The 57,671-nt window shown below is 29.6% G+C and carries 45 protein-coding genes (2 of these 45 running past the window's edge); 33 read left to right on the plus strand and 12 right to left on the minus strand.

The genetic code is table 11. The features are described 5' to 3' along the window. The 4 genes from T514_RS0122780 to T514_RS0122795 form a co-directional block, all read left to right on the plus strand. Positions 1–492, plus strand: partial view of a M16 family metallopeptidase gene (locus T514_RS0122780; RefSeq protein ID WP_027626803.1) — the end only. Its footprint begins 741 nt before the window's first position; the window shows 492 of its 1,233 coding nt (coding positions 742–1,233); the start codon falls outside the window, past its left edge; the stop codon is at positions 490–492. 46 nt (positions 493–538) lie between these two features. Further along, positions 539–1,177 carry a recombination regulator RecX gene (recX, locus tag T514_RS0122785; protein ID WP_027626804.1) on the plus strand — a complete coding sequence of 213 codons (639 nt, stop codon included), beginning with the start codon at positions 539–541 and terminating at the stop codon, positions 1,175–1,177. Positions 1,178–1,214: 37 nt separating this feature from the next. Then, entirely contained in the window at positions 1,215–2,390 is a 1,176-nt protein-coding gene (locus tag T514_RS0122790; protein ID WP_027626805.1) for a transglutaminase-like domain-containing protein, read from the plus strand. Positions 2,391–2,476: 86 nt separating this feature from the next. After that, a complete protein-coding gene (locus T514_RS0122795; protein ID WP_156940061.1) occupies positions 2,477–3,301 on the plus strand; it encodes a polysaccharide deacetylase family protein in 825 nt (274 codons plus the stop codon). Between the two features lie 36 nt (positions 3,302–3,337). Here the strand turns inward: T514_RS0122795 and T514_RS0122800 are convergent, their stop codons facing one another. From T514_RS0122800 to T514_RS0122810, 3 genes are all read right to left on the minus strand, one after another. Further along, entirely contained in the window at positions 3,338–3,688 is a 351-nt protein-coding gene (locus T514_RS0122800) for a tetratricopeptide repeat protein (protein ID WP_027626807.1), read from the minus strand. A gap of 299 nt (positions 3,689–3,987) precedes the next feature. Further along, complete coding sequence (locus tag T514_RS0122805; protein WP_027626808.1) at positions 3,988–4,785, minus strand: ABC transporter permease; 798 nt, start codon at positions 4,783–4,785, stop codon at positions 3,988–3,990. Between the two features lies 1 nt (position 4,786). Further along, positions 4,787–5,545, minus strand: a complete 759-nt coding sequence (locus tag T514_RS0122810; RefSeq protein ID WP_027626809.1) for an ABC transporter ATP-binding protein — start codon at positions 5,543–5,545, stop codon at positions 4,787–4,789. Positions 5,546–5,772: 227 nt separating this feature from the next. Here T514_RS0122810 and T514_RS25990 point away from each other — a divergent pair, with 227 nt between their 5' ends. From T514_RS25990 to T514_RS0122865, 11 genes are all read left to right on the plus strand, one after another. Further along, on the plus strand, positions 5,773–6,639 hold the full coding sequence (locus T514_RS25990) for an IS1/IS1595 family N-terminal zinc-binding domain-containing protein (RefSeq protein WP_051542266.1): 867 nt from the start codon (positions 5,773–5,775) through the stop codon (positions 6,637–6,639). Between the two features lie 69 nt (positions 6,640–6,708). Further along, positions 6,709–7,032 carry a hypothetical protein gene (locus T514_RS0122820; protein ID WP_027626810.1) on the plus strand — a complete coding sequence of 108 codons (324 nt, stop codon included), beginning with the start codon at positions 6,709–6,711 and terminating at the stop codon, positions 7,030–7,032. Positions 7,033–7,035: 3 nt separating this feature from the next. Beyond that, positions 7,036–8,082, plus strand: coding sequence for a V-type ATPase subunit (locus T514_RS0122825; RefSeq protein ID WP_027626811.1), 1,047 nt, complete (start codon positions 7,036–7,038; stop codon positions 8,080–8,082). A gap of 11 nt (positions 8,083–8,093) precedes the next feature. Continuing rightward, complete coding sequence (locus tag T514_RS25445; protein ID WP_034870082.1) at positions 8,094–10,052, plus strand: V-type ATP synthase subunit I; 1,959 nt, start codon at positions 8,094–8,096, stop codon at positions 10,050–10,052. Between the two features lie 26 nt (positions 10,053–10,078). After that, positions 10,079–10,504: an ATP synthase subunit C gene (locus T514_RS0122835; protein ID WP_027626812.1), complete on the plus strand. Its 426-nt coding sequence runs from the start codon at positions 10,079–10,081 to the stop codon at positions 10,502–10,504. A gap of 40 nt (positions 10,505–10,544) precedes the next feature. Beyond that, positions 10,545–10,853 (plus strand): V-type ATP synthase subunit F, encoded by a 309-nt coding sequence (locus T514_RS0122840; RefSeq protein WP_027626813.1) that lies wholly within the window; start codon positions 10,545–10,547, stop codon positions 10,851–10,853. A 10-nt stretch (positions 10,854–10,863) separates the two neighbouring features. Then, complete coding sequence (locus T514_RS0122845) at positions 10,864–11,466, plus strand: V-type ATP synthase subunit E (protein WP_027626814.1); 603 nt, start codon at positions 10,864–10,866, stop codon at positions 11,464–11,466. Between the two features lie 12 nt (positions 11,467–11,478). After that, positions 11,479–13,248: a V-type ATP synthase subunit A gene (locus T514_RS0122850; protein WP_034870085.1), complete on the plus strand. Its 1,770-nt coding sequence runs from the start codon at positions 11,479–11,481 to the stop codon at positions 13,246–13,248. Between the two features lie 15 nt (positions 13,249–13,263). Next, on the plus strand, positions 13,264–14,643 hold the full coding sequence (locus T514_RS0122855; RefSeq protein ID WP_027626816.1) for a V-type ATP synthase subunit B: 1,380 nt from the start codon (positions 13,264–13,266) through the stop codon (positions 14,641–14,643). Beyond that, the gene (locus T514_RS0122860; protein WP_034870087.1) at positions 14,643–15,257 is read left to right on the plus strand and encodes a V-type ATP synthase subunit D; all 615 of its coding nucleotides are present in this window, start codon (positions 14,643–14,645) and stop codon (positions 15,255–15,257) included. Before T514_RS0122855 ends, T514_RS0122860 begins: the two co-directional genes overlap by 1 nt. A 168-nt stretch (positions 15,258–15,425) precedes the next feature. Next, entirely contained in the window at positions 15,426–19,733 is a 4,308-nt protein-coding gene (locus tag T514_RS0122865) for a 2-hydroxyacyl-CoA dehydratase (protein ID WP_027626818.1), read from the plus strand. A gap of 45 nt (positions 19,734–19,778) precedes the next feature. Here T514_RS0122865 and gltS (T514_RS0122870) read toward each other — a convergent pair whose 3' ends face one another. The 3 genes from gltS (T514_RS0122870) to gltS (T514_RS0122880) form a co-directional block, all read right to left on the minus strand. Next, positions 19,779–20,972, minus strand: a complete 1,194-nt coding sequence (gltS, locus tag T514_RS0122870) for a sodium/glutamate symporter (protein ID WP_027626819.1) — start codon at positions 20,970–20,972, stop codon at positions 19,779–19,781. 330 nt (positions 20,973–21,302) lie between these two features. Further along, positions 21,303–22,502, minus strand: coding sequence for a sodium/glutamate symporter (gene gltS / locus T514_RS0122875; RefSeq protein WP_027626820.1), 1,200 nt, complete (start codon positions 22,500–22,502; stop codon positions 21,303–21,305). A gap of 371 nt (positions 22,503–22,873) precedes the next feature. After that, entirely contained in the window at positions 22,874–24,070 is a 1,197-nt protein-coding gene (gene gltS, locus T514_RS0122880) for a sodium/glutamate symporter (RefSeq protein WP_027626821.1), read from the minus strand. Positions 24,071–24,351: 281 nt separating this feature from the next. On the opposite strand from gltS (T514_RS0122880), the gene T514_RS27620 reads away from it, so the two are divergent. After that, on the plus strand, positions 24,352–24,483 hold the full coding sequence (locus T514_RS27620) for a hypothetical protein (RefSeq protein WP_278246548.1): 132 nt from the start codon (positions 24,352–24,354) through the stop codon (positions 24,481–24,483). A gap of 174 nt (positions 24,484–24,657) precedes the next feature. Here T514_RS27620 and gltS (T514_RS0122890) read toward each other — a convergent pair whose 3' ends face one another. Further along, positions 24,658–25,848: a sodium/glutamate symporter gene (gltS, locus tag T514_RS0122890; RefSeq protein ID WP_027626822.1), complete on the minus strand. Its 1,191-nt coding sequence runs from the start codon at positions 25,846–25,848 to the stop codon at positions 24,658–24,660. 469 nt (positions 25,849–26,317) lie between these two features. Here gltS (T514_RS0122890) and T514_RS27625 point away from each other — a divergent pair, with 469 nt between their 5' ends. After that, positions 26,318–26,449 (plus strand): hypothetical protein, encoded by a 132-nt coding sequence (locus T514_RS27625; protein ID WP_278246549.1) that lies wholly within the window; start codon positions 26,318–26,320, stop codon positions 26,447–26,449. Between the two features lie 102 nt (positions 26,450–26,551). Here T514_RS27625 and gltS (T514_RS0122900) read toward each other — a convergent pair whose 3' ends face one another. From gltS (T514_RS0122900) to T514_RS0122915, 4 genes are all read right to left on the minus strand, one after another. After that, complete coding sequence (gene gltS / locus T514_RS0122900) at positions 26,552–27,742, minus strand: sodium/glutamate symporter (protein ID WP_027626823.1); 1,191 nt, start codon at positions 27,740–27,742, stop codon at positions 26,552–26,554. Between the two features lie 273 nt (positions 27,743–28,015). Continuing rightward, positions 28,016–29,038 carry an ABC transporter substrate-binding protein gene (locus tag T514_RS0122905; RefSeq protein ID WP_027626824.1) on the minus strand — a complete coding sequence of 341 codons (1,023 nt, stop codon included), beginning with the start codon at positions 29,036–29,038 and terminating at the stop codon, positions 28,016–28,018. Between the two features lie 119 nt (positions 29,039–29,157). Next, positions 29,158–30,423 carry a hypothetical protein gene (locus T514_RS25450; RefSeq protein ID WP_051542267.1) on the minus strand — a complete coding sequence of 422 codons (1,266 nt, stop codon included), beginning with the start codon at positions 30,421–30,423 and terminating at the stop codon, positions 29,158–29,160. Positions 30,424–30,433: 10 nt separating this feature from the next. After that, on the minus strand, positions 30,434–30,973 hold the full coding sequence (locus tag T514_RS0122915; RefSeq protein ID WP_051542268.1) for a LemA family protein: 540 nt from the start codon (positions 30,971–30,973) through the stop codon (positions 30,434–30,436). Between the two features lie 260 nt (positions 30,974–31,233). Here T514_RS0122915 and T514_RS0122920 point away from each other — a divergent pair, with 260 nt between their 5' ends. The 14 genes from T514_RS0122920 (at position 31,234) to T514_RS0122985 (ending at position 53,786) form a co-directional block, all read left to right on the plus strand. Continuing rightward, positions 31,234–33,198: a transporter substrate-binding domain-containing protein gene (locus tag T514_RS0122920; RefSeq protein WP_027626826.1), complete on the plus strand. Its 1,965-nt coding sequence runs from the start codon at positions 31,234–31,236 to the stop codon at positions 33,196–33,198. A 19-nt stretch (positions 33,199–33,217) separates the two neighbouring features. Next, positions 33,218–34,567, plus strand: a complete 1,350-nt coding sequence (locus tag T514_RS0122925; RefSeq protein WP_027626827.1) for a sigma-54-dependent transcriptional regulator — start codon at positions 33,218–33,220, stop codon at positions 34,565–34,567. A 201-nt stretch (positions 34,568–34,768) separates the two neighbouring features. After that, positions 34,769–36,805 (plus strand): urocanate hydratase, encoded by a 2,037-nt coding sequence (locus tag T514_RS0122930; protein ID WP_027626828.1) that lies wholly within the window; start codon positions 34,769–34,771, stop codon positions 36,803–36,805. A gap of 108 nt (positions 36,806–36,913) precedes the next feature. Continuing rightward, positions 36,914–37,819, plus strand: a complete 906-nt coding sequence (ftcD, locus tag T514_RS0122935; protein WP_027626829.1) for a glutamate formimidoyltransferase — start codon at positions 36,914–36,916, stop codon at positions 37,817–37,819. A 9-nt stretch (positions 37,820–37,828) separates the two neighbouring features. After that, a complete protein-coding gene (gene hutI, locus T514_RS0122940; RefSeq protein ID WP_027626830.1) occupies positions 37,829–39,082 on the plus strand; it encodes an imidazolonepropionase in 1,254 nt (417 codons plus the stop codon). A gap of 126 nt (positions 39,083–39,208) precedes the next feature. Then, complete coding sequence (locus T514_RS0122945; protein WP_027626831.1) at positions 39,209–40,042, plus strand: methyl-accepting chemotaxis protein; 834 nt, start codon at positions 39,209–39,211, stop codon at positions 40,040–40,042. Positions 40,043–40,125: 83 nt separating this feature from the next. Further along, positions 40,126–43,185 carry an ATP-binding protein gene (locus tag T514_RS0122950; RefSeq protein ID WP_027626832.1) on the plus strand — a complete coding sequence of 1,020 codons (3,060 nt, stop codon included), beginning with the start codon at positions 40,126–40,128 and terminating at the stop codon, positions 43,183–43,185. 395 nt (positions 43,186–43,580) lie between these two features. Beyond that, entirely contained in the window at positions 43,581–44,765 is a 1,185-nt protein-coding gene (locus tag T514_RS0122955) for a M20 metallopeptidase family protein (protein WP_051542269.1), read from the plus strand. A gap of 196 nt (positions 44,766–44,961) precedes the next feature. After that, complete coding sequence (locus tag T514_RS0122960; protein ID WP_027626834.1) at positions 44,962–46,512, plus strand: AbgT family transporter; 1,551 nt, start codon at positions 44,962–44,964, stop codon at positions 46,510–46,512. A gap of 595 nt (positions 46,513–47,107) precedes the next feature. Continuing rightward, positions 47,108–47,935: a histidine racemase CntK family protein gene (locus T514_RS0122965; RefSeq protein WP_242850652.1), complete on the plus strand. Its 828-nt coding sequence runs from the start codon at positions 47,108–47,110 to the stop codon at positions 47,933–47,935. Between the two features lie 30 nt (positions 47,936–47,965). After that, complete coding sequence (locus T514_RS0122970) at positions 47,966–49,273, plus strand: Na+/H+ antiporter family protein (protein WP_027626836.1); 1,308 nt, start codon at positions 47,966–47,968, stop codon at positions 49,271–49,273. 84 nt (positions 49,274–49,357) lie between these two features. Next, complete coding sequence (gene hutH / locus T514_RS0122975; RefSeq protein WP_027626837.1) at positions 49,358–50,902, plus strand: histidine ammonia-lyase; 1,545 nt, start codon at positions 49,358–49,360, stop codon at positions 50,900–50,902. 323 nt (positions 50,903–51,225) lie between these two features. Continuing rightward, positions 51,226–52,494 carry an L-cysteine desulfidase family protein gene (locus tag T514_RS0122980; RefSeq protein WP_027626838.1) on the plus strand — a complete coding sequence of 423 codons (1,269 nt, stop codon included), beginning with the start codon at positions 51,226–51,228 and terminating at the stop codon, positions 52,492–52,494. A gap of 104 nt (positions 52,495–52,598) precedes the next feature. Then, complete coding sequence (locus tag T514_RS0122985) at positions 52,599–53,786, plus strand: dicarboxylate/amino acid:cation symporter (protein WP_027626839.1); 1,188 nt, start codon at positions 52,599–52,601, stop codon at positions 53,784–53,786. Positions 53,787–53,941: 155 nt separating this feature from the next. On the opposite strand, the gene T514_RS25455 is transcribed toward T514_RS0122985, so the two are convergent. Continuing rightward, entirely contained in the window at positions 53,942–55,228 is a 1,287-nt protein-coding gene (locus T514_RS25455; protein ID WP_051542270.1) for an amidohydrolase family protein, read from the minus strand. Between the two features lie 257 nt (positions 55,229–55,485). Here T514_RS25455 and gltS (T514_RS0122995) point away from each other — a divergent pair, with 257 nt between their 5' ends. Together gltS (T514_RS0122995) and gltS (T514_RS0123000) are read left to right on the plus strand one after the other, a co-directional pair. Beyond that, a complete protein-coding gene (gene gltS, locus T514_RS0122995; RefSeq protein ID WP_027626840.1) occupies positions 55,486–56,718 on the plus strand; it encodes a sodium/glutamate symporter in 1,233 nt (410 codons plus the stop codon). Between the two features lie 358 nt (positions 56,719–57,076). Next, positions 57,077–57,671, plus strand: partial view of a sodium/glutamate symporter gene (gene gltS, locus T514_RS0123000; protein ID WP_027626841.1) — the 5' portion only. The gene runs 638 nt beyond the window's last position; only the first 595 of its 1,233 coding nucleotides appear in the window; its start codon is at positions 57,077–57,079; its stop codon lies off the right edge, out of view.

Here is a 57,671-nt window from a genome sequence, read left to right on the forward strand (position 1 = left end):
CATAATCTAAATAAACATCAAGAATTAGCATTGAAAATATTAAATCATAAACTAGGGGATAGCGCTAACTCTATACTTTTTAGAAAGCTTAGGGAAGAAAGAGGACTAGCTTATGATGTATATACTAGCTTAGATACTACTAATTGTGTCAAATCATTATACCTATATACTGCTGTAGGAGAAGAAAAGGTAGATGAAACAATTAAAACCATAGATATGTGTATAGAAGATATAAAGAAGGAAAACATTTTATTTGATGATAGTACTATAAATTTAATGAAAAAGGTTTTAAAAACAGCAGTAGCATTTACATTAGAAGATGTTACAGATTTAAGTAATTACATTTTTCATCAGATGATAGATGGAGAAAATATATTTGCTTTTATTGATGACATGAAAAAACTTGATGATGTAAAAAGAGAAGATATATATAATGTAGGAAGAATGGTATTAAACAACCCAACAATTCATATTTTAAAAAACAAAAGATAATAAATTATATTTTTAGGAGGAACATTTAGGAGGAAATTTGAATAAAATGGATAATTTAATAACCAAGGTAGAATTACAGAAGAGAAATAAAAATAGAGTTAATATATATGTTAATGAAGAATTTTTATTTGCATGCAGTGCAGAAATTATCTACAGATATAATTTAAAAGCTGGTAAGAATATAGATATTCCTATTATAGAAAAGATTATAGAAGAAGATAACTATATTAAATGTAAAAATGATAGTTTAAGGTTTATGGAAAGAAGTTTTAAAACAGAGAAGCAAATTTATGACAAACTATTAGGAAAGGGATATGATAATAAAACTATAGAAAAGGTTATAAATTCTCTTAAAGAGTATAATCTGATAGACGATTCTAAGTATGTTGAAATGTATATCAAAGAAAAATCAAAATCAGAAGGGAAAAATAAGATAAAATATTCTTTATTACAAAAAGGTATAGACGAAAATATTGTTAGACAAAAATTAGAAAATATGGATTCAAATATAGAGGCAGAAGCTCTTGTTAAAATAGCAGAAAATAAATATAATCAATTAGTAAAAAGAGAAGAGGATAAAAGAAAGTTGTATAAAAAGTTAGGAGATTTTCTTATAAGAAAGGGATATAGTTTTGATGATATTAAGCCTATATTAAATAAGCTTATTAATAATAATGATTGGTAGATTATTTTATTAAAGTAGGGTCAAAGGGGTGAGTTTAATGCATGATATTAATCCTATAACAGTGGCTATATATTTAGCTATTATTTACCCTGTAATAAAAGGATTTTTATTAAAATTTTCTTCTAATGATCTTAAAATTGACATAGAAGAACTTAATAAAACTATTTCTTTTATTGCTGCTCTTTTCTTGGGAATATATTATGGTAAAAAATTATTTTTTCAGCATGACAGCGGTATATATAAAATAATATATGAATCAATTCCTGTTAACATAATACAATATATAGAGGATAGATCTTTTATAATATATTTAGTATTAATGCCTCTAATTATGATATTAATATATAATATCATAATTGTAATATTACAAATTATAAATAATCTAACCCTTTATCCTATTTTAGATCATACAGAAACGTATTTAAGAAAAAAGGGTAATGGATTTAGAAGTATTATAGGAGCATTGTTTCAATTACCTAAGTCTATTGGATATGTGCTGTTTATCACATTATTATTAAATATTGTATCTATTTTTTATACAAATCAAGCATTTAATAGGTATTTAGAGAGCTCTAAAACATATAATTATTTATGTAAGAAAATTGTAATTCCGGTTACAAATTCAAGATTAGCCAGAAAATTACCTGATATAATTAATAACTCTTTTAAAATAGTGGTAAAGGAAGGTAACTCCACCAAGAGTTCTTCAGATAGAGTTATTAAGGGAAAGACCATAGTATATTATAATGGGGTTACATTAAGTGAGGGAGTGAAATCTAATAAGCAAATTGATAATTTTGCAAGGGATTTAGTAGAAAAACAATCCACAGAAAAAGAAAAAGCCAAAATATTATATAATTGGATTGGTAGTAATATAGCTTATGATCATGATAAGGCTTATAAAGTATTAAATAATGAATTTGATGTAAAATCTGGGGCTATAGCTACTTTTCAAGATAGAAAGGGAATATGCTTTGATTATGCTTGTTTATATGTAGCAATGTGTAGAGCTAACGGAATAAAAGTAAGGCTGATAACGGGACAAGGATTCAATGGTGTGAGTTGGGTAAGTCATGCTTGGAATCAAGTATATATACCAAATGAAGATAAATGGATTAATGTAGACACTACCTTTTATAAGGGTGGAAATTATTTTAATAGCAAAAGATTCGATCTAGATCATAAAGATTCTAATATTGCCGGTGAGTGGTAGAAAGTTTTAACAAGCATAAAGTGGAGGGATTTTAATTGAAGGGGCTAAACAGGAAAAATAAAAAAAGCAAATTTAAAAGAACTATAATGCTATTTATTTCTGCTATATTTCTTTTTTCTACTAGTTTTTTAGTAGGAGGTTATTTTGGGAAAAAAAATAGCGTAGTGGTTAGTGCCGTAAAAACTAATGAAAATGCTAAAAATAATGAACAAAAGAATGATAATACAAAAGATGATCAGAAATCAAATAGTGATAGAGAACAAAAGGATAAGGATAAAAAGGAGAAAAAGTCGGAGCCAGTATTAGATCCATATAAACCTGATGGCAAGAAAGTGGCGTATTTAACTTTTGATGATGGACCATCTTCAAATTTAACTCCACAGATATTAGATATATTAAAAAAACATAACGTAAAGGCTACATTTTTTTTAATAGGAACAATGGCTAATGAAAATAGTGAATTAGTAAAAAGAGAGAAAAATGAAGGCCATTCAGTATGCATCCATTCCTATAGTCATGATTATAAGTATGTGTATTCTAGTACAGAAAACTTTTTATCAGATGTAAAAAGGTGTGAGATGGTGATAAAGTCTATACTGGGAGATGACTATGAAACTAAGCTAATAAGGTTTCCGGGTGGGTCATTTGGAAATAGATTAAACCCTTATAAGGAAGCTGTAAAAAAAGCTGGATATAGATATGTAGATTGGAATGCTTTAAATGGTGATGCAGAGGCAGAGTATGTATCAGTAAATAAACTTATTTCAAGACTTAAAGAAACTGCTGCAGACCAAGAACATTTAGTTATTTTAATGCATGATGCTCCAGCAAAGGAAACGACTGTACAAGCATTACCTTCAATTATAGAATATTTAAAAGGTAAGGGATATGAATTTAAGCTTCTTTATTAATAAAAAAATAGTTTGTGAAGAGGGTTTCTCCACAAACTATTTTTTATAACTATTTATTATTAAATTAATTGCTTTTTCACAATCTTTATCATCATTATCTAAAGACCAAGCTGTATTAAAATATATTAAAGCCTTTCTATTGTCTTTTAACATAGCATAGCAATATCCTAAGTTAAAGAAATACTTACTTTCACTTTTTAAGGCTATAGCGGATTTTAATAGGGAAATAGCTTCACTATATTCTTTTAGTTTTATAAAGCAAACTGCTGAATTATACAAGGAAGCAGCTTCATTCTCTTTTGCTTCAATAGACCTTTGATATAATGATATAGCCTTTTTGTAATCCTTTAAATTATAATAATCATTAGCTTTTTCAAAATAATTCATTTGAAATCCTCCCTTAGTATTTTCCAAAAGATACAGACTTTAATTAAATATATTTATAATCATTGAATAATATTCCATTAGGAATATTAACCAATTTTTTTAAAATTATACGTTTTAAAAAAATACATAGTATTTCTAATAAAAGATTAAGAGTGAATAGTGAAGGATAAATGAGATTTTTTTCTGCTATGCTATAGAAAATCTTAAAATTAGATTTTTCGTAGTAAAACAGAAAAAATTTTCATTTATTTTTAAATCTTCACTTTTCACTCTTCACTAAAAAATTGTTTTATAAATTTTTAAGGGAGTATTTTAAATTTTTTTTCAATAATAGCAACTACTTCATACATTAAATAGGCTAAAATAGAGAGAATTATTATGCTCATCATAACCATATCTAATTGAGAAATTTGACCACCAAATATTATTAAAAAGCCAAGTCCATCCTTTGCTACGAGGAATTCTCCCATTATTACACCTACCCAAGAAAGTCCTACATTTATTTTAAGAGCAGATATTAAGGTAGGAATGGAAGCTGGAATTATAAGATGAATTAGTATTTGCCACTTTGTTGCTCCAAATGTTTTTAAAAGTTTTATTTTATCTTCATCTACTTCATTAAAACCATTTAATACACTTATAATGGTAACTACAATGGAGATTAAGAGAGCAACTAATATAATAGCATTTGTACCATTGCCTACCCAAAATATTATAATTGGAGCTAATGCTACCTTTGGGAGAGCATTTAAAACTACTAAATAAGGGTCTAAAACTTTACATAAAAAATCTGACCACCATAGTAATATAGCTATGAAAGTGCCTAAAACAGTTCCTAATATAAATCCTAATATAGTTTCATAACAGGTGATACCAATGTGACGAAATAATGTACCTTCATTAAATATTTTAACAAGGCTCTTCCACATTCTTGAAGGAGTACTAGTTAGGAAGGGGTCTATCCATTTTAAATCGCCAGCTATCTCCCAAAGTAGGAAAAATAATATTAATATCAGTAACCTTGTAAAAATAATTTTTCTTTTTCTGTGCTCTATATTTTTAATGTATATATCATGTTCCTTTTCAAAATCAATCATATTAAGAATTCAACTCCTTCCATAATTCATTGAAGTAGCCTCTAAATTCGGGAGCCTCTCTACGTTTTAATGGGGAAGTATAATTTGAATCAAAATTAATAGTAAGCTCTTTTCTTATTTTTGCAGGTCTACTAGAAAGAACTAAAATTCTATTGGACATTGAAATAGCTTCTGATAAATCATGAGTCACCATTATTATGGTTTTATTTTCCTTTTTTAATATTTTGTATATTTCGTCACTAACATTAAGCCGTGTTTGATAGTCTAAGGCAGAAAAAGGCTCATCTAATAAAAGCAATTCTGGATTTAAAGCTAAGGTTCTAATAAGAGCTACTCTTTGTCTCATTCCACCAGACAATTCGTTGGGATAGTGATCTTTAAAGTCCCAAAGATTATAATCCTTTAGTAAACTAATGATTCTATCTTTTTTTTCTGTATCTAACTTATGTTGAATTTTTAATCCCAACAGTATATTTTCCCAAACAGTTAACCATTCAAATAGATGATCTCTTTGAAACATGTATCCAATTTTAGGTGATACACCATTGATTAACTCATTATCTATATATACTTCACCAGATGAAGGCTTTAAAAGTCCAACGATAATATTAAGAATAGTAGATTTACCACAGCCAGAGGGTCCCACAATACTTAAAAACTCACCATCATTAACAGAAAAGGTTATGTTATCTAATGCCCTAGTGGAATTTTTTAATGAGTGATAATTCATATAAACTTCTTTAATTTCTACTTTTCCCATTATAATTCACTCCTATATAAGTTATAAATCTAATAAAATCATAGTTTAGTATATGTGGGTGGATAAGATAATGTTAAATAATAATGTTAAATAATGATGTTAAATAAGAATGTTAAATTAACAATGTTAATTATTTTTAAACTTATATAAATTACCTTTGTAAGGCATGTTTATGTGTGCTATAATTGGAATATATTTTAAGAAAACATAAAATAAGGAATGATAGTATGATAAATGAAATTCTGGTACTGCTTATGAAAGAAGTAAAAAATTTAAATGAACAGCGACAGAATAGGCTACATACATATTTTCAAAAAATATTAGGAACAAGTTGTATTTCAGATATAGATATTTTAAAGGAAATGGAAGTTAAATCTACAAGTGAGAGACAATGTCCACATTGTAAGTCTACCAATATTGTAAAGAATGGTAAATATGATAATAAGCAAAGATATATATGTAAGGATTGTAAAAAGTCATTTTCAGACTATACTAAATCCATTATTTCTTATACAAAAAAATCCATTAAACAATGGGTACAATATTTAAAATGCATGGTTTTGGGGTATTCCTTAAGAGAAAGTGCAGCTATAGTCCATTTGAATTTATCTACCTCCTTTTTTTGGAGACATAGGATATTAGATGCAATAAGATCTTTTATAGGAAATTGCTTTTTAGACAAGATAGCTGAAAATCATAGAGCATTATCACATTTCTTAAATGAGGTTGAATGCAATAAATTTAACAATTGTATAATATCCCAAAAATCATTGAACAATTTAAGTAATACGTATGATGGAAATGCAAAAAATAAAAAGTATTATGTTAGTAAAATAAATAACATAATATCAAATTTAAATTATAAAGATAGATTCCATAATAAAAAGATTGAAGCAAAGGTAATAAGAAAAAATTTATATAATACTTATATATCTTATACCAATAGTAATAAGTCATTTAGAAATAGGCTAAGAAGTTGGTTGAAGCGTTTTAATGGCGTTGACCATAAGTACTTTCATAACTATTTATATTGGCTTAAATGGATAATAGATATTTTTAAAAATAAGGACTTATTACTATGCTTTATTTGTTAAAAATATTTTATCAACAATATATACAAACATTAATTATAAACAATTATTTTATGAATAGAGGTGATAAATATGGAATTTACAATTAAAAGAATTATAGCTATAGACGAAGAGGCAGAAAGATTTAGAGAAAACAAAAAAGAGGAAATGAAGAAAAAAAGAGAAGAGTTGCAAAAAGAAATACAATCAATGTTGATGGAAAAAGAAATTGATATAAAGAAGGTTGAAGAGGAGACTAAACAAAAGACTATAGTGGAAGCAGAAAAGCAGGTAGAGGAAATAAAAAATCAAAAGGAGGAACAGATGAATTTATTATATGAAAAATTTAAAACTGCAAAAGATAAAATAGTACAAGAAACTATCGTGGATATTTTAAGTTCTTCTAAGGAGGAATAGAAAATGGGTAGTATAGCAAAGTATGCTGCTGTAAATACAAAAATAAAAGCACTAGAAAGAAAATTTTTAAGTATTGATCAATATAATAAAATTGTAGAAACTAAAGATTACAATGAGGCTGTTAAATACTTAAAAGAAGAGACACCATATTATGAGGTATTAAAGGAATACGATATAGAAGATATTCATAGGATACAGTTGGAGCATATATTGAAGAAAAACTATATTAAAAATTTTTATAAATTAAGTCATTATTTTAGTGGAGATTATAAAAAACTATTTAGTGTATTATTTATAAGATTTGAAGTAGAAGATTTAAAAAATATTTTTAGAGCTAAGTATTTAGGAAAAAGTAAAGAGGATATAGAACTTTTGATCACATATAGGAGCCCGTTAAGTCATGTAGATTATGATAAGTTAATTGAAGCAAAAGATGTGTATGAAGTAGGAGAATATCTTAAAAATACAAAATATTATAAACATTTAAGCCATGTTATAGAAGGAATAAAAGAAGAAGGACTATTTAGAATAGAAACCGCATTAGATTTTATTTATTTTAATTCTATAAAAAAATTTATAAACAACCTTAATAGTGAAGACAAAGAATTAATGAATAAATTTTTAGGGGTATATAATGATCTATTAAATATTCAGTGGATATTTAGAGGGAAAAAGTATTACACAATGAGTCCTGAGGAGCTACTAAATTATACTATTTATAATGGTTACAAATTAAATATAAATTCATTAAAGGAACTTTGCTATTCAAAGGATATGGAAGAATTCTTTAAATTAGTAAACAAGACTAGCTATAGGGAGGTTTTTGGAGATGTGAAAAAAGATGAATATTTAGTTCAGAGAGATATTCACAATTACTTGAAAAAAATGTATCTTCAATATCAGAAAAAACATGAGAATAATATATCCGTAGCTATAGCATATCTGGAATTGGCATTGTTGGAAATAATAGATATAGTATCCATAATAGAGAGCAAGAGATACAGCATAAGTAATGAAGAAACTTTAAAGTATGTGACCACTATTAATTAAGGGGTGATTTTGTGTCAATTGAAAAGATGACTATGGTGAATGTAGTAGGGTCTATGGATATTTTAGAAGATGTAGCTGAATATGTAGTTTTGTCTAATACGCTTCATCCTGTAAATGCAATTGATGAAATAGGTAGAAGTAACTTTAATTTATCTGTTACAGAGAATAATTTGGAAGCATTAATTGATTTTAATTATGTAAGACCCTATGTGAATAAAACAGATTATTCGCATATTAAAATGAAGATTAAAAAATTAGATGAAATAATTGAGAAAAGTGATGAAAGAGTACGAGATGAGGAACTAATATTAGATACTAATGAATTAGAAAAAAAATTAGATTTTATTATTGAAAAATTTGAAAAGGCACATAGAGATCTATCTTTTTATAGGTCTAGAAAGGAGGAATTAGAAGAGTATAAAAAAAATATCAGTTATATTAAGGATGTAAATTTAACTGCAGAAGATTTGAAAAACTTGAAAAATTTTTATATAAGGGTTTTTAGATTACCTAGAGGTAATTATTTAAAGATTCAATCAAACTATGAAAATATACCTGCCATTATTATGAGTGATTATAAGGATAGAGAATTTCAAGTAGCTGTAGTGTTTGCACCTAAAATAATGGAAGGTGAAATTGAAAAGTTATTTAAGTCATTAAATGCCAAGAGATTAATTTTACCCATAGATTATGATGGTACTCCTAAAGATATATCGAAAAAAATAGAAAATGAATTAATAAAGACCCATGTAGATATAAAGGATTCAGAAAAGACTCTTGAAAAAATATACATCCAATATAAAAAGGATATAGCAATAATCAGGAAGAGTTTTCAGCTAAAACAAAAAAGCTTGAATTTAAAAGAGTATGTTGCACATACCAGAGAATTCTTCTATTTGTGTGGATGGATAGCAGAAAGTATGATAAATAGATTTAAAGAAAAAATGGGTTATTTTGAATCTAAAATAGTTATTATTGAGAGATCACCAGACAAAGTACATGATGATATAGAACCACCAACGAAATTAAGAAATAATTTTGCAGTAAAGCCTTTTGAAACTATGGTATATATGTACGGCATACCTAGCTATGGTGAAACAGATCCTACATCTTTCTTAGCAATAAGTTATATGATAATGTTTGGATTAATGTTTGGGGATGTTGGACAAGGATTGGTATTCCTATTGTCAGGTCTTTATATAAAATATAAAAAGAATAATTACAATTATGGAGGGATTTTAGCTAGGCTTGGAATAAGCTCCAGTATATTTGGATTATTATATGGAAGTGTATTTGGATTTGAAGATATAATAGAACCACTTTTGATAAGGCCTATGGAAAATATAAAGGAAATTCTCATTTTTGCAATAATCTTTGGATGCGGGCTTTTAATCATAGGATTTATATATAGCCTAATTAATAATATTAAAAAAGGTGATTTGGAGAATGGGTTATTTGGAAAAGATGGATTTGTTGGTTTAGTATTTTATATATCATTATTAGTTTTTGCATATACAAAAGTTAATAATGTTAAGAGTTTAAATACAAATACATGGATAATTTTATTTGTAGTTCTTTTGGCACTTATGGTATTTAAGCAACCTATATCCAATATTATTTTGAAAAAAAGGCCCTTATATAATGAAGACAAGAGTGATTATTATATAGAGGGTGGTTTTGGTGTTGTTGAAACTTTATTAAGTATGTTTTCAAATACTGTATCATTCATAAGAGTTGGTGCATTCGCACTAAACCATGTGGGATTATTTATAGCCTTTGCGTCTATGGCTCAAATGATGAAAAGCAGCTTTGGAAGTATATTTATGTATGTACTCGGCAATATTATCATAATTGGATTGGAAGGATTAATTGTATTCATACAAGGCTTGAGATTAGAGTATTATGAGCTGTTTAGCAAGTACTATGAAGGCTCAGGATTTGAGTTTAACCCTATAGGAGTTGAAAAATAATAATTAATAAATTTGGAGGTAATATTATGATTTATATGTTAATAGTAACTTTTATAATAGCAATAGGAACAATAACTTATGGTTTTGTAGAAGGATTTAAAGAGGACATGTCAGGAAAGTTGAAAATAAAAAAAGCTTTAAGAATAAATTTAGGAGCATTTGTGCCAACGATCAGTGCAGCAATAATATTTATGATACCTAACATTGTACATGCAGCAGGAGAAGCATCAGTAGGGACAGCTGTAGGAATGGGATATATAGCAGCAGCTCTTTGTACAGGACTTGCAACTATAGGTGCTGGATACGCAGTTGGTTCAGTAGGTTCTTCAGCATTAGGTGCTGTATCAGAAGATCCAAAAATATTAGGTAAAACATTAATATATGTTGGACTTGCTGAAGGTATAGCAATTTATGGCTTGATTATTTCAATTATGATTTTATCAAAACTTTAATTTGGAGGTGTACAACTCTGGTAAAGGGGTTGGTATAATTATGAAAACATATTTAATAAGTGATAATATAGATACTTTGGTAGGATTGAAAATAGCTGGTATACCAGGAACTGTAGTTCATACTAGAGAAGAGGTTTTAAAGATTATGGAGGATTTATCTAAGGAAAAAAATATAGGTATTATTGTTATAACTGAAAAAATAGGATCCCTTATAAAAGAGGAAATGAAAACAATAAAACTATCTAAATATCTTCCATTAATAATAGAAATTCCTGATAGACATGGTAGTTCAAAAGAAACAGACTGGATTGTTAGTTATATAAAAGAAGCTATTGGATTGAAGATTTGAGGTGATAAATATGGTTACTATAGATGATAAATTAAAACTTTTCTCTAAAATAGTTTTTGATAAAATAGACGAAGAGATAAGAGCGGATTTAGAAGTGTTTGAAAAAGAAAAAGAAGAGGTATTGAAAAAGGAAAAAGAAAAAATAGATACTGAAAAGAAAAAATCAATAAATATTATAACAAAAAGGTCTGAGATAAAAGGCAGAGAAATTGTGTCAAAAGCCAAAATACAAAGTCAGAAAGAAATACTAGGTTTAAAGGAAAATATGATAAACGATCTACTAGAGGAATTGAAGGATAAATTTAAAGAGTATTCTCAAACAGAAGAGTATAAATCATATTTATATAAAGAAATAGATTCTGCTGTAAAAAAATATGATGAAAAAGAATTTACAATCTATTTAGCCAAAAATGACTATGAAAAATATAAAGATGAATTGATGAAAAATATATTAAATAATAGTGTCCAAATAAAAGAAAGTAAAGATGATATTATAGGAGGCTTTATTCTTCAAGATAAGGATATGAAGTTTAGAGTAGATAATACTTTACTTAATAATATTTATCATAGTAAAGAAAAAGTAGGAATAATGGTAATGGAAGCTCTTAAATAAGGAGGTGTAATCTTGGAGAAGATAGGAATTATTATAGGAATAAATGGTCCCGTAATCAAAGGAACAGGTATGGCAAATTTTAAAATGAGAGAAATGGTAATGGTAGGTGAGAAGAAGCTTATCGGAGAAATAATTATATTAGAAGGAGATATAGCTACTATACAGGTTTATGAAGAAACTTCTGGCTTAAGAGTAGGAGAAAAAATATTTTCTACGGAAATGCCACTATCTGTAAAGTTGGGACCAGGCATAATAGGAAATATATTTGATGGTATAGAAAGACCCCTTAAAAAGATAAATGAAATAAATTATGGATTTATTCAAGAGGGTATCGGATTAATAACTATAGATAGTGAAAAACAATGGGATGTGGAAGTAGTAGTAAAAAAAGGTGACAAGTTAAAAAGTGGAGATGTTTATGCTAAGATTCAAGAAACACCCCTTATTGTTCACAAGTTAATGATTCCACCTAATATAGAAGGTGAAGTTATTTGGGTAAATGAAAGCGGTAAATATGACATAGAGGAAAATATAGTTAAAATTAGAGATGAAGAAAATGTATATGAACTAAAATCATATCAAATGTGGCCAGTTAGAAAACCAAGACCTGTTAAACAAAGAAAGAGTTTAGATATACCTCTTGTTACAGGACAGAGAATTTTGGACAGCTTTTTCCCAATTGCTAAAGGAGGAACTGTTGCTATACCAGGAGGATTTGGTACAGGTAAGACTATGACTCAGCACCAATTAGCTAAATGGTCAGATGCAGACATAATAATATATATAGGCTGTGGGGAAAGAGGAAATGAGATGACAGAGGTACTAGAGGATTTCCCTAAGTTAATTGACCCAAAGACTAATATGTCACTTATGAATAGAACTGTTTTAATAGCTAATACATCTAATATGCCTGTTGCAGCAAGAGAAGCAAGTATATACACAGGTATAACTATAGCAGAATATTTTAGAGATATGGGATACCATGTAGCCATAATGGCAGACTCTACATCTAGATGGGCAGAAGCTTTAAGAGAGATTTCTGGAAGACTTGAAGAAATGCCAGCAGAAGAGGGGTATCCAGCATATCTACCTTCTAGAATAGCTGAATTTTATGAAAGAGCGGGTTATACGGAAAACTTAAATAATACAGATGGCTCTGTAACAGTTATAGGTGCAGTATCTCCAGCAGGAGGAGACTTTTCAGAGCCTGTAACCTTAAACACTAAAAGATTTGTAAGTGCGTTTTTAAGCTTGGATAGAAAGCTCGCTTATTCAAGACATTATCCTGCAATTAACTGGCTTACAAGTTATAGTGGATATATCCCTACATTAAGAAATTGGTATGAGGATAATATAGCACCAGATATGATGGCTTTAAGGGGAAAAATGCTTAGGATATTATTTGAAGAAAATAAACTTCAAGAAATAGTAAAACTGGTTGGAGAAGATGTATTACCTGATGACCAAAGATTAATTTTGGAAGTTGCAAAAATATTAAAAGTAGGTTTTTTACAACAAAATGCATATCATAAAGATGATACTTATGTTCCTATGCAAAAGCAGTATAAGATGTTAAAAGTTATAGAATTGTTATATGATGAATCATCTTCTTGTGTAAAGATAGGAGCTCCAATTTCCCAAATTAAGAATAAGGAAATATTTGATGATCTATATAAAATGAAATATAACATTCCTAATGATGATTTTAGTGGTATAGATAAATTAGAAGAAGAAATAAAGAGCTTTTATGAAGAACTTATGACCAAATATAAGCAACAGTGAGGAGGGATTTGAAAATTGGAGAAGCAATATTTAATTTTAGATAAGGTTCAAGGTCCTTTGATTATATTATCTGATGTAGAAGGAATATCCTATGATGAAATTGTTGAAATAGAAGTAGATGGAAAAGAAAAAAGAAAAGGTAAAGTAGTTCAACTATATGAGGATAAAGCAATAATACAAGTTTTTGAGTCTACAACAGGTATATCCCTTCATAATACTGTGGTATCTTTTAAAGGAAAACCACTTCAAATTAGTCTTTCTACAGATATTTTAGGAAGAGAATTTAATGGTGTAGGAGAGGCTATAGATGGAGGGGGAGAAATATATAGTTCAAAAAAATACAATGTAAATGGTATGCCAATGAATCCTGTAGCACGTAAATATCCAAGAAACTTTATACAAACAGGAATATCTTCTATTGATTGTTTAACAACTTTAATAAGGGGACAAAAACTTCCTATATTTTCGGGAAATGGTATGCCTCATAATGAATTAGCTGCTCAAATAGTAAAACAAGCAAAGATAAGTGGAAATAGTGATGAAAAGTTTGCAGTAGTATTTGCTGCTATGGGAATAAAGCATGATGATGCAGACTTCTTTAGAAAAAGTTTTGAGGAAGCAGGTGTATTAGAAAGAGTTGTAATGTATACAAATCTAGCTGATGATCCTATAGTAGAAAGAATAATAGCCCCAAGATGTGCATTAACAGCAGCAGAATATTTGGCATTTGAAGAAGGAATGCATATTTTAGTTATTATGACTGATATGACAAATTATTGTGAAGCATTGAGAGAACTTTCATCATCAAGAGAAGAGGTTCCTAGTAGAAAGGGATATCCAGGATATTTATATTCAGATTTAGCGTCATTATATGAAAGAGCGGGAATGATGAATGGAAGAAAGGGTTCTATAACTCAAATACCTATTTTAACAATGCCAAATGATGATATAACTCATCCTATACCAGATTTAACTGGATATATAACAGAAGGACAAATAGTTTTAAGTAGATCCATATACGGAAGAGATATATATCCCCCAGTAAACATATTACCTTCTCTTTCTAGATTGATGAAGGATGGAATAGGTGAAGGATTTACTAGAGGAGATCATGCAGAGGTTTCAAATCAAGTGTTTTCTAGCTATTCTCATGTACAAGATGTAATAGCTTTAGCACAGGTAATAGGAGAGGATGAGCTATCACCTATAGACAAAACATATATGAAGTTTGGAAGGGAATTTGAAAATAAATTTTTAAATCAAGGATTTGATGAAAATAGAGATATAGAAGAGACTTTAGATTTAGCATGGGATATGCTGAGTATTTTAGATAAATCAGAACTAGATAGAATAAGTCCAGATTTATTGAATAAGTACTATAGGAGTGATGTTTGATGGAAAATATAGCTCCAACAAAGGCGAATTTGATTAGTGCAGAAAGTTCTTTAGATTTTTCAGAAAAAGGTTTTGAATTATTAGATAAAAAAAGAAATGTACTTATTAGAGAAATAATGTCTTATGTAGAATTATCAAAAAAATTAGGAGAAGAAATAAATGTAACTTTTAATGAAGCATATGAGGCATTAAAAAATGCTAATATAACTATGGGAATACAAGAAGTAGATCAAATAGCCATGACTATTCCGCAAGCAAAAGATTATAATATAATTTTTAAATCTGTTATGGGGGTAGAAGTACCCCATATTCAATTTGACAAGCAGGATATAAATCATAACTATAGTTTTTATAAAACTAATTCAGCTATGGATATTGCCTATGATAAATTTAACAAAGTTAGATATTTAATATATGAATTAGCAGAAGTTGAAAATGCAGTATATAGATTAGCTATGGAAGTTAAGAAAACTCAGAAAAGAGCTAATGCACTTCAAAATATACAGATTCCAAGGTTTAAGGAATTAATTAAAAATATTGGTGAAGTGCTAGAAGAAAAGGAAAGAGAAGATTTCTTTAGGCTTAAAGTTGTTAAGAAGAAAAAGCATAGATAACTGGCTTAAATGGTAATAAATCAAGCTCTTATATCTATTGATTTAAAGTAATTAAAAGTATATAATAGCCATATATTTTAAATATATGGTTATTTTTATTAGTTATATGGTTATTATTATTAATAGAAAGGTATAAAATCTTATTATTATTTTAAAGGTGATAGCATTATGGAAAAGGTATTACATTTAGGACTAGACATAGGATCAACTACAATAAAGATTGTAGCCCTAGATTGCAATGAAGAGATAGTTTATAGTAAATATCAAAGGCACTTTTCAGACATAAAAAGTACTATTGTCAATGTAATTAATGAAGCTTATGAAGATATTGGCAATAGAAATATTAATGTTATGGTAACCGGCTCAGGTGGTCTTGCTGTATCTCAGTGGTTAGATGTACCATTTATACAAGAAGTTATAGCTTGTACAAACACTATAGAAAGATTTATACCTAATACTGATGTAGCCATAGAATTAGGTGGAGAAGACGCTAAAATTACATTTTTTAGAGGCGGAATAGACCAAAGAATGAATGGTACTTGTGCTGGAGGAACAGGAGCTTTTATTGATCAAATGGCTGCGTTGTTACAGACAGATGCTGCTGGATTAAATAATTTAGCTAAAAGTTATACAGTTATACATCCAATTGCAGCGAGATGTGGTGTGTTTGCAAAAACAGATATTCAACCATTATTAAATGAAGGTGCAGCAAAGGAAGATATAGCAGCATCTATTTTTCAGGCAGTAGTAAATCAAACTATAAGTGGTTTAGCTTGTGGCAAAATTATAAGAGGTAATGTAGCGTTTTTGGGAGGACCGTTATATTTTTTATCGGAATTAAGAAATAGATTTATAGAGACACTGAAATTAAAAGAAAACCAAGTTGTATTTCCACAAAATTCTCAATTATTTGTTGCTATGGGAGCAGCTTTAGCTGCTAAGGAAAATAAGGTTATAAATTTTAAGGATTTAAAAGATAGATTAGAGAACATGAAAGATTGTTGTAGCGAAGATGTGAAGACGTTAAAATCTTTCTTCCTCACAAAGGAAGAATTAGTAAAGTTTAGAAAAAAACATAATAGTCATACAGTAAATAGAAAAGAATTGATTCATTTTAAAGGAGATTGTTTCCTAGGAATAGATGCAGGATCTACTACCACAAAGGTTGCATTATTAGATATGGATGGAAATTTATTATATTCTTATTATGGTAGCAATAAGGGAAATCCTTTGAAATCAACTATAAATATTTTAAAAGAATTATATAGTATACTACCTAAAGAAGCTAATATAATAAATTCAGCAGTAACAGGTTATGGCGAAGCCCTTATAAGGGCGGCGTTATCAGTAGATTTAGGAGAAGTTGAAACTATAGCTCATTATAAAGCAGCAGAATTTTTCTTGCCAGGGGTTGATTTTATTTTAGATATTGGTGGGCAGGATATGAAATGTTTAAAGATAAAAGACGGTGTTATAGATAGTATTATGCTAAATGAAGCATGCTCATCTGGATGTGGTTCTTTTATTGAGACTTTTGCTAATTCATTAAACATGAGGGTACAGGATTTTGCTGAACATGCATTACTAGCACAAAATCCTGTAGATTTAGGTTCAAGATGTACTGTATTTATGAACTCAAAAGTTAAACAGGCACAAAAAGAAGGGGCTTCTATAGGGGATATTTCAGCTGGATTATCTTATTCTGTAATAAAAAATGCATTATTTAAGGTAATCAAGATAAGAAATCCTGAGGAAATTGGTAAAAAAATAATAGTTCAAGGTGGAACATTTTATAATGATGCAGTACTTAGAGCATTTGAGATTGTATCAGAAAGAGAAGTAGTAAGGCCAGACATTGCAGGATTAATGGGAGCTTTTGGAGCAGCATTGATTGCAAAGGAAAAGTACTCAGATGGATATGTCAGTACATTAGTTACCTTAGATAGATTAATGAATTTTAATACTTCTATAGACATGAAAAGATGCGGAAAGTGTGCTAATAATTGTCTTTTAACTATAAATAAATTTGATAATGGTGAAGAGTTTATATCAGGCAATAGATGCGAAAGGGGAGAAGGAAAAGAGAAAAATAATAATGATATCCCTAACCTTTACAAATATAAGTATAATAGATTATTTAATTATGTACCGTTAAGTAAGGAAGAAGCTATAAGGGGAATAGTAGGTATACCGAGGGTTCTAAATCTTTATGAGAACTACCCATTTTGGTTTACTTTATTTACAAATTTAAAGTTTAGGGTAGAATTATCACCAAGGTCTTCTAAAAAATTATATGAACTAGGTATAGAAACTATTCCGTCAGAATCTGCATGTTATCCTGCAAAATTGGTACATGGACATATTGCTAGTTTGGTAAATAAAGGGGTAGATTTCATATTTTATCCGTGTATACCTTATGAGCAAAAGGAAATAAGGGAAGCAAATAATCATTTTAATTGCCCTATGGTTACATCCTATCCTGAAGTAATAAAAAATAATATGGATGTATTACAGGAAAAAAGTATAACATTTATGAATCCTTTCTTGCCAATTGATAATAAAAAAAGATTGATAAAAAGATTTTATGAGGAATTTAAGAGTTTTAATATATCAATGGAAGAAGTAAGTAAGGCAGTAGATAAGGCATATGAAGAGGATAGAAAAGTTAAAGAAGATATTAGGGAAAAAGGTAGGGAAGTACTTCAATATATAAAATCTACGGGGAAAAAAGGGATAGTTCTTGCAGGAAGACCTTATCATATTGATCCGGAAATAAACCATGGTATACCAGAGGTAATAACTTCTTTTGGTATAGCAGTGCTTACAGAAGACTCAGTAGCTCATTTAGGAAAGGTAGAAAGACCTTTAAGAGTTGTAGATCAATGGATGTATCACTCAAGACTTTATGCAGCAGCTAGCTTTGTAGCTAATGAAAAGGATCTAGAACTTATACAGTTAAATTCCTTTGGCTGTGGGTTAGATGCTGTTACCACTGATCAGGTTCAAGAGATATTAAATGCATATGGAAAAATATATACAGTATTAAAAATTGATGAAGGAAGTAATTTAGGAGCTATAAAGATTAGGATAAGATCTTTAATGGCAGCTATGAAGGAAAGAGACAAAAATGGCTTTGAACCTAATAAACAGATAGAAACAGATGAGAGAATAATTTTTACTAAGGATATGAAGAAAAAACATACTATATTATGTCCTCAAATGGCACCTATACATTTTGAATTAGTTCAGGAAGCTTTTAGAGCATCAAAGTATAATTTGCAGGTATTACCTTCTGTTGATAAAAAGTGTATAGATGAAGGTTTAAAATATGTTAATAATGATGCTTGCTATCCATCAATAATTGTTGTTGGCCAAATGATAGAAGCATTAAAATCAGGTAAATATGATTTAAATAATACCTCTGTTATTATTTCACAAACAGGGGGAGGGTGCAGAGCTACAAACTATATAGGATTCTTGAGAAAAGCTTTAAAAGAAGCTGGTTTTTTAAATATACCAGTAATATCTGCCAATGTAATTGGACTTGAAAAAAATCCAGGATTTACAGTATCTTTAAGTCTTATAAATAAAGGATTAATGTCTCTAATATATGGAGATTTGTTAATGAGAGTATTATATAGAGTGAGACCTTATGAAAAAATAAAGGGATCAGCTGATTTATTATTTAACAAATGGATGAAGAAATGTAAGACAAATGTTAGAGATGGTAACAGAAAAAGATTTAAAGAAAACATTTATAATATTGTAAAGGACTTTGATAACTTAGAAATTAATGATATTCTTAAACCAAAGGTAGGAGTAGTTGGAGAAATATTGGTTAAATTCCACCCTACAGCTAACAATAATATAGTAGATATACTAGAAAAAGAGGGTGCAGAGGCAGTTGTACCAGATTTATTAGACTTCTTTATGTATTGTGCCTACGATGCAAATTATAGGTATGAAAAATTATCTGGTAGCAAGATATCTATGATGGTAAGTAATTGGGCTATAAAAGCTATGGAGTTTTATAGAAAGGAAATGAAGGAAGCTTTAAATAATAGCAATAGGTTTACTTCTCCTGAGAAAATTGAAGAATTAGCAGAATCAGCTTCATCAATAGTTTCTATAGGTAATCAAACTGGTGAAGGGTGGTTTTTAACTGCTGAGATGATTGAACTTATAGAAACAGGAGTAAAGAATATAATTTGTATGCAGCCATTCGCTTGTCTACCTAATCATGTAACAGGAAAAGGAATGATTAAGGAATTGAAAAGAGTGTATCCTGGAGCAAATATTGCAGCAATAGATTATGATCCAGGAGCAAGTGAGGTAAATCAATTAAATAGAATAAAATTAATGTTATCAGTAGCTCATAAAAATTTACAATATGCAATTCATAATGAAAAACTTGATAAAAAACAAAGTAAGCATGTTATTAAAAATCTAAATGATGAATATAATATAAACTATTAAAAAAAATGCTTTTCTGAATTCTTCAGAAAAGCATTTTTGAAATTTTTATTTCATAAAGTTAACAAATAAAGTTATAACCATTGCATTAGCAAAATCTATTAGGAAAGCACCAACTATAGGTAATACGAAATAAGCACGAGGTGCTGGACCAAATTTTGCTCTTACTGCATCCATGTTAGCAATTCCATTTGGAGTAGCTCCCATACCGAAACCGCAGTGGCCAGCAGCCATAACAGCAGCATCATAATCCTTACCCATAACATTAAATGTAAGGAAGTAAGCATATAAGCCCATAAGTGTAGCTTGAGCTACAAGTATTACAAGCATTGGACCTGCAACAGCAGCAAGCTCCCAAAGCTTTAATCCTATCAATGCCATTGATAAGAATGTATTTAAACCAATATTTCCAAGAACATCAGTACACTTTTGATTAACATGCCATTTTCCAGTAGATTCACCTACATTTAGTATAATAGCTGCAACTATCATTGAGTTAACATAGGATGGCAAAGTAAGGCCGATACCTTTAAAGAAATTTTCAAGTATAGCTCCTAAACCTATGGCAATTAAGATTAAACCTAATGTTCTAAATACTTCTTCATAATTAATTTGTTCTTCTACTGCATTAGCAGCAGCAGCATCATTTTTTGCATCGTCAATAATAGGTTTTAAATTTTTTCCTTCAACTAGGCGTTTACCTATTGGGCCACCTATTAAACTACCAGTTACTAATCCAAAGGTAGCAGCAGCCATAGCTGTTTCAACAGCACCATTTAATCCATAACTTTTTTGGAATAGTTCACCAAAGGCAGCACCGGTACCATGTCCACCTGTCATAGTTACAGAACCACATATTAAGCCTAAGAATGGATTCTGACCCATTATTTTGGCGATTAATACACCAACTCCATTTTGGAATACACATAATAGTGATGCTAAAATCCAAAAGAATATAACTTGCAATCCACCTTTTTTTATTAGATCAAAGCTTGCACCCATACCAATTGATGTAAAGAATACCATCATAAATGGTTTTTGCAATGTTGTGTCTAAATTAAATTCCATAATTCCATTAACTTTTAATATAGTGTGTAATATAGCAAAAATAAGTCCTCCAACAACAGGAGATGGTATACAAAATTTTTCAAGTAGTGATATTTTTGTCTTTACCCAAGAGCCAAAATAGTAAATTACTACGGCTACAGCTGTTGTTTGCATCATATCAAGTTTCAATGTCATAGTTTAAACTCCTTTCAAATCAAAATTGTTAAAAATATAACTATAATAATTCACAAATTACCATATGAATTATCAAATTAGTGCAATAATTAAAAAGGTACTAGACAATAATCGGCGACGTTTACTATATTACCATAAGTTTTTTGCAAATTCAACATATTTTTAAAAGAAAGTCAAAAGAAATACCATAAAATAGAAAAATTCAAATAATGTGTTAAATAGGGTTATAAATATTAAGTATTAATTTTAAAATATTTAAAATTAAAATAAAAAAAGACCAATACCTTGAAGATATTGATCTTTTTTGAAATATTTAAATTTAACAAAGTTTTACTTAGCAAAGAAGTTAACAAAAGCAGTTATGACTATAGCATTGGTAAAGTCAATTAAGAATGCACCAACTATAGGTAATACGAAGAATGCTCTTGGAGCAGCTCCATATCTTTCAGTTACAGCTGTCATGTTAGCAATTCCGTTTGGAGTAGCTCCCATACCGAAACCACAGTGACCAGCAGCCATAACAGCAGCATCGAAGTCTCTTCCTACTACATTAAATGTTATAAATGATGCATATAATGCCATTAATAATGTTTGTCCTATTAATATCATAAGCATTGGACCTGCAACAGCAGCAAGTTCCCATAATTTTAAGCCTACTAAAGCCATTGAAAGGAATACATTTAGTCCAATGTTTCCAAGTATATCGGTACATTTCTGATTAATATGCCATTTACCAGTTGATTCACCAACGTTTAGTATAATAGCAGCAATAATCATTGAGTTAACATATGATGGAAGAGTTATTCCAACACTAGTAAAGAATCCTTCAAGAACAGCACCAACACCGATTGATATTAATACAATTGCTAAAGTTCTGAAAACTTCTTCATAACTTACAACTTCATTTGTTGCTTCAGCAGCAGCTGCAGCAGCAGCGTCCTGTTTAGGAGCAACTGATTTTAAACCTTTGCCTTCAATTAATCTCTTACCAACTGGTCCACCAATAATTGAACCCATAACAAGTCCAAAAGTAGCAGCAGCCATTGCTGTTGCAGTAGCACCAGCTACACCATATTCTTTTTCAAATAATGGACCAAAAGCACCGCCTGTACCATGTCCACCTGTCATAGTTATTGATCCACAAAGTAATCCTAAGAATGGGCTTTGTCCAAGAGCTTTAGCTAATATAACTCCTAGAGTATCCTGGAATATACATAGTGCGGAAGCACATAACCAGAATATAACAACTTGTAATCCACCTTTTTTTACAAGTTCTAAGCTTGCGCCCATACCTATTGTTGTAAAGAATACCATCATGAATGGTTTTTGTAATGTAGTATCAAGATTTAAATTTAAAAGTCCGTTTTGTTTTAAGATAAGGTTTACAATAGCGAAAATAAGTCCTCCAACAACTGGGGCTGGGATACAGAATTTTTCAAGAACTTGTATTTTAGTCTTTACCCAAGCACCAAAGTAGTAAATTACTACTGCTAACGCTGTTGTTTGCATCATGTCTAATTTGATATTCATAATAAAAACCGCCTTTCTAATAATTTTTTATATTTATAAAATTATAACAGTGGTTTAGTCAATTAATCCATTAGAATAATGGATTAATTGACTAAGCTATGACATGTACCATGTTAGCACAAGTTTTTTTAAAATTCAACTATGTTTTTTAAAAAGTTGTCAGATTATAGAGTAAATTATGTAAAATAAGGGTAAGATTATATAGAAAAATACAGAAATATAATAAAAATAAGAGAAAGGAGAAATCCTTGTAAATCAAAGTGAGATGGATATATCAATTTAAATTAGCAAAGTGATTGAAAATTATCTATAAACAAAAAAATAAAAAAATTGCTGGATTTAAATACCAGCAATTTTTTTATTTTTAATTTTTACTTAAAGAAGTTAGCAAAGATTGAAATTATAATGGCATTAGTAAAGTCGATTAAGAATGCACCAACTATAGGTAATACGAAAAATGCTCTTGGTGCTTCACCATATCTTTCAGTTACAGCTTTCATATTAGCAATTCCGTTTGCAGTAGCTCCCATACCGAAACCACAGTGGCCAGCTGAAATAACAGCAGCATCAAAATCTCTACCAAGTAAGTTAAATGTTATAAAGTAAGCAAATATAGCCATTAATATGGTTTGACCAATAAGTATAACCATCATTGGACCTGCAACAGCAGCAAGCTCCCAAAGTTTTAATCCTATTAAAGCCATGGATAAGAATACATTAAGTCCTATTGAACCTAATATTTCAGTACATTTTTGATTAACGTGCCATTTACCAGTAGATTCACCCACATTCAATATAATAGCAGCAATAATCATTGAATTTACGTATGATGGTAATGTGAAATGTATACTTTTAAAGAATCCTTCAAGAACAGCACCAACACCAATTGATATTAATATTATAGTCAATGTTCTAAATAATTCTGGATAATCAACAGTTTCATGTGTATTTTCTTCTTGAATTGCAGCAGCAGATTCATAAGCCTCTGCATTTGCACTTAATCCCTTTTTTTCAATAAGTCTTTTACCAACAGGTCCACCTATTAAAGAACCCATAACAAGACCAAAAGTAGCAGCTGCCATTGCTGAAGTAGTAGCACCAATTACACCATATTCTTTTTCAAATGATGGTCCAAAGGCTCCGGCAGTACCATGTCCACCTGTCATTGTTACGGAACCGCAAAGTAATCCTAAGAATGGACTTGCTCCTGTAACTTTAGCTAGAGCTACACCAAGCACATCTTGGAATATACATAGAACAGAAGCTACTAACCAGAAAATAATAACCTGTAATCCGCCTTTTTTAATAAGATCTATGCTAGCTGTCATACCTATTGTTGTAAAGAATACCATCATAAATGGTTTTTGCAATGTTGTGTCAAGAGTTAAATTTAGCATTCCAGCTTGTCTTAAAAATAGATTTAAAAATGCAAAGATAAGTCCTCCTACAACTGGAGATGGAATACAGAATCTTTCAAGTAGTTGCCATTTTGTCTTTACCCAGGCACCGAAGTAGTAGATTACTACGGCTAAGGCAGCAGTTTGCATCATGTCCATTTTAATTTCCATAATAAGTCCACCTTTCAATATAAAATTTTGGTATTTTGGGAAACGTTTACCTAATACAAGCCCATTATACCTAAACGTTTCCAAAAAATCAATGCGAAAATTAAAAAAAATGAATGTTATATAAAAAAACATTCATTTTTCGTGTGAAAATGAAAAAAATTAAAAGAAATTGAAAATAATTTATATTTCGATATTAAATTTAATTTATGTAATAAAATTACAAATATAATTAAGTTGTGTTTATAAAAAATATTAAATAAAAATTAATATTAGTGTAAGAAATGAAAAAAATGTTGAATATAGATATATCAATGTATTATGATGAAATAGAATTTTTATTTTTTATTAAAGAATTAATAACTAAAAGTTATTTTAGAATAAGAATGAAAAGGGAAAGCATGTGTAAAATATAGGTAAAACATTAAACATTAATTTAAGTTTTTTACATTTGTATAAAAATAATTTATTTCTTATATGAAGTTGATAGATGTATAATCCTGCAAAAATGAAGGGGAAATTGTAAAAAAAGCTATATGCATTTAGCATATAGCTTTTTTATTTATTATTAGAAATGTCGGTTTATTATATTAATGGAATATATTTGCGAAAGTTGTGATTATAATTGCGTTAGTGAAGTCTATTAAGAATGCACCAACTATAGGTAATACGAAGAATGCTCTTGGAGCAGATCCGAATTTTTCAACAACTGATCTCATGTTAGCCATAGCATTTGGAGTAGCTCCCATACCGAAACCACAGTGACCAGCAGCCATAACAGCAGCGTCGAAGTCTTTTCCTACTAAGTTGAATGTTACATAAGTTGCGAAAATCCACATTATTATAGTTTGAGTTATTAATATAACAAGCATTGGACCAGCTAAAGCTGCAAGTTCCCAAAGTTTTAATCCTATTAAGGCCATTGATAAGAATACGTTAAGTCCTATAGATCCTAATATTTCAGTACATTGTTGATTAATGTGCCATTTACCAGTTGATTCTCCAACGTTTAATATAATAGCAGCAATAATCATTGAGTTTACGTAGGAAGGTAATGTAATACCTAAGCCTTTGAAGAAGTTTTCAAGTACAGCACCTACACCGATTGCTATTAATAATAATGCAAGACTTCTAAATATTTCTTCATAGTTAATTACTTCATTCTTAGTTGCATCTTGTTCTTCAGCAGAAGTATAAAGTTCTGGACGAGGTTTTAAACCTTTACCTTCGATTAATCTCTTACCAACAGGTCCACCTATTAAAGAACCAAAAACAAGACCCCATGTAGCAGCAGCCATAGCTGCAGTTAATGCACCTTGTAAGCCCATTTTTTCAAATATTGGAGCAAAGGCTGCACCAGTACCATGTCCACCAGTCATAGTTACTGATCCACAAACAAGTCCAAGTAATGGGTTAGCATTCATAACTTTTGCTAATGCTACACCAGCACCATCCTGGATTATACATAATACAGAAGCTACTAGCCAGAAAACAACAACTTGTAGTCCACCTTTTTTTACAAGTTCTAAACTTGCTGTAAATCCTATAGATGTAAAGAAAATCATCATAAATGGTTTTTGTAATGTAGTATCAAGGTTAAACTGTAAAATTCCACTTTGTTTTAAAATAAGATTTAAAATTGCGAAAATAAGCCCTCCTACAACCGGTGCAGGTATACAGAATCTGTCGAGTAATTTCCACTTTGTTTTTAGCCAAGCACCAAAGTAGTAAACGACAACTGCTAAAGCTGTGGTTTGCATCATGTCCATTTTAATTTGCATAATAAGTCCACCTTTCACTAAAAAAATTGTATTAACAACGTTTTAATATAACGTTTCCCTTAATACAAATTTATTATACAAAAATGTTTTAAAAAAAGCAATGTAAAAATTAAAAAAAATGAAAGTTTTTTTAAAAAAAATTCATTTTTCACATAAAATTGAATAGTATTAAAATAAGTCTAGAACAATTTTTTGTTTCGGTATAAAGTTATATTTTTGGAATTATTTGAGATGTATAACTAAGCATTATTTCCAAAGGTATTAAATGAAATTGATGAAATATGTTATACTTGGAGTATTTCTATAAATGTAGTTGTATCAATGTATTAAAGATGGTAATGGGGTGTGCCTTCTTTGTTGTGTGATTAATTTTTATAAATTAAAATTGAATAAAATATAAACAAAAAATAATATAAAAAACATAGATGAATTAACAAGCTTTGATTTGTATTGGGGGCATGGCCTTTAAATGAACCAACGTTCAGAAATGAAATTTATAAATATGCATCTTGCAAAGAAGGAGAAAAATGTAAAAAAATACTATATGCATTTAGCATATAGTATTTTTAAAAGTGGACTTATTATATCAAGTGATTCTTAGCTTTAGGTGGAGTTTGCTTAAAAGGAATACTTACTCCAGCTAAAGCTTAGAAGAACTTATCCAGGAGCGTAGCTATAGGATAAAATTAAGATACTAGCTTATTTAATGAAATATATTTGTAAAAGTTGTTATAATTATTGCGTTTACAAAGTCTATTAAGAATGCACCAACTATAGGTAATACAAAGAATGCTCTTGGAGCAGGTCCAAATCTTTCAACAACAGATCTCATATTAGCCATTCCATTTGGTGTAGCACCTAAACCAAAACCACAATGTCCAGCTGAAATAACAGCAGCATCATAGTCTTTTCCACATAAGTTAAAGGTAATAAATGTTGCAAAGAGCCACATAAATATAGTTTGAGTTGTTAGTATAACTACCATTGGGCCAGCTAAATCTGCAAGCTCCCAAAGTTTTAAACCAATTAGAGCCATTGAAAGGAATATATTAAGGCCTATTGAACCTAATGTTTCAGTACATTTTTGATTTACATGCCATTTACCTGTTGACTCGCCAACATTTAATATGATGGCAGCAATAATCATTGAGTTAACATAGGAAGGAAGAGTTATTCCAACACTAGTAAAGAATTTTTCTAGAACTGCACCTATACCTATAGCTATTAATAGAAGTGTAAGAGTTTTAAATAATTCTTCATAGTTTATAGTATCTTCTTTAGCAGCTAAAACTTCTTCTGCTGAAGCATATGCTTCGGGTTGAGATTTTAAGTTGTTCTTTTCAATCAATCTCTTACCAACAGGACCACCAATTAAGGAACCAAAAACAAGGCCCCATGTAGCAGCAGCCATAGCAGCAGTCATTGCACCCTTAAGTCCTAGTTTTTCGAATACAGGGGCAAAGGCTCCACCAGTACCATGTCCCCCTGTCATGGTTACTGATCCACAAATTAATCCTAATAATGGGCTAACATCTAGTACTTTTGCAAGTCCTACACCTATACAATCTTGTAGTAAGGCAAGAACAGAAGCACACAGCCAGAATATAATAACCTGAAGACCACCTTTTTTAACTAACTCGATACTTGCTGTAAGACCTATAGATGTAAAGAAAAGCATCATAAATGGTTTTTGTAATGTTGTGTCAAGATTTAATTTTAAAATTCCATTTTGTCTTAAGATAAGGTTTACAATAGCAAAAATGATTCCGCCGACAACTGGATCAGGAATACAGAACTTATAAAGAAGTTGCCATTTTCTTTTAATCCAGCCCCCAAAATAGTACATTACAACCGCCAAAGCTGTGGTTTGCATCATGTCTAATTTTAGTTCCATAAAAAAACCCCCTTTATTATATGATTGAAATGTATTTTAATTACATATATATTATAACTTGGAAAACATTCAAAATCAATGAAATTAATGAAACAATTGAATGTATAATTCGAGTAATCCTTCATTTTTATGCAAAGTAAAGTTTATTTAAAAGTATTTAATAAATAGATAAAAAGTTTAGAAACTGTGGATATATATGGTAGTAGATACACGCAGAATAATGAGCTATTAACCACTTTTTTAAGAAAAAAAGTGGTTAATGTTATATGAATTTTATTTAGACTTTTCTATAGCTTTATTTGATATATTGCTATTTACAATTTTGTCAAAACTAGGTCTTTCAGGGATTAGGTCGGATTTGTATGATTGTATTATATCCATTAATCTATTGAGATTTTGTTCCTGTAAAACAGGAGTTTCTGCATAAGCATGTATATTTTTATAATTTTTAATTACCGAGGCAATAACATCTTCATCAGTTCCAGGGAAGAAGGAAATTATCTCTTTTGCAACGTCTTTGTCACTATTGTTTAATACCCATTGTTGTCCTTTATAAATAGCTTTTGTGAAATTTTCTATAACATTTTCTTTCATATTCATGTAGGATTTGGTAGCAAAGAAACAGGTGTAAGGAATAACTCCAGCAGATTCTCCTATAGATGCTACAATTTTTCCGCCATTATCTTTTTCTAGCATTGTAGCTGTAGGTTCAAATAATGCAACATAATCACCTGTACCAGCTTTAAAAGCCCCTGCTGTAGCAGTAAAGGCTAGATTAGTAATTAATTTAACATCTTTGTTTGGGTCTAAACCATGATTTTTTAACACATATTCTAGAGCCATTTCAGGGACTCCACCAGGTCTTCCACCTATAATAGTTTTACCTTTAAGGTTTTCCCATTTAAAATCAGCTTCTGCTTTTCTACCTACTAAAAAAGAACCATCTGTTTGAGTTAATTGAGCAAAGATAATAGGATAGTCTTCTCTTTTTTGATTATAAATGTAGATAACTTGTTCAGGTCCGCAAAATCCAATATCAGCACTTCCGCTTAATACTTGTTGCATGGTTTTATCTGCACCTTGACCTGTGGTTAACTCTATATCTATGCCATATTCCTTAAAGAAGCCTTTGTTTATGGCTACATACATAGGAGCATAGAATACAGAACGTACAACCTCGTTTAGTCTAACTTTTTCTAATTTGGGTTCTTCGGTTTTTTTACAGGAGTAGAATATAGTTGAAGTGAGTAATAATGTAAGTAGTAGAGATGCTAATTTTATAGATTTTTTCCTCATATTAACCTCCGAATAATTTTTCTAATTTATAATATGAGTGAAATTTTATTATGTGATTAAGTTATAAATAAAGACTTTCTATAATACTACAATGATTAATATTATAGAAAGCCTTTATTTTAATGAGTTAAATTTTTAGTTTTTCTTTTTTTCTTCTTTTTAGTTACTTCATTTACACTACTTGTTTTGTAGTTTGTATAGTCTTTATTTGTTGTATCTAGTGTACATATATTATCAGCTTCATTTGTTTTGGACGGTTTACATATATTATTAGTTTCATCTACATTAGTTAGTTTACATTTATCTCTTTTTTTCTTATGTGCTTTATGCTTATTACTTTTGTTGTCTGCGAAACATAGAGAATAAATAAAAAATATATTTACAAGGATAACAATTATATAAAGCCAGGTAGGAGTTTTTACATTTAAATAATTAAAGTCAGCAAATTCCTTGCGTTCAAAATTTTCTTCAATCATTTTTCCTATATCATCTATTACCTTAGTAAAGTCGCTATTTAAACTGGTTTTAAGCATATATTCTCTTACATCTAGTTTTAGTTTTTCAGATTTTTCACTGTCTGCCCAAGAAAATGTATATACCCAATTTATTTTATTACCGCTACTGCTAAAACAAACTACAAAATCATTTTTATTTCCGCCTTCCCAGTAATCGTGTAAGGCAAAGCCATAGTCTTCAGGTTTGTCTTTTAGATTTACAAATAGTAAATTTACTTGTTTATTTTTTTCTTTTGTATTTAGATCTGAATTAACTTCATTGAGTTTTTGAATTACTTTATCTTTATTATTTATGTCACCTAAAAATCTATCTATTTGTATATAATTTTTTATTGATTTAGGGTATTTGGGTAAATCTTTATATTCCTTCAAGTTAATATTTTTATGCTTATATATAGAATATGAAGATTTTACTTTATTTTGATAAGTGTGTATAGAAGCTGTAGGAGCATTAACAGGATAAAATTTTTCTAGCTCTGCATCAGTATTGGGAAATTTATCATTAAAACGAGTTTTTCCATCTAAACTACGAGAAACCTTTATTTCACCTCCATCTGTTGTTTCGATGTAGTTTTCAGCGCAATGATGCACAGTACGAGATGTGGTATATTTTTTTCCTTTACTATCTGTATGAGTTGTAGTTACTCGCTCATTATACTCTTCTATATGATTAACTGATATAATTTTTCCAGACCATACTTCTTTAGTATTTACTTTGGTATCCATGAATAGTCCATAAAGCCCTAATGTAACAAAAAGGCTTATTAATACATATACGAATATATTTAAAAATAAATCGTTTGTTTCATTTCTTGAGACTAATACTATTGTTAATATAATAACTGCTATTATTGTAGGTAGAAATATCATAGTATTCCACCTACTTTAATTTAATTTCATCATCTAGTTTTGTATTAAAGGCTTTTTCAGTTCTTTCACTTGTTACTGTAAATTCTTTTGGATCTTTAGTTTTAAATCCGAATATAGCTGCTGTTATAAATTTTTGTTTAACAAATGAGTTATATTCTCGTATTATATCATTCATTTGCTTTTGGTTATTATTAAAAGCATTTCTACTAGCGGCAATTTCACTTTGTAAATTTGTAAAAACTTTTTGATCCAATTGAGGATTGTTTTCTAATACTGCTTTTGATAATAATTTAGGATCGTTATATCTTCCGATAATAATGTCTTTATAAACCTCCTTCATGTTTTTAGCTTGTATATCAGTAACTTGAGTCATTTCTCTAAATTTTTTCCACATATTATCATAGGAACTTTTGTTAGCTATATATTGAGTATCTATTCTTTCTTCCAGCGAAATCATTGTAGACCTATTGGATAATAAGCTACATCCAGTTATTATAAGTATAGTTAATATTCCTATTAGTATAATGTGTGATTTTTTTAAGTTTGCCATAGTTGTCCCCCTTAAATAATTATTTGCTTTTATAGGTTTTTATATAATATTATATTTATGTATAATTATAATTCGTGATGAATCTATTGTAAATAAAGTATAAAATTAATAATTATTTAGAATTAAATACTAAAATGGGTATATGAGTAAACAATATACAAGAAAAGCTTTATTTAATGTAAAAGGAATAAATTTAAGATATATACTAATAATTACACTATGCTAAATTCTGTGAAAATTTTACTAAGGGGGAAAGGGAGATGAAAAAAAAGTTAAAGTTAATTATTACATTTTTTCTATTAGTAATAGTAGTTTTATCTGGGGTAAATTGGAAAATGAATAAAAGTTATTTAAATAATAAAGATAAGAATAAGGTTTTCAAAGTAGCGGGGGACATAAATTTTCCTCCATTCGAGTATGTTGATGAAAAGGGAGTATATACAGGGTTTAATGTAGATATAATCAGAGCTGTAGCATTAAGAGGGGGAATTGAAGTACAGTTTTTCCCTATGAATTGGGAAGAGGCTTGCGAAAAGCTAAAGGAAGGCAAAATAGATATAATACAAGGAATGAAGTATACAAAAGAAAGAGAAAAGTTCTATGATTTTTCCGAAGGATATTTAGAAAACTCTCAATCAATTTTTACATTAAATAATAATCAAGATATAAGTTCTTATGAAAAGCTTGAGAATAGAAAAGTAGCTATACAAGAAGGGGATGTGGCCATAAGTAATTTAAAAACATTTTCTAATGTGAAAATAGTATTTACAAAAGATCAAGAAGAAGCTTTTAAGAAGCTACTAAATGGAGATGTTGATGCATATATAGGAAACAGTTTAATAGGGGTAAATTATATAGATAAATTAAATGTAAGAAATAAAATTAAAATAGTGGATACACCTTTAAATTCTACTGATTATTCAATAGCTGTAAAAAAAGGAAATACAAGTACATTAAATTTGATCAATACATCACTTAAAGAGATAAAAAATAATGGTACTTATGAAATGATATATAGAAAATGGTTTGGATATAGTATAAGTTATCCTAAATGGCATGTTCAAAAAATGTTAAAAATAGCTTCATTAATAATTGTAATTTTTTCTATAGCTATATTAGCATTTTATAGATGGAACGATGTATTAAAAGAAGAGGTAAAAAAGCAAACTTTTAAACTTAAAGAAGCTAACATAGATTTGTTGAAAAAAAATGAACAAGTTATTGGAGAAAAAGAGTTTAGAGAAGAAATACTAAATAGAATGTATAATGGAATTATTACTATAGATAAGGAAGAAACTATTTCTTTTATTAATATAGAAGCGCTTAATATGTTAAAATTAAATAAACACCAGGTTCTAGGAAAGGATTACAAAGAAACTATAATAGGAGATATTTTTTTAATCCATGATAATGAGGCAAAAAACATGGAAAAGGAAATAGAAATAGGAGAAAAAAGGATATATATTAGCTATAAGATAAGTCTAATGAATAGTAGTGATAAATATGCAGGGGAAACTATTATAAGTTTTAGAGATATAACAGAAGAAAAATTAGCTCAGGAAACTATAAGAACCAAAGATAAAATGCAATCACTAGGGACATTGGTTTCCGGAATAGCTCATGAGATAAGAAATCCATTAACTTCAATAAAGACTTATGCTGAACTTATACCGAAGAAATATGATAACCCTAGATTTAGAGAAATGATTTCTATAGATATACCAAAGGAGATAGAAAGATTAAATAATTTAATAAATGATTTGTTAGAATATTCTAGACCTAGAAAACCATTTAAAGAATCTGTAAATTTATTAGGAGCATTAAATGGAATTATGGTGTTAATTAATGATAAGATATTAAAGAGCAATATAGATGTAAAGATTAATATAGATAAAGATGTGTATATATTTATGGATAAAAACCATCTAAAGCAAGTGTTAATAAATCTAATATTAAATTCTATTGAAAGTATGGACAAGGAGTATAAATCTATAAATATTTACACTGAAAAGCAAGATGAAAGGCTTTTGTTATGTATTGAAGATAATGGATGTGGAATTGATGAAATAGATATTGAGAAAATATATAATCCATTTTATACTACAAAAGCTACTGGAACTGGTTTGGGGCTATTTGTAATCTATCAACTACTTTCAGAAAATAATGTAAGAATATCTTTAGAAAGTGCCAAAGATAAAGGGACGAAATTTTTATTAGAATTTTAGAATAGTTAGGAGGATAATTTTGTATAATTTACTTATTGTAGATGATGAAACTTCAATATGCACTTCTTTAAGTTTTGCATTAGAAGATAATTACACTGTTTTTACTGCTAATAATGAAGAAAATGCTATTAAAATTATTAATGAATGTGAAATAGATATGGTATTATTAGATTTAAAGTTAGGGGAAAGTGATGGAATTGATGTTTTAAAAAAAATAAAGACCATTAAGCCAGAAGTAGTAATTATAATTATGACAGCTTTTGGTACTATAGAATCTTCTGTAAAGGCTATGAAATGTGGCGCATTTTATTATATTACTAAACCTATAAATATAGAGGAATTAAGTTTATTATTAATGAAGGGTGAAGAATATATAAAACTTAATACTAAAATAAAGTATTTAAGTAATCAGATAAATGAAGATTCAAAATATAATATTATTGGAAGCTCAAAAAAAATAAAGCAGGTTTTTGATCTGATTGATAGAGTGAAGGATATTGATATAAATGTATTAATTACAGGGGAAAGTGGAACAGGAAAAGAGTTAGTAGCTAGGGCTATACACTTTCAAGGAAAGAGAAAGGAAAAACCATTTAATGTAATAAATTGTTCAGCAATTCCTGATAATCTTTTAGAAAGTGAGCTTTTTGGATATAGAAAAGGAGCTTTTACAGGGGCTATGGAGGATAAGAAGGGAATTATTGAACTTTCTAATGAGGGAACTTTATTTTTAGATGAAATAGGAGATATGAATATAAATTTACAGACCAAAGTATTAAGGGTTATTCAAGATAAGGAAATTAGACCTATTGGATCTACAAAAAGTATAAAAGTAGATGTAAGGTTTATTTCTGCTACAAATAAAGAACTAAAAGAAGAAGTTAAAAATAATAGATTTAGACAAGACTTGTTTTATAGATTAAATGTAATTAACATTAATTTGCCTCCTTTAAGGGATCGTAAAGAAGACATTGCTAAGTTAATAGAATATTTTATAAAAAAGTATAATGTAAAATTAGATAAAAATATCAAAGGCATAACAGCTAAAGCATTAGAGGCTCTAGAAAAATACAATTTTAATGGTAATGTAAGAGAGTTGCAAAATATTGTAGAAAGAGCTATAGTGCTTACAGAAAGTGATTATATAAAGGAAGAAGATTTGCCAGAAGAAATATTTAATAGGGAAAACATAATGGTAGATAAAGATCATTTAATACCTATATTTGTTGGAGAAGACATAAAATCCATTGAAAAAAAGGTGTTAGAATATACTTTGAAAAAGTTTGATGGGAATAGAAAGAAAACAGCAGAGATACTTAATATGGGAGAGAGAACTCTTAGATATAAGATAAAAGAATACGAACTTTAAAAAAGATTGCGTCGCAATCTTTTTTTTATTTAGCGTCTATAAACATAGCGTCAACAAAAAATAAATATTAATCAAAAATTTCAGAAAATATAAAAAACATAGACGCTTTAAAGACGACGGTGATATATAATAAACTTGTAAGATAAAACAAATTAAAAATTAAGTAAATAAATATATAACATAAATAGGGAGGAAAAAATCATGATAAAAAATTTTGATGTTTCAGAAGCTATGACAATAAAATTAGATGATTATCTACCAGAAATGCCTAAATTCGAAAAAGGTATAAGAAGAGCACCAGACAGAGGATTTCATTTAACAAAAGCTCAAACAGAAATAGCATTAAAAAATGCTTTACGTTATATACCAGAAAAGTATCATGAACAGTTAATTCCTGAATTCTTAGAAGAGTTAACAACTAGGGGAAGAATTTATGGATATAGATTTAGACCAGAAGGAAAAATTTACGGAAAGCCAATTGATGAATACAAAGGAAATTGTATAGAAGGTAAAGCTTTCCAAGTAATGATTGATAATAACCTAGATTTTGATGTAGCGTTATATCCATATGAACTTGTTACTTATGGAGAAACAGGTAGCGTATGTCAGAACTGGATGCAGTATAGACTAATAAAAAAATACTTAGAAGTAATGACTCAAGATCAGACATTAGTATTAGAATCAGGACATCCACTAGGATTATTTAAGTCAAAACCAGAAGCACCAAGAGTAATAATCACAAATGCATTAATGATTGGTATGTTTGACAACTTAAAGGATTGGGAAATAGCCGAAGAAATGGGAGTTGCAAACTATGGACAAATGACAGCTGGTGGTTGGATGTATATAGGACCACAGGGAATAGTTCATGGAACATTTAATACAATATTAAATGCAGGAAGATTAAAATTAGGAATTCCTAATGATGGAGATTTAAGAGGAAGACTATTCGTAACTTCAGGTTTAGGAGGAATGAGTGGTGCTCAGGGTAAGGCTTGTGAAATAGCAAATGGTGTAGGAATTGTTGCAGAAGTAGACAAGTCAAGAATAGATACAAGACTTGAACAGGGATGGATTAAAAAATGGTCAGGAAACTTAGATGAAGTATTTGCAATGGCTAAAGAATCACAGGAAAAGAAAGAAGCAATGTCAATTGCTTACCATGGAAATATAGTAGATTTACTTCAATATGCAGTAGATCATAATATTCATATAGACCTTCTTTCAGACCAGACTTCATGTCATAATGTTTATGAAGGTGGTTATTGCCCAGAAGGAATTACTTTTGAAGAAAGAACTAGACTTCTTGCAGAAGATCCAGAAAAATTCAGAGAGTTAGTAGACAAAACATTAAAACATCATTTTGAAGTAATAAAAACTTTAAGTGATAGAGGAGTATACTTCTTCGATTATGGTAATTCCTTCATGAAAGCAATTTATGATGCTGGAGTTAAAGAAATATCAAAGAATGGTATTGATGAAAAAGATGGATTTATTTGGCCATCATATGTTGAAGATATAATGGGACCACAGTTATTTGATTATGGATATGGACCATTCAGATGGGTATGCTTAAGTGGAAAACATGAAGATTTAGTTAAAACTGACCATGCTGCTATGGAATGTATAGATCCAAACAGAAGATATCAGGATAGAGATAACTATAATTGGATAAAAGATGCTGAAAAGAATGCATTAGTTGTAGGAACTGAAGCTAGAATTCTTTATCAGGATGCTATTGGTAGAATAAAAATAGCACTTAAATTCAATGAAATGGTTAGAAATGGTGAAATAGGACCAGTTATGATGGGAAGAGATCACCATGACGTATCAGGAACAGACTCACCATTTAGAGAAACTTCAAATATTAAAGATGGAAGTAATGTAATGGCTGATATGGCTGTACAATGCTATGCTGGTAATGCTGCTAGAGGAATGAGCTTAGTTGCTCTTCATAATGGTGGTGGAGTTGGTATTGGTAAATCAGTAAACGGTGGATTTGGTTTAGTACTTGATGGAAGTCATAGAGCTGATGAAATAATTAAATCTGCTTTATCATGGGATGTTATGAGTGGTGTTGCTAGACGTTCTTGGGCTAGAAATGAACATTCAATTGAAACAGTATTAGAATTTAATAAAACTAATAAAGGAACAGATCATATAACTATTCCATACTTAGCAGATGATGAAATGGTTAAGAATGCTGTAGAAAGTGCATTTGAAAAAATTCATAGATAAAATAAAATAATTAAAATGTTTTGCAGTATACAATATCTGTATACTGCAAAACTGTATATAGGGGTTAATTTTATTACCTACCATAGATGCTTGAAAGGTGGGACTTTTGTGGTAGATGGGATTAAAGTAGTGCAGTGTTTACCCAACTTTAGTGAAGGTAGAGATTTAAATAAGATAGAAAATATAGTCAATGTATTTAGAAGAAGAGATGGAGTAAAGCTTATAGATTATAATAATGATAGAGACCTTAATAGAACTATGGTTATAATAATGGGTGAACCGCAAAGGGTAAAAGATGTGGTTATAGAGGCTATGGGTGTGGCTATAGAGAATATAGATATGAGGATACATAAAGGTCAACATCCAAGAATTGGAGCGGTAGATGTAGTGCCATTTGTTCCAATAAAAAATATATCTATGTTGGAAGTAGTACAATTATCAAGAGAATTTGCTAAAGAAGTAGGGGAAAAGTATAATGTACCAATTTACTTGTACGAAAGATCAGCTGCTAGACCGGAAAGAGAAAATTTAGCTGATATAAGAAAAGGTCAATATGAAGGTATGATGGAAAAGATTAAAAGACCCGAATGGAAACCGGATTTTGGACCTAGTGAATTAAATATAACTGCTGGAGCTACAGCAGTAGGAGCTAGAATGCCTTTAATTGCCTTTAATATAAACTTAAATACTAAAGATGAATTTATAGCTAAAGCAATATCACAAAATATTAGATATTCTGGTGGGGGATTGAGATTTTGCAAAGCTATTGGGGTAAAGAATTGTAATAAGGGTTTATTTACAATATCTATAAATATGACAGATTATAATAAGACATCTTTATATAGTGTATTTGAAATGGTAAAATGCGAAGTAAAGAGGTTTGGAGTTAGTATAATAAATAGTGAAATAGTGGGACTTGTTCCAACAGAAGCTCTAATAGATAGTGCTCTTTATTATCTTCAATTAGATAACTTTTCTTCTGATCAAATACTAGAAAATATAATAATGGAGTAGGTGATGTTAATGAAAAAAGGAAATATGATAATAAAAAATTCTTCTGAATTAGTTACTTGCAGTGGTAATAAAGCTAAGTTTGGCAAAGAAATGGGAAATATTAATGTAATTTCAAATGGAGCTGTAGTAATAGAAGATGGAATAATTAAGGATGTAGGTAATACAGAAGATATATTAAAAAAATACGATGAGACCAAATATGAAGTAATTGATGCTAAAGACAAGTGTGTTCTTCCAGGGTTTGTTGATTCCCATACTCACTTTATATTCGGTGGATATAGAGCTGAAGAATTTTCATGGAGATTGCGTGGAGACAGCTACATGGAAATCATGAACAGAGGTGGAGGAATAGTTAACTCTGTAACAGGTACTAGAAATGCTACCAAGGAAGAGTTGTTTGATTTAGGTAAAAAGAGATTAAATTCTATGCTTAAGTTTGGAGTTACTACTGTAGAAGGAAAAAGTGGATATGGTTTAGATTATGAAACAGAAATTAAACAATTAGAAGTTATGAAAGAATTAGATGAAGAGCATCCTATAGATATTTGTAGAACTTTTTTAGGTGCTCATGCTGTTCCTAATGAATATAAAGGAAGAACAGATGAATATATAGATTTTATATTGGAAAAGGTATTACCAAAGGTTGCAGAAGATAAATTAGCAGATTTCTTTGATGTATTCTGTGAAAAGGGAGTATTTTCTGTAGAAGAATCTAGGAAAATGTTTTTAAAAGCTAAAGAATATAACATGAAATTAAAGATACATGCAGATGAAATAGTAGAGCTTGGAGGAGCTGAATTAGCAGCAGAGTTAGGAATGGTTTCAGCAGATCATTTGCTTCATGCTTCAGATAAGGGAATAAAGGATATGGCAGAGAAAGGTGTGGTAAGTACACTTTTACCAACTACTGCATTTTGTCTAAAAGAACCTTTTGCTAAAGGAAGATTTATGATAGATAACGGATGTGCAGTAGCATTAGCTACAGATTTTAATCCTGGAAGTGGCTTTACTAACTCAATACCATTAATGTTTGCATTGGCTACTATATATATGAATATGAGTATAGAGGAAGCAATTACTGCTATGACTCTAAATGGTGCTGCTGCCATAGATAGAGCAGATGAAGTTGGATCTATTGATATAGGTAAAAAAGGAGATATAGTAATACTTGAATATCCATCATATAAATTCTTACCATATCATACTGGAGTAAATATAGTAGAAAAGGTTATAAAAAATGGAGTATTAGTTCATAATAATTAATTATTATGTATATATTTTAAAATCTTCGGTTAACACACAAGTAGATTCACTTATTTTCATAAAATAAGTGAATTTACTTTTTTATTGTCAGAATTTTGTTTATAATTAAAGTATGGGGGGATTTATATGTGTAAGAAGTTTAAAGAAAGTATTCTTCAATCCTTTGTAGAAGTTAGTCCATATCTGTCTAGCTTGTTTGATGAAGAATTAAGTTTTGCATTAACTGATAAGGAAAAATTTATAGCTTTTTTACCAGGAGAAAAGATAAGACCTGATATAAAGGTAGGACAGGCTATAGGAAGAGGAAGTTCTACATATGAAGCTTTGAAAACGAATACTACTGTATGTAAAATAGTAGATGAGAGTGTATTTAACTTTAAGTTAAAGTCTATTGCAGTTCCATTAAAAAATGAAAATGGTGGAATTGTTGGAGTGGTATCAATAGGGAAGAGTTTAAAAAAGCAAGAAGATATTTTAAATTTATCTAAAAATGTTTCGTCAGCGTTAGAACAAATTTCTGATGCTATCAATGATGTTTCAGCAGGAGTTCAAAATACTGCATCTTCTAATGAAATGATATTAAAGGAAGCTAAAGAAGCTTTTAAAAAGACTAAAAATACAGATGAAATAATATCTTTTATTAAAAATATAGAAAAACAGACTAATTTATTAGGTTTAAATGCATCAATAGAGGCTGCAAGAGCTGGCGAGTGGGGAAAAGGATTTTCAATTGTAGCTTCTGAAATAAGAAAATTATCTCATTCTAGTAATGAGTCTATAACCAAAATAAATGAGGTTATAAAAGAGATAAAAGGTTCTGTTGAAAACATTTTAGATAGCATAAAAGTAGTAAATGAAACCTTTCATAATCAAGCAGCAGCCTTAGAAGAAATAACTGCGTCTATTGAAGAGCTAAATACTACAGGAGAGACCTTAAGGGAAATGTCTTCAAAATTCTAGTAAATTTTACAATATAGTTTTTATATATTATACTTAAATGGTAGAATGTTTTAGATCATACGCGGAAAGAGAGGGGATAATATATGAGCAATATTTATGCAAAGATGTTTGGTACTCCCGTTATAACAAAAGATAATGAAGAAATTTTATTCCCATATAACAAGGTAAAGGCTTTATTTTATTATTTAGTAGTTAACAATCAAGCAAGCAGAGATGAATTAGCAGGGCTATTATGGAGTGAAGAAGAAGAAGATATAGCAAAGAAAAACTTGAGAAATGCTATTTATAAAATAAAAAAATCCTTTGATGAGGAAGTAATTATTTCTCCTAAAAAGTCTATTGTTATGATAAACCCTGATATGGATTTAAAATCAGATATAGATTGTTTCTTAAATGATAAAGAAAAGTGGATTGAAGCTTATACTGGAGAGTTTCTTCAAGGTTTTTTTGTGAAAAATGCAGAGGAATTTGAAGAATGGGCAATTAAGACCAGAGAAAATTACAAGGAACAATTTGTAATGAAATTATATGATAAAATAACTGAAGATATAAAAAATTCTAATGATAGTAATATAGAAAGATATACAAAATTATTAATTAACATAGATGAGTTTGATGAAAAAGCCTATAGAATATTGATGGAGTACTATAGGGATAATGGAAATTATGGAAAAGTAATAGATACATACAATAAACTATCACAATTATTAGATAAAGAATTAGGGATAGCACCAGATGAAAATACAAGAAAAATATTTAATGAAGTTTTGGATATAATGAATGAATCTAGTAATAATAAACGAGAAGTTTTAAGTGAATTTTTTTATGGAAGATGTAATGAGATAAGATTACTCCAAACTAACTATGAGAAATTTATAAAAAGTAGTAAAGGAAAGTCTATAATTATAACAGGAGAAGCAGGTATAGGAAAATCAAGACTTAAAGACAAGTTTATGGAGAATATAGATGAAAAAGAAGTATATATTTTTGAAGCTAACTGTTATCAAGTAGAAAAAGAATATTTTTTAAAGCCATGGAATGCTATTATTTCTCAAATATCTAATACTATATTAAATGATAAAATAAATATCCCTACCATTTGGGAAAATATAATTTCTCACATATTTCCTGAGTTTCACAAAAAAGATTCAGCGCCTAATATAAAGTTGATAGAAAATATTGACGCATTAAAATATGAGATGATAGGTGATGTACTAGCAGATATATTAAAGAAAATTACTGAAAAAAAGAAAGTTATTTTTATATTTGATGATATCCAGTGGATGGATAGTATGAGTCTATCTTTACTAAGTAGTGTAATGTTACATCAACATAATAACATCATATTCATAGCCACTTGTAGAAATGAATATGATAAAAATGTGGATAAATTTATAACTACTATGAATAGCTATAATAAGATTATAACTGTAAATTTACCTAGATTCACAAGCAGTGAAGTAGAAGGGTTTATAAGAAAAGCTCTTCCTAATTATGATGTAACAAAGGAACTTTCAAGAAAAATATATGATGAAACAGAAGGAAATACATTTTTTTTAACAGAATATCTAAATATTATAAAGTCTAATGGAGATACAAATATAATGTCTGTTAAAATGCAGGATATATTAAAAAGTAGATTTCTTTATATATCGGAAGAAGGTAAAAAAATATTAAATATAGCATCTTTATTTTTTGATGAAGTGCCAATAAAAATATTAGAAAACCTAACGGGTAAAGATGAATTAGAAATTATAGATATAATAGAAGAATTGGAGAATAAGTTTATTTTAAAAGAAATAAACAGTAATGAAAAAATTAGCTTTAAGTTTACCCATCAAAAGCTAAGGGAATTTGTTTATATTAAACAATCCGAAGGAAGAAAAAAAATTCTTCATAATAAAATAGGAGATTTACTTGAAAAAAGCTTAAAAAATGATAAAACAGATATAAATACTTATCATAAGCTTATTTATCATTATTCTAATGCAGATAATGGAGTAAAATCATTAAATTATAAAATTAAGAGTTTAAATTATTATTTGAATTTTAGTCATGAGCTTTTTCCTATATTAAGTAATCCAGATGCAGAAACTTATAAATGTGCATATTTTAGTAAGCAACAAACTATAAAGCATTTAAAAGATGTTGAAAATGTGCTAAAGGAAGTTAAAAAGAAAGAAGGAGCTACTGAAGAAGTAATAAAGTTAGAAATAGCTTTTCTTCATATGAAAGGTAGATATTTAATAAGAGAAGGAGATTATGAACAAGGTACAGGTTTTATTCAGGAAATGATTGAAAAGTCCATAGAGATAAGAGATAGAGATTATGCTCTTGAAGGATATAAACAGATGATATACTATTGCATCCAAACAAATAATACTGATCTTATGATAAAATATGTAGGACTAGCCTTAAACTTAGCTGTAGAATGCAATTATCATAAGGAAATTGGAATTCTGTTAAGATTAAAAGGTTTGTATAAAATAATGTGTGGACAGTATGAAGAAGCAGAAAAGTTGCTAAATGAATCTATAAATATTTTTAATGTAACTAAACAGGTAGCTGACAAATACTCTTTAAATATTGCTGCAGCTTATAATTATATTGGAGAAATAAGAAGATTTAATATGAAATTTTCAGAAGCATTGAATTATTATGATAAAGCTACTGCTATTTGTGAAAATAAGAATGCTTTGACTAGTTTAGCTGTATTTAATATAAATGCAGGACAAGCTGCCTTTGATATGGGAGATTATTATAGAGCTAAGGACTATTTTGAAAAGGCATATAGTTTATATAATCAATTTGATTCTGTATGGAGAAGATCTATATTAGAAGCTTTTATGGCTCTACTTCATGTGAAAGAAGGAAATTATGCAGAAGGATTACAATATTTAAAGAATGCAGACGAACACTCACAAAAAATTAAAAATCCTCATGAAATAGGTGTAGTTTATAGGGTAAAGGCAGAAATAAGAGTTAATATGGAAGATAATGAGGGTTTAAATAAAGTATTTAATAGATATTTGGATAAAGATATAAATTATTATTGTGATGAAGGGATAAAATTCTTAAAAGAAGCAAGAGATAATTATGAGATAGATGTAATAAATATATTAAGAAAGGCTCTTAAAGTTTAATAGATAATATTTTACTGGTTAATTGAATTAGCCAGTTTTTTTTATATTTATTAATTACAATTTATTATATTATTAAATTTAATAATAAGTTAGACGGTTTGTAGACTGAATAGTATGAAAATAACTAAAATTCTATAAAAAATGATATTAAAGTTACAAAAAGTGTATTTTTTATACATAAATATTACATTATAGTAAGTATATTGATTATAAGTATCTGTTAGTATAAAATTGAAATAAATTATAAAAATTCATAATTGACCAAAATTTGACGAGTATATGGTAAAATGGTTACAAAGCGGACTATGCTAATATAAAATAAGAAATATTGTATAGTATATCTTAAAAATTTGTAAAATTTTTTCTATTGTAAATATTATATGGGAGGTTTTTATATGTTGGAAAAAGATATTGTTCAATTGTCACAAGAATATTATGAGGAAATGAAAAAATTAAGGCATCATTTTCATATGTTTCCGGAGCTAGGTTTTAATGAATTCAATACTTCTAAGACTGTAGAAGATGAACTAATAAAATTAAATCTAGATAATGTACAGAAGTTAGCCAAAACGGGAGTTTCTGCTGTAATAAAGGGAAAATATCCAGGTAAAACAATATTATTGAGGGCTGATATGGATGCTTTGCCTGTAAATGAAGAGGCAGACATAGAGTATAAGTCAAAAAATAAAGGGGTTATGCATGCATGTGGACATGATGGACATACAGCAGCTCTTTTAGGTACAGCTATGATTCTTAATAATTTAAAAGATAAACTTCATGGTAATGTAAAATTAGTTTTCCAGCCAGCTGAAGAGGGTGACGGTGGTGCAAGATTAATGATTGAGGAGGGTGTGCTAGATAATCCTAAAGTTGATGCAGCCATAGCTTGCCACTTGTGGGGAAATATACCCGAGGGACATGTTGTAATAAAAAATGGACCATTAATGGCTTCCTGTGATGATTTTATGTTTAAAATTGTTGGTAAGGGTGGGCATGGATCGACACCAGAATTATGCATAGATCCTATTGATATATGTATTAATGCTATGAATACTATAAGAAATTTTGTTAGCAGAAGAATAAGTGCTTTAGACCCAGTAGTGTTATCATTTGGAGCAATAAATGGAGGAAATAGTTTTAATTGTATACCAGATGAAGTAACAGTTTTAGGAACACTTAGAACTTTTAATAATGATACCAGAGACTTTGTTATTAATTCCATGGAGAATATTTTAAAATTCATGACTGAGTCCCAAGGGGCTAAGTATAGTATAGAAATTAATAGGTTTGCGCCTACTGTTGTAAATGATGAGAATATGACTAAAATAGCAATTAAATCATTTGAAAAGGTAATAGGAGAAAATAAAATCATAGAAGCAAAACAACCATACACAGGATCAGAAGATTTTGCTTTCTTTACTAGTGAGGTGCCATCTGTATTTTTCTTTACTGGTATCATGAAGGACAAGGAAGTAATTCATCATAATTCTCATTTTCAATGGGATGATATAAACCTATTAACTTCTTGTAGATGTTTATGTCAAATAGCAGTAGATTTTTTAAATGATGATAATAAATAAAGTCTTATCCGATGACTACCCGCTGTAATACTTTCATGGCACTCTGTGAAAGCGATTCACACAAAATCAGAGATTTTGGTTCTCTGCTTTTCTTCAAAGTGGGAGTAAAGAGCGGGCACGTCCCTGGATAACGACTTCTAAGGAGTAAAACTCCTAAGAATTCTGTTTATACAATAAATAAGAGAGGGGCATATAAATGAATGTAAGTGGAGAGTTAAATAATAAAGTAAATAAGGAAAAGACTTTGGAAAGAATATTGAATAAAGTAGAGGTAATAGGTAATAAAATGCCTGATCCTGTATCTATATTTGGAATTTTGTGTTTAGTTATAATGGCAATATCATGGATAGCAGCAGGTGTATCTGTTGAGAATCCTGCTGATAATAAAACTGTGTCAATAGTAAATCTTGTATCAAGAGATGGTTTTAGAAAAATATTAATGGAATGTGTAACTAAATTTCAGCAATTCCCGCCACTTGGTATGGTGCTTGTTGTTATGCTAGGTGCTGGTGTGGCTGAAAAATCTGGTTTAATGACTGTTGCAATGAAAACGTCTATAGTTAAAGTTCCTAAAAGTCTAGTTACTGGTACAATTATTTTGGTTTGTATTTTAGCTGACGCAGCTGGAGATGCAGGTTTTATACTATTACCCCCATTAGCAGCTACAATATTTTTATCTATAGGTAGGCACCCTTTAATAGGGATGTTTGCTGCATATGCAGGAGTAGCTGGTGGATTTTCTTCCAATTTAATGGTTAATATGACAGATGTATTAATGGCAAGCTTTACTATTCCAGCAGCTCAAATGATTGATCCTTCCTATAGGGGGACACCAGCAATGAATATCTATTTTATGGTTGCATCTACAGTAATATTAGTATTATGTGGTGTATTTGTTACTGAAAAGATAATAGCACCTCGTTTTGAAAAGTATGACACAAATTCATTATTTGGTGATGAAAATAATGAAATTACAGATGTAGAAAAAAAGGCATTGAAATGGTCTGGCATGTCTGTGCTTATTATGATAGCTATAGTAATTTTACTGAGTATAGGGAAAAATTCATTTATGGCAGATCCTGAAACAGGATCATTACTAGCATGGGAATCTCCACTTATGCAAGGACTTATACCAATAATTACATTGATGTTTTTAGTCCCTGGTATAATATATGGAAAAATGACAGGAGTAATAAAGAATGATAAAGATGCTGTTGCTATGATGTCAGAGTCGATGAAAGATATGGGATCTTATATAGTAATTGCTTTTGCAGCATCATTATTTATAGCATTATTTAATTGGAGTAACATAGGAATTGTTATGTCAGTTAACGGAGCAGGTATATTAAAGAATTCTGGATTTGGTGGAATTGGAATTATAATAGGATTTATAATATTAGAATCAATAATTAATATATTTATAGGAAGTGCTTCTGCAAAATGGGCTATAATGGCACCTATATTTGTCCCTATGTTGCTTTTATTAGGTTATAATCCAGCAGTTACACAAATGGCTTTTAGAATAGGTGATTCTATAACTAATCCAATTAGTCCACTATTTCCCTTCTTTCCAATGCTAATAACATTTGTACGTAAATATGATAAAGAAGCTGGCATAGGAACTATAGTTTCCAATATGATTCCTTATTCAATAGTATTTGCAATTGCATGGACTTTATTATTAGTAATGTTTGTTATGTTTAATATCCCATTAGGACCAGGAGGAGCTATAAGATATATGATGTAAGTTTTATCTGATTACTACTCCTTCTTAAGTTAAGAAGTCAGTTTATCAAGTAATTTTCCAAAATGATAAAAGGCCCCTTTTTTAGATAGAATATGATCTATTTAAAAAGGGGGTTTTCCGATAAAAGGAATATAATTATTTAATGAATTAAAGTGATAATGAATTAAAATGATGCAATAACAGTTCGTTAATCAATTAAAAGTGTATTATGATAATTATGAATTGTGATAAAATTGAAAGAAAAATATATATAAAGCATAAATATATAGAAAATTCTAAAATGTCGAATATAGTTGGGAAATTTAAAAGTTAGACGTTCTATCGACGCAAAAAGGACATAAATATAGATGCAAAATAGAGAAAAAAGGGAATAACGGTGGGAATTGTAATGATATTACTTGCAAACTTATAAAATAAAGATATATTAGATGTTAATAGCATAAATGTAACTGAATTAACTAAAATTAAAATGAAACTTTAAATTTTAAAAAAATTCAAAATAGACTTTTATTTGACGAAATTATGATATAATTAAACTGTAAAAAAGATTAAGTGAATTTTGGCAAGGGGGTGAAAGAAAATTAAGCTGCATTTTGTGAAAGTAAATCCAGTGGAGAATATGACAATATTTGTATTAGATCAAGTTCCAAGGGATATTCAAATGCATGTAGCAAAAAAATTGATGAATTATAGCAATATATATGCAGAACAAGTTGGATTTATTGAAAAAGTAAGCCTACATAAAGAAGAGGAAGATAAGGGTCTTAGACTTCAAATGATGGGGGGAGAGTTTTGTGGTAATGCTGCAAGATCTTTAGCTGCATTACTGGTTCATAATCAATATCCAAATGTTATTAAAGAAAAAGATAAATATTTAGTCAGACTAGAAGTTTCGGGAAATGATACTATGATAGATTGTGAAGTATATAATACTGAAAAAGATAATTTGTATTTATCTAAAGTTGATATGCCTTTACCTAAAAAAATTAGTGAGGTTTCCTTAGAAGTTGAGAATAACGTTTTTTCAGGTATAAAAGTAGATTTTTCAGGGATTACGCATTTTATAGTTGATAGTGGAAAAGTAAAAGATAAAGATCTTTTATTTAAAGCAGTAAAAAGTGAAATGGACAAAGTTAACTATGATGCTTTTGGAATTATGTATTATGATTTTAATGAGAAATATTTAGAACCATTAGTTTATGTCAAAGGTACTGACAGTCTATTCTGGGAAAGAAGTTGCGCTTCTGGGACTTCAGCTTTAGGAGTTGCATTAACTTATATAAAAAAACATAGTATAGATGAAAAAGTGAGACAACCTGGTGGAGAACTTCAAGTAATGACTAAATGGAATGGCAGTAGTATAGAAAGTTTATGTTTAAATGGATTTGTAGAAATAGTGGCTGAAGGAATTGTAAACGTATAATCAAAATTAATTTTATAAGGGGGAATAAAAATGTTATTACTAAATCCGGTTATAATATCAGTAATAGTCATGTCAGCTTTATGTTTGTTAAAGTTAAATGTAATTCTGTCAATATTAGCAGCAGCTCTAGTTGCTGGATTGGCTGCTGGTATGCCTATAGCAGAAACCATGACCACGTTAATTGGCGGCATGGGAGGAAACTCAGAAACAGCTTTAAGTTATGTGCTTTTAGGGGCTTTAGCTGTAGCAATTAATAAAACAGGTCTTGCTACAATACTTGCGAAGAAAATATCAAAAGTAGTTAAAGGAAAAGCAGTTGTATTTACTTTAGTTATAGCTTTTGTGGCTTGTTTTTCACAGAACTTAATACCAGTTCATATAGCATTTATTCCAATTTTAATTCCACCACTAATTCCATTAATGAATAAGATGAAAATAGATAGAAGAGCAGTAGCTTGTGCATTAACTTTTGGTCTTAAAGCACCATATGTAACTTTAGGTGTTGGATTCGGACTTATATTCCATAATATTGTAAGAGACCAGATGATTCAAAATGGAATGCAGGTTACAACTAAAGATGTTGGCGGTGTAATGTGGATTGCAGGATTATCAATGGTTGTAGGTTTACTATTAGCTGTACTTATAGCATATAGAAAGCCAAGAGAATATAAGGAAATAAAAATGGATGGCTATGATGCAGATGATGGCGTAGAAATTCAAATGACAGGAAAACATTGGTTAGCACTTTTAGGAGCAGTAGCAGCATTTGTGGTTCAGCTTATTACAAAATCATTACCACTTGGAGCATTAGCAGGTTTACTAGTTATGGTTCTAACTGGATCAATTAAAGTAAGCCAAATAGACGAAATGATGGATGGCGGAATGAGAATGATGGCATTTATAGCTTTCGTAATGTTGGTTGCAGCAGGTTACGGAGATGTTTTAAGAAAAACTGGAGCAGTTGAAGCTTTAGTAAGTGCTACAGCTGCAATGGTAGGAGGAAAAATGGGTGGAGCGTTCTTAATGCTTGCAGTTGGACTTTTGGTAACAATGGGTATAGGAACTTCCTTTGGTACAGTTCCAATTATAGCTGCAATATATTGTCCACTAGGATTAAAACTTGGGATGAGCGTTCCAACAATTATATTACTATTAGGAATAGCAGCAGCACTTGGAGATGCTGGTTCACCAGCTTCGGACAGTACTTTGGGACCTACATCGGGACTTAATGTAGATGGGCAACATGACCACATTTGGGATACTTGTGTACCAACATTTGTATTCTATGATATACCACTATTTATAGCAGGTATGATAGGAGCTTCTATACTAGGTTAATAAAAAAGCATATCAAGCTAATATATAGCTAATATATAGCTCTAATATATAGTTAACAATTTATACTTTAAGGGGGAAATGACAATGAAAGAATTTAAAGAAGTTGTTTTAACTGGAAATGATTTGACTTTAGAGGAAATGGTAGCTGTAGCTAGAAAAGGATGTAAAGTAGCTTTAAGTGAAGAAGCTAAAAAGAATGTTTTAGAATCTAGAAAAATTATTGACGATATAGTTGAAAATGAAAAAGTTGTTTATGGTGTAACTACTGGTTTTGGCGAATTCTGTAATGTAAGTATTTCTAAACAAGATTGTAAAACATTACAAGAAAATCTTATTCGTTCACATGCTTGTGGATATGGCCCAAAATTCCCAATAGATACAGTAAGAGCTATAATGCTTACTAGAGCAAATGCTTTATCAAAGGGATATTCAGGAATAAAAATAGAAACCTTAAGTACTTTAATAGAAATGTTAAATAAAGGAGTTCATCCATGCATTCCTGAAAAAGGATCATTAGGAGCATCAGGAGACTTAGCACCACTTGCTCATATGGTTTTACCAATGCTTGGACTTGGCGAAGCTGAATATAAAGGCGAAATAATGTCAGGAAAAGAAGCTATGGATAAAGCAGGAATCCCTGTAATCCAGTTAGATGCTAAAGAAGGTTTAGCACTAATTAATGGTACTCAAGTATTAACAGCAACTGGAGCATTAGCAGTATATGATGCTATAGAACTATTAAAGGTTAGTGATATTGCAGCAGCATTAAGTATGGAAGCGTTAAGAGGAATAACAGATGCTTTTGATGCTAGAACTCATGTAATAAGAGCACATGAAGGGCAGATGGCTACTGCAAGAAATATATTAAAATTAGTTGAAGGAAGTACTTATGTAACTAGACAAGGAGAATTAAGAGTACAAGATGCTTATTCATTAAGATGTGTACCTCAGATCCATGGTGCTAGTAAAGATACTATTGACTATGTAAAGAGAAAAGTTGAAATAGAAATCAATTCAGTTACAGATAATCCAATAATAACAAGAGAAGGAGATGTAATCTCTGGTGGTAACTTCCACGGAGAACCAATGGCACAACCTTTCGACTTCTTAGGAATCGGAGCATCAGAAATAGGAAATGTATCAGAGAGAAGACTTGAAAGGCTTATAAATCATCAGTTAAATGATCTACCAGCATTCCTTGCTAAACATGGTGGATTAAACTCAGGATTTATGATTACTCAGTATGCTGCAGCAGCTTTAGTATCAGAAAACAAGATACTTGCTCATCCAGCATCAGTAGACTCAATCCCATCATCAGCTAATCAGGAAGATTTAGTAAGTATGGGAACTATAGCAGCAAGAACAGCTAGAGATATAATCAAAAATTCTACAAGAGTAGTAGCTACAGAAATGATGGCAGCTTGCCAAGCTATAGATTTTAGAGCTGATAAAGGTTTTAAATTAGGAAAAGGAACTGAAAAAGCTTATAAAGTAATAAGAGAAGCAATAGAGTTTATAGAATATGATACTAAAATTGAAATGTATAAAGAATTAGACAAAGCTACAGAATTAATTACTAGTGGTAAAATACTAGAAGCTGTTGAAAGTGTAGTAGAATTAGAACACTAAAATTAATTATAGAAATAAACCTGTAAAATATTACAGGTTTATTTTTTTATGATAAATAATTAAGGGTTTTTGTAATGTTGGTGAAATTATAATTCTCAATTTTGATAATTATTTCTCAAATATGATAAAGCAAACAACACTATGAGAATAAGGGTTACTTTTAATATTATTGAAATAGTTATTAAATAATTCTCAATTTTGATAAAGATATATATAAGCTATTTGTAAAGTGTTGATTTTACAGGGGTGTAGGTTAATCTTCTTTGGCATTGAAATTGCTATTTAAATATTATAAGTGAATTTAATTTTAAGGAGGAATACTTATGTATAATGATGATTTACTAATAAATATTTTAAAGGATGGAGTAGTTCCTGCATTAGGTTGTACAGAACCAATGGCAGTAGCTTATGCTGTTGCAAAGGCTAAAGAACTACTTGAGGAAGATGTAGTAAAGTTAAATATAAGTGTAGATAGAAATATATTTAAAAATGGTAAGGAAGTTGGTATTCCAGGAACAAATAATAAAGGAATTATTATGGCAGCGGCTTTAGCAATTATTGTTGGAAAATCTGAGTACAAGCTTCAAGTTATTAAAGATTTAACTGTTGATGATATACCAAAAGCTTTGGATTTAATTAAAGAGGATATTATCCATCTCAATTTAAAAGAAGGAGTTACTGGACTATATATAGAAATAGAAGCTAAAGGTGAGGAGAATACATCTAAGGTTATAATTAAAAATAGTCATTTAAATATAGTATCCCTTGAGAGAAATGGTGAATGTATTTCACAGCAATATGAAGAAAAGGTTTCCAAAATAAATATAAGGGATAGGATTAGAGAATTTTCTATAGCTGACATTAAAGGATTTGTGGATAATGTGGAATTAGAAAAGATACAATTTATTAATGAAGGCATTATTATGAATAAGAGGATTGCTGAAGAGGGGTTAAAATATAATTTAGGACTAGGATTAGGAAATTTATTATATAAGAATAACGAAAATGCTTGTGAATATGCAAAGGCGATAACAGCAGCAGCTTGTGAAGCTAGAATGTCTGGCTATCCATTACCAGTTATGAGTAGTGCTGGTAGCGGAAATCATGGCTTAGTAGCAATACTTCCTATAGCTGCAGTTGGGGAAAAATTAAATATAGATGATCAAATAATTATTAGAAGCGTAGCTTTAAGTCATTTAGTAACTATTTATATTAAAAGTTATACAGGAGCATTATCACCAGTATGCGGTTGTGGAGTAGCTGCAGGGGTAGGAGCAAGCGCTGGGTTAACATATTTGTTAGGTGGAAATATAGAAGAAATATGCGGAGCGATAAAAAATATGATTGCAGGTATATCTGGAATGATTTGTGATGGGGCTAAATTAGGCTGTGCATATAAATTAATTATTTCAGTATCTTCTGCCTTAGATGCTGCTAAAATGGCAGTGGATAATATTTTTATACCTTCTAATGATGGTATTTTAGATCAGTCTGTAGAAAAATCTATACAAAATTTGGGTAAGGTATCTACTGAGGGAATGAGTTGTACAGATGAAGTTATTTTAAATGTGATGATGGAAAAGTGCAGTTAAAAATGTGGCTTAAGACATATGGGGGAATTATGGATTAAGCTAGTCTATTATTTTTTAATATGTCTAAGGCTGCTAAAAATATATTTAAATGGGGTGAAGTTATAATGAGTAAGGTCAAAGACAGCTTAGTAGTAAAACTACTTCTAGCAGTAGTAGTGGGAATTGTATTAGGGCTGGTAGCTTCAAAAGATGTAGTAAGAGTAATAATGACTATAAAATATGTATTAGGACAAGTAATTTTCTATTGCATACCACTTGTAATTATAGGATTTATTGCACCTTCTATAGTTAAAATGAGATCTAATGCCAGTAAAATGTTGGGGATTGCTGTACTTATAGCATATATTTCATCCGTTGGTGCAGCTACTTTTTCAGCTCTAAGTGGTTATGCTATTATTCCTAAGCTATCTATAGCCAGTAGTACAGAAGGATTAAAAAAATTACCCGAAATAGTATTCAAATTAGATATACCTCCAATGATGTCGGTTATGACAGCATTAGTTACTGCAATTTTAATAGGACTAGCTACAGCTTGGACGAATTCGGATCTAATTGAAAAGTTGTTAGATCAGTTTCAAAACATCATGCTCTCAATTGTAACTAGAGTAATAATTCCTGTTTTACCATATTTTATAGCCACAACTTTTGCAGGACTTGCTTATGAAGGAAGTATTACAAAGCAATTACCGGTATTTTTAATTGTTATATTATTAGTAATAATAGGTCATGCTATTTGGCTTACATTATTGTATGGTATAGGTGGAGCAATTTCTAAGAAAAATCCTTTAGAAGTAGTAAAACATTATGGGCCAGCATATTTAACAGCCGTTGGAACTATGTCTAGTGCAGCTACTTTACCTGTGGCACTTAAATGTGCTCATAAATCTTCTGTATTAAGAGAGGATATGGTGGATTTTGCAATTCCATTATGTTCTACTATACATCTTTGTGGCTCTGTTTTAACAGAAACATTTTTTGTTATGACAGTATCAAAGATAGTGTATGGTGAGTTACCTCCTGCTGCTAAAATGGTACAGTTTATTATATTACTTGGTATCTTTGCGATAGGTGCTCCAGGAGTACCTGGTGGAACAGTAATGGCTTCATTAGGACTAATTACTGGTATATTAGGATTTAATGATTCAGCAGTGGCATTAGTATTGACTATATTTGCATTACAGGATAGTTTTGGAACAGCTTGCAACATTACTGGAGATGGAGCAATAGCACTTATGTTAACAGGTATAGTTGAAAGGCATAAAATATTTAATGATTCAAACGTAACAACTTAAAATGATAAAGAATAAATGATAAAGAATAAATAAGGAAAGAATTTTTCATTATGGGAAAAATTCTTTCCTTATATTAATATATTAATGATAAAAATTTTAAAAGAAATTTTAACAACTATCGTCTGTCAACTAAAAAGGTGCGTAGCGCTTTTTTATTATTTAAAAAGCTTATCTAAGGATTCTTTAAGTGGAACTTCAATATCTTTTTCTATATCCATAGTAAGTAGTTTACCATCTTCTATAACTTTTTTTCCTCCAACTAAAATGTCTTTAACAGTTTCTTCTTTATCAATAACTTTTAAATCACAAAAGCTATTTACAGCTATATTTCCTATAAAACCATTATTAAATTGTAAAGGAGTGGTTCCAATATTATCAATAATATCACTATTTATATCTGGATATCTATTTTTTAAGAAGTTACGTTCCCCTGTAATTGATAAATCATCATTACTAGCTTCTCCATCTGTTCCTAGGTAAAGAGGTATATCTTTTTCTAGTAGTTTTCTTAGATTAGCTTCACCGGTTTTTATTCTATCATTCATTCTTGGGTTTAAAACAACTTTCATATTATATTTTTTAATTATATCTCTTTCATTATCATCAATCCATACACAGTCGGACAAAATGACATGTTCTAAACTTTTAATTTCTTTATGATTAAGTAAAGATTCTAAAAATTCTACAGGTCTTAAACCATAAAGTTTAAGTGACAAATCTACATCTCCGTTGTCTTCGGAAAGATGGAATTGAATATATTTGCCATAATCAAAGGCTAAGTTTATACCTTTTACTATAGCTTCTTTAGTTGATGCGTGAATACTATGTAATGAAGGAGCAACTACTATATCATTAGAACAAATTTCACCAGAAAGCATCATGAAATTTATTTCTGCTTCTTCAGGAGTTTCAAAGTAAGTTTTTTGAGATTCTTTTTTTTCATCATAAGCATCTTCATTTATAATGTCATAATTCATTCTACCAAAGTATAATCTTATTCCTACATTTTTGGCGGCTCTTATAACTTCTCTATCAAGAAGGTTCTTTTTATTTCCGTGGCAATAAAAAGAAACCATAACGGATGTAACACCTAAGGTAAGCATTCTTGAAAATGCTCTTAAGCATCCTAAATATACATGTTCAGGTTCTAATTTTATACTATATTTATATATAGTATTTCTACACCAAGTTCCTAAATTCCAAGACTTATCTATTATATCTGTATAAATTGATTGTTCAGGATGTGAATGACAATTAAAATCTCCTGCGCAAATTGTAAAATTTTCATCATAGTTTATCTTTTCACCGGCAAAGTTTTCTGGAGGAGTTTCGTCAAAAGACACATTTTCTATTAAGCCAGTATCCAAGTTTGTTATGAGATACCCTTTTTTGTAAGTATTATCCGTTCTGAATATACCTGTTATTAAAGCTTTGCTATCCATTTATATCCCATCCTTTATATTATATTTTTTAATATATTTGTTTTATTCGACAATTGTACAGTGAATCCTTTTCATAGAGTGAAAAATAAACAAAAAATATAAAATATTTTGAAAAAACCTGCAAAATTTGCAGTGTGGCAGAAAATGCAGTGTGGATAATTTAGAAGAATTGCATTTTGGAGAATATTCAGTTAATAATTTCATTGGCATGAAGTATGCTATATAAGTATGTAATAAAGAAGAAGGGGAGGATTCATATGAAGACAGAAATTATTAAAGGAGCATTAACTTTGAAAGTTGACATGATCGCAACACTCACATTAGCACTTTTGTTATTATTTTTAGGTAATTATTTAAGGAAAAAAGTAAATTTCTTTGAAAGGTTTTGTATACCTGCTCCAGTAATTGGAGGATTATTATTTTCTATTCTTGCATTAGTTTTAAAACAAAGTAATGTTATAACTATAACTATGGATACAACTTTCCAATCACCATTTATGATAGCATTCTTTACAACCATAGGACTTGGTGCAAGTTTTGGACTTGTAAAAAAAGGTGGAAAACCATTAGTTATATATTGGGTATTGTGTTGTATACTAGCAGTAGCTCAGAACGCTATTGGTGTATCACTAGCAAAATTAGTAGGAATACATCCTGTACTTGGGGTTATGATGGGAGCAGTTTCCATGGAAGGTGGACATGGTGCTGCTGCAGCTTTTGGACCAATGGCAGAGGGATTGGGAGTTGCTAGTGCAACTACAGTTGCTGTTGCAGCAGCTACCTTTGGACTTATATCAGGGGGATTAATAGGTGGTCCTATAGCTAAATATTTGATAGATAAATATGATTTAAAACCAACTGAGGCTGAAGAATTAGCTGGCGAATCATATAAAGAAGCAGCAGGAATAAGTGAAAAAGCTAATGTTACTTCATCAATATTTTTACTTCAACTAGCAGTTATAACTGTTTGTATGACTATAGGATCTATGGCAAGTGCATGGATTACTAAAGAAACAGGTGCAGCTCTTCCAGGATATGTAGGAGCAATGTTTACCGCAGTTATATTTAGAAATATAAATGATCAGTTTAAAATTGTAAAATTAGATTTATATACAATTGATTTAATTGGGGATGTTTGTCTTGGAGTATTTTTATCAATGGCTTTAATGACATTAAAACTTTGGGAACTATCAAACCTAGCAGGTCCAATGATAGTCGTATTAATGGGACAAGTAATATTTATGTTACTATATACAATTTTCATAGTATTTAAGGCATTAGGAAAAGACTTTGACGCAGCAGTAATGGCAGCAGGTATGGCTGGACATGGACTTGGAGCTACTCCAAATGCAATAGCAAATATGGGTACTGTTACAGAAAAGTATGGGCCTTCTACAAAGGCATTCTTGATAGTTCCGTTGGTTGGAGCATTCTTAATAGATTTAATTGGTATACCTAATATAGTATGGTTTATAAATTACTTCAAATAAAGTTTAATTAACTATAATGAGCGTCTATAAAAGTAATAAAAAATTTATAGGCGCTTATCAATTACTATAAAAGTTATAAAATAAAGTTTATAATTAGTTCTTCTTTGTAAAAAAATGCAAAATATATCTACACATATATCATACTTTCTACAATAATATTTCTTTTTGAAAAGGGTCTTTTATTTTAAATTAAATAATTTTAATAATTTTCAAAATATCCTGCAAAATATGCCGGTTTGCAAATTCTGCAGGGTAGGAATTGTAGAAAAAAACGAAATTGGCTGAATATTAGGTGATTTTTCGTTGGCATGATATATGCTATTAAATATAGTGACATAAAAAACAAAGGAGGATTAACATGAAAACAGAAGTTTTAAAAGGTGTACTAACCTTAAAAATCGATATGGTATCTACACTTACTTTAGCATTACTACTATTATTCTTAGGTAATTACCTGAGAAAGAAAGTAAATTTTTTTGAAAGGTTTTGTATACCAGCTCCAGTAATAGGAGGATTACTATTTTCAATCTTAGCTTTAATTTTAAAGCAAAGTAATATTATAACTATAAATATGGATACAACTTTCCAATCACCATTCATGATAGCATTTTTTACAACCATAGGGCTTGGTGCTAGTTTTGGATTAGTAAGGAAAGGTGGAAAACCATTACTTATATACTGGCTTTTCTGTTGTATACTTGCAGTAATGCAAAATGTTATAGGAGTATCCATGGCTAAATTGGTAGGATTACATCCTATGCTTGGAGTTATGATGGGAGCTGTATCTATGGAAGGTGGTCATGGAGCAGCAGCAGCATTTGGGCCAACAGCAGAATCTTTAGGTGTAACAGGAGCTACAACTGTTGCGATAGCAGCAGCAACTTTTGGACTTATATCAGGAGGATTAATAGGCGGCCCTATAGCAAAACATTTAATTGATAAATATAATTTAA

Source organism: Clostridium lundense DSM 17049 (genome assembly GCF_000619945.1).
Taxonomy (GTDB): Bacteria; Bacillota; Clostridia; order Clostridiales; family Clostridiaceae; genus Clostridium_AO; species Clostridium_AO lundense.

Excerpts from the sequence above, each read along its gene's own strand:
- gltS (WP_027626819.1), bottom strand. The coding sequence starts at position 20,972 with ATGACATTGAAACTTGATATGATGCAAACAACAGCTGTAGCCGTAGTA.
- gltS (WP_027626840.1), top strand. The coding sequence starts at position 55,486 with ATGAAGACAGAAATTATTAAAGGAGCATTAACTTTGAAAGTTGACATG.
- hutH (WP_027626837.1), top strand. The coding sequence starts at position 49,358 with ATGAAAGAATTTAAAGAAGTTGTTTTAACTGGAAATGATTTGACTTTA.
- T514_RS0122945 (WP_027626831.1), top strand. The coding sequence starts at position 39,209 with ATGTGTAAGAAGTTTAAAGAAAGTATTCTTCAATCCTTTGTAGAAGTT.
- T514_RS0122955 (WP_051542269.1), top strand. The coding sequence starts at position 43,581 with ATGTTGGAAAAAGATATTGTTCAATTGTCACAAGAATATTATGAGGAA.
- recX (WP_027626804.1), top strand. The coding sequence starts at position 539 with ATGGATAATTTAATAACCAAGGTAGAATTACAGAAGAGAAATAAAAAT.
- T514_RS0122985 (WP_027626839.1), top strand. The coding sequence starts at position 52,599 with ATGAGTAAGGTCAAAGACAGCTTAGTAGTAAAACTACTTCTAGCAGTA.
- hutI (WP_027626830.1), top strand. The coding sequence starts at position 37,829 with ATGAAAAAAGGAAATATGATAATAAAAAATTCTTCTGAATTAGTTACT.
- T514_RS0122810 (WP_027626809.1), bottom strand. The coding sequence starts at position 5,545 with ATGGGAAAAGTAGAAATTAAAGAAGTTTATATGAATTATCACTCATTA.
- T514_RS0122825 (WP_027626811.1), top strand. The coding sequence starts at position 7,036 with ATGGGTAGTATAGCAAAGTATGCTGCTGTAAATACAAAAATAAAAGCA.
- T514_RS0122930 (WP_027626828.1), top strand. The coding sequence starts at position 34,769 with ATGATAAAAAATTTTGATGTTTCAGAAGCTATGACAATAAAATTAGAT.
- T514_RS25990 (WP_051542266.1), top strand. The coding sequence starts at position 5,773 with ATGATAAATGAAATTCTGGTACTGCTTATGAAAGAAGTAAAAAATTTA.
- T514_RS0122915 (WP_051542268.1), bottom strand. The coding sequence starts at position 30,973 with ATGGCAAACTTAAAAAAATCACACATTATACTAATAGGAATATTAACT.
- T514_RS0122845 (WP_027626814.1), top strand. The coding sequence starts at position 10,864 with ATGGTTACTATAGATGATAAATTAAAACTTTTCTCTAAAATAGTTTTT.
- T514_RS0122920 (WP_027626826.1), top strand. The coding sequence starts at position 31,234 with ATGAAAAAAAAGTTAAAGTTAATTATTACATTTTTTCTATTAGTAATA.
- T514_RS0122835 (WP_027626812.1), top strand. The coding sequence starts at position 10,079 with ATGATTTATATGTTAATAGTAACTTTTATAATAGCAATAGGAACAATA.
- gltS (WP_027626821.1), bottom strand. The coding sequence starts at position 24,070 with ATGGAAATTAAAATGGACATGATGCAAACTGCTGCCTTAGCCGTAGTA.
- T514_RS0122805 (WP_027626808.1), bottom strand. The coding sequence starts at position 4,785 with ATGATTGATTTTGAAAAGGAACATGATATATACATTAAAAATATAGAG.
- T514_RS25455 (WP_051542270.1), bottom strand. The coding sequence starts at position 55,228 with ATGGATAGCAAAGCTTTAATAACAGGTATATTCAGAACGGATAATACT.
- T514_RS0122820 (WP_027626810.1), top strand. The coding sequence starts at position 6,709 with ATGGAATTTACAATTAAAAGAATTATAGCTATAGACGAAGAGGCAGAA.
- T514_RS0122800 (WP_027626807.1), bottom strand. The coding sequence starts at position 3,688 with ATGAATTATTTTGAAAAAGCTAATGATTATTATAATTTAAAGGATTAC.
- T514_RS0122950 (WP_027626832.1), top strand. The coding sequence starts at position 40,126 with ATGAGCAATATTTATGCAAAGATGTTTGGTACTCCCGTTATAACAAAA.
- T514_RS0122960 (WP_027626834.1), top strand. The coding sequence starts at position 44,962 with ATGAATGTAAGTGGAGAGTTAAATAATAAAGTAAATAAGGAAAAGACT.
- gltS (WP_027626822.1), bottom strand. The coding sequence starts at position 25,848 with ATGCAAATTAAAATGGACATGATGCAAACCACAGCTTTAGCAGTTGTC.
- T514_RS0122970 (WP_027626836.1), top strand. The coding sequence starts at position 47,966 with ATGTTATTACTAAATCCGGTTATAATATCAGTAATAGTCATGTCAGCT.
- T514_RS25450 (WP_051542267.1), bottom strand. The coding sequence starts at position 30,423 with ATGATATTTCTACCTACAATAATAGCAGTTATTATATTAACAATAGTA.
- T514_RS27620 (WP_278246548.1), top strand. The coding sequence starts at position 24,352 with ATGAAAAAAATGTTGAATATAGATATATCAATGTATTATGATGAAATA.
- T514_RS0122840 (WP_027626813.1), top strand. The coding sequence starts at position 10,545 with ATGAAAACATATTTAATAAGTGATAATATAGATACTTTGGTAGGATTG.
- T514_RS0122860 (WP_034870087.1), top strand. The coding sequence starts at position 14,643 with ATGGAAAATATAGCTCCAACAAAGGCGAATTTGATTAGTGCAGAAAGT.
- T514_RS0122790 (WP_027626805.1), top strand. The coding sequence starts at position 1,215 with ATGCATGATATTAATCCTATAACAGTGGCTATATATTTAGCTATTATT.
- T514_RS0122905 (WP_027626824.1), bottom strand. The coding sequence starts at position 29,038 with ATGAGGAAAAAATCTATAAAATTAGCATCTCTACTACTTACATTATTA.
- T514_RS0122865 (WP_027626818.1), top strand. The coding sequence starts at position 15,426 with ATGGAAAAGGTATTACATTTAGGACTAGACATAGGATCAACTACAATA.
- gltS (WP_027626820.1), bottom strand. The coding sequence starts at position 22,502 with ATGAATATCAAATTAGACATGATGCAAACAACAGCGTTAGCAGTAGTA.
- gltS (WP_027626823.1), bottom strand. The coding sequence starts at position 27,742 with ATGGAACTAAAATTAGACATGATGCAAACCACAGCTTTGGCGGTTGTA.
- T514_RS0122795 (WP_156940061.1), top strand. The coding sequence starts at position 2,477 with ATGCTATTTATTTCTGCTATATTTCTTTTTTCTACTAGTTTTTTAGTA.
- T514_RS0122980 (WP_027626838.1), top strand. The coding sequence starts at position 51,226 with ATGTATAATGATGATTTACTAATAAATATTTTAAAGGATGGAGTAGTT.
- T514_RS27625 (WP_278246549.1), top strand. The coding sequence starts at position 26,318 with ATGAACCAACGTTCAGAAATGAAATTTATAAATATGCATCTTGCAAAG.